This is a genomic window from Sphingomonas sp. UV9, from assembly GCF_004101245.1.
Lineage (GTDB): Bacteria > Pseudomonadota > Alphaproteobacteria > Sphingomonadales > Sphingomonadaceae > Sphingomonas.
Genome location: NZ_SCIN01000001.1, coordinates 1105799 through 1162340 on the forward strand (window position 1 = coordinate 1105799; position 56542 = coordinate 1162340).

The window sequence follows — 56542 nt, forward strand, 5'->3', positions numbered from 1 at the left end:
CATCGCCCCCGCGCCCTTTTCCAAACCAAACCCGGAAATCCGGGCTGCGCGATTACTCGGCGGCGGCAGTGCCCTTGGCGGGGCGCATGTCGCGACGCTCGGCGATACGCGCTGCCTTGCCGGTACGGCCACGCAGGTAATACAGCTTGGCGCGACGCACGGCGCCCTTGCGGACGACTTCGATCGAATCGACGTTGGGCGAGTAGAGCGGGAAAACGCGCTCGACACCCTCGCCGAAGCTCATCTTCCGCACGGTGAAGTTCGAGCCCATGCCCTTGTTCGAGCGCGCGATGCACACGCCCTCATAGTTCTGAATACGCGTGCGCTCGCCTTCGACGACCTTCACGCCGACCTTCAGCGTATCGCCGGGGCGGAAATCGGGGATCGTCTTGTTGGCCAGGAACTTCGCGATGTTCTCGGCTTCGATCGTCTGCAACAGGTTCATAGTCAGTCCTCGTGTCGCTGCGCGCCAGAGGGCGACTGGACCCGAACGCCCTCATGGCGTTCCCAAAGGTCCGGTCGCCGTGACCGTGTATCGATCTCCGCGCGGCGTTTGCGCCATGCGTCGATCTTCGCGTGATCCCCCGATCGCAGCACCTGCGGGATCGCGCGCCCTTCCCACATCTGCGGTCGGGTATAGTGCGGATATTCGAGCAGCCCCGTTTCGAAGCTCTCGTCATCCCCACTGGAAGCCGCGCCCATTACGCCGGGCAGCAGGCGAATGCAAGCATCGAGCAGCACCAGCGCCCCCATCTCGCCCCCGGAGAGAATGTAGTCGCCGATCGAAACCTCCTCGATATCGCGCGCCTCGAACAGCCGCTCGTCGAACCCCTCGAACCGCCCGCAGAGGATCGTGACGCCGGGCCCTTGAGCGAGTTGGCGGACGCGGGTCTGTGTGAGCGGCTTGCCCCGAGGCGTCATGGCGAGCACCGGCCGTCCATCCGCCACGCTGTCGACCGCCGCCGCGACCACATCGGCGCGCAGCACCATCCCCGCGCCCCCGCCCGCCGGCGTATGGTCGACGGAGCGATGCCTGTCGGTCGCAAAGTCCCGGATCTGCACCGGCGCGCAGGACCACCGCCCCTCCCCCAAGGCGCGCCCCGCCAGCGACGTCCCCAGCGGCCCGGGAAACATCTCCGGATACAGCGTCAATATCGTGGCAACGAAGGTCACAGCGTCCAATTCTCTATGCGAAGGCCGGGCACGTCGGCGAAGTCCTCGGTGTTGTTCGTCACCAGCGTCAGGCCAAGCGACACCGCATGCCCGGCGATCAGCCGATCGAACTTGCCCCGGCTGAACGGTATGGTTCGGTACGCGCCGGCAGCGGCCATATCGAAGGGCAGTACTGCCACCAAGCCGAACAATCTGCGGGCCATGTCGACCTGCTCCAGATCCTCAGGTGCGATGCCGCGCATCACTTCGGCATAGGCGACGGCCGATGTTACGAGTTCGCCGGGCACACGTGCCTCGACATGCCCCCGCACCGCCGTCGACGCCCCTTTCAGCAGATAGATAAGGATGTTCGAATCGAGCAGAAAGAGCGGCTCACTCATGCTTAAGCAACGCCCCGCTCCAGTCCAGATCGCGCGGCTCCATGATGCGGTCCTCATCGGTCAGCAGCTTGAGACCGGGGATCGAGCCGTAGATGCCCGTAAGATCGATCTTCCGGCGTTCGGTGGGCACGGGCTCGACGACGAACCTGCCATGGTCCTCGCGAACCATCATCTCGCGCCCCTCCTCGATACCCAAACCCTTGGGCAGCCGCAGAGCAACAGAATTGCCCGATTTGAACGTCTTGGCGCGATATTCCTTGGTCATGACCTTCTCCGTATATACGTGGTGTATATACGTCACTGCGCATCGACAAGGAACAATCGCGCCAACGAAGCGCTCGCCCAACATGGACGATTGCATCATCATCGGCGCGGGGCCGGCAGGGCTTACCGCGGCGATCTATCTGGCGCGGTTCCACCTCTCTATCCGGCTGTTCGATTGCGGCAACAGCCGCGCCGCGCTGATCCCCTGCACGCACAACCATGCCGGCTATCCCGAAGGTATCCGCGGCACCGACCTGCTCGCCCGCATGCTGGCGCAGGCCGAGAAGTACGGCGCGGTCCGTGAGGGCGCTCGGGTGGATGCGATCGAGGTGGATGGCGATGGCTTCACGGTACGGATCGGCGATCGTCGAGCGCGGGCTCGCAGCGTGCTGCTCGCCACCGGCGTCGTGAACAACCGTCCCAAGATGCCCGACCAGATCCACGACGAGGCGCTCGAAGCCGGGTTGCTCCGCTACTGCCCGATCTGCGACGGCTACGAGGTCACCGACAAGCGCGTCGGCATCATCGGCACCGGCGACCACGGCATGCGCGAAGCGCTGTTCCTGCGCGGCTATACGAAGGACGTGACGCTGATTGCACCCGGAGGCGGCCACGAGCTCGATCCGAAGTGCGAAGCGGCGCTCGACGAAGCCGGCATCGTCCGCGTCGGCGGCCCCTGCGGCAACTACGCGATCGAGGGCGACATGCTCGCTTTGGAAACGGTCGACGGCCGGATGGCGTTCGACAGCGTCTATCCCGCTTTGGGTTCGGTCATCCGCTCCGAACTCGCGGTGGCGGCGGGCGCGAATGCGTCGGAAGACGGGTGCCTGGAGGTCGACGCGCATCAACGCACCTCGATCCCCGGCCTGTTCGCAGCGGGCGACGTGGTGAAGGGGCTAGACCAGATCAGCCACGCAATGGGCGAGGCCGGTGTCGCCGCCACGACGATCCGCAACATGCTCGCCGACCAACGCTCGCTCCGGCGATGATTATTCGGCGGCGAAGGAGGCCTCGACCACGAGCCGCTCCGCATCCCACTCGGGCACAGCCTCGACTCGCATCGGCACCATGAAGCGCTTGGCGGTCGGCCGCTCGATCTCGATGACGTCGCCAGCACCGAAATTGTCGATTGCAACCACGCGGCCAATCGCCTCGCCGTCAGTCGACACGACATCGAGGCCGATTAGGTCGGTATGATAATATTCGCCCTCTTCGAGCGGCGGCAGCGAAGTGCGCGGCACGGCTAGCTCGGTGCCACGCATCGCCTCGGCCGCATTGCGATCCGCAACCTCGGCGAACCGCGCGATCATGCCGTTATTGCCGTTCCGCGCCGACTTGAGCGACAGCGCGCCGTCGTTGAAGCTCTTATAGCTACCGAAATTCTCGGCAAAAACCTTCAGCCGCACTTCGCCGCCGATGCCATGCGCACCGATGACGACCGCGAGCGTGACGCTATCCCTGCGCGGACCCTTGGTCGGGGCCGGGGCTGTCGTCGCTGCCTTCTGCGGGCTCTTCGGCGGAGACGCCTTCGTTGGTGGCATCTTCGATGTCCTCGGGTGCGGGGGCTGTTCTTGGATCGGGATCGGGGGCCATCATGCGCTCCTCAGCAGGGGGTACCTGCAAGGAACGCGCGAACGGCCGATCGGGTGCGGTTGCACGCGAAGAGGGCGGCAGGACCGCCGAGTCCCGCCGCCCCGGATCTTACGAAGCGCTGGTTGCGTCTTCGATTTCGGCCGCAGCGACCTGCTCGGTCTCTTCGTTGCTGCCGGTGGCAGGTGCCGCCTTTACAGCCGCTTCGGCCTCGGCAGCTTCGGCCGCCTTGGTCGCACGCTCTTCGGCGCGCTCGGTGGCCTTATCGCCGGGCTTGCCCTTGTTCGGGTTGTTGCGCGCCGAACGCTCGAGCACGCCAGCCTGGTCGAGGAAGCGCGCGACGCGGTCGGTCGGCTGCGCGCCGACGCTCAGCCAATGCTTCGCGCGATCGGCGTCGAGCTGCACGCGCTGCTCGTTGTCCTTGGCGAGGAGCGGGTTGTAGTTGCCGATCTTCTCGATGAAGCGGCCGTCACGCGGGCTGCGCGCGTCTGCAACGACGATCTTGTAATACGGACGCTTCTTGGAGCCACCGCGCGCGAGGCGAATGTTGATTGCCATGTCGTAATTCCTTCTTGGATTTCGTCACCCCAGCGAACGCTGGGGTCTTGTGGTTGTCAGGTCCCTCGCCCTCACCGGGAGATCCCAGCTTTCGCTGGAATGACGGTGGGGGCGGGGTTGGTTATTTCTTCTTCAGAAAATCATCGAAACCGGCCGGCATCTGCGGCATCTTGGGGCCACCAAGCCCCGGCAGGCCGCCACCGGAATTGCCGCCGGGAAGCCCGCCTGCACCGGCCTTGTTGAGCATATCGCCCATCTGCGGCCCGCCGATCGCGTTACCGATGCCGCCGAGACCGCCGCCCATGCCGCCCTTGCCGAGCATCGCCATCATGCCCTTCATGCCGCCCATCTTCTTGATCTTCTTCATGGCGGTCGACATTTCGAGGTGCATCTTGAGCAGCTTGTTGACCTCCTGCACCGTGGTGCCGGAGCCCTTGGCGATACGGATCTTGCGCTTGGCGTTGATCAGTTCGGGCTTGTTGCGCTCCTTGAGCGTCATCGATCCGATCATCGCGTCCATATGGACGAGGACCTTCTCGCCGCCGACCGAGGCGACCGCGCCCTGTGCCTTCTTCATGCCGGGAATCATTCCCGCCAGCGCGCCGAGCCCGCCCATCCGCTGCATCTGCGCCAGCTGGGCACGCAGGTCGTTCATGTCGAACTGACCCTTGGCCATCTTGGCGGCCATGCGCTCGGCGTCTTCGGCCTGGATCGATTCCGCGGCGCGCTCGACCAGGCTGACGACGTCGCCCATGCCGAGGATGCGACCGGCGACACGCTCGGGATGGAACGCCTCGAGCGCATCCAGCTTTTCGCCGGTGCCCGCAAACTTGATCGGCTTGCCGGTGACCGCACGCATCGACAGCGCCGCGCCGCCGCGGGCATCGCCATCCATGCGGGTCAGCACGATACCGGTAAGCGGCACCTGGTCGGAGAAGTTCTGCGCGACGTTGACCGCGTCCTGGCCGGTCAGCGAGTCGACGACGAGCAGGATTTCCGCGGGCTTCGCGACGTCGGCGACCGCCTTCATCTCGTCCATCAACGCCTGATCGACATGGAGTCGACCCGCGGTATCGAGCATCAGGACATCATAGCCCTGCAGCTTGGCCGCCTGCATCGCGCGCCGCGCGATATCGACCGGCTGCTGACCCTGCACGATCGGCAAGGTCGCGACCTCGATCTGCGTGCCGAGCGTCGCCAACTGTTCCTGCGCATTCGGGCGATTGACGTCGAGCGACGCCATCAGCACCTTTTTGCGCTCGCGACCGGCTTGGCCGAAATTGGCCTGCCCCGCCGCAAGCCGCTTAGCGATCTTGGCGGTGGTGGTCGTCTTGCCGGAACCCTGAAGCCCGACCATCATGATGATGGCTGGCGGCGTGACGCCGAGTTCGAGCTCTACGGCATCCGAGCCGAGCATCTCGACCAGCGCATCGCTGACGATCTTGACGACCTGCTGCCCCGGCGTGACCGAACGCAGCACGTTCTGGCCGATCGCCTTCTCGGTCGCCTTCTCGACGAACTCGCGCGCGACGGGCAGCGCGACGTCGGCTTCGAGCAGCGCGACACGCACCTCGCGCATCGCCGCGCGCACGTCCGCTTCGGTCAGCGCACCCCGGCCGCGAAGCCGGTCGAAAACGCCGCCAAGTCGATCGCTCAGGCTTTCGAACATCGAAATACTCCCTACTACCGTCACCAAACGCAAAAGCGCCGGCGGGCGAAACCTCGCCGGCCAGCGTGCATCCTTGGATGCTCGTCATATGCGCTCCGTAACGGAACGTGAGGCGCCACCTACGGGAAACTCGGGTGAAACGCAAGGCAGGCCCGGTCCGCCGCGACGCATACGCAATTCGGCACGGCGATGGACCGCGGGAAGCCGCAGCCGCCATCCCTTCACCGCGCGATATCCACGTCCCGACGCAACCCTGCAGACCTTAACGCCTCCTACATATGTTTCGGAGCACACCGGATCGACCAAGGACCTTACAGGCCGTTTAACCGATGATTTCACCGCCGGCGGCGAACCGTTCACTCCGCCTTATCAGCCGGGAATTCATGTCCGGCGCGCTCACGGGCGCCGCCTTGCTGCTGTTCGTCGGCACCGGCGGCAGCGTCCTGTTCGAAGCGATCGAGCATTGGAAAGGCGGCGATGCGGTCATCGATCGCACGCTGATCGCGGCGATGTTTTTGAACGTCGCGCTGATCCTGTTCGGCTGGTTCCGGTATCGCGACCTCGCCGACGAACTGTCGCAACTGTCCGACGCGGACCAACGCGCCAAGCTCCTCTCGCACTATGATCCGCTGACCGGCTTCCTTAACCGCCGCAGCCTGATCGAAGAAGGCGCGGCGATGCTCACCGGATCGCTCCGCCGCGGCAAGGCGCTGGCGCTGCTGGCCATCGATCTCGATCATTTCAAGACCGTCAACGATGTACACGGCTATGCGATCGGCGACGCGCTGCTCGCGCTGGTCGCCGAGAAGATCAGCGCGTTCATGCCCGGATCGAGCCTGCTCGCGCGCCTCAACGCCGACGAATTTGCCTGCGTGGTGGTGTTCGATGCCGCGCATCCCGGCGTGGTCGACCGGATCGCCGAACGGCTGATCGCGGACCTGTCGAAACCGTTCGACGTCGGTGGCGCAGATATCCACGTCAGCACCTCGATCGGCATTGCTCGCTCCGACATCGATTGCCCGTCGATCGATGCGCTGTTGCGGGCCTCGGACATGGCGCTGCACGCCGCCAAGACCGCCGGCCGCAACCGGCATGCCTGGTTCGACGGCGCGATGGAGCGGTCGGTGCAGTTGCGCGGCGAACTCGAAGCCGGGCTGCGCGCCGCGGTATCCAACGACACCGTCATGCCGCATTTCGAGCAGCAGGTCGATCTGACGACCGGCCGCATCACCGGTTTCGAAGTGCTCGCGCGGTGGCGGCATCCGACGCGCGGCACGATCGGGCCGGATGTCTTCATTCCGATCGCCGAAGAGATCGGCCTGATCGGCGACCTGTCGCTGTCGATCATGCGCCAGGCGTTCACCGCCGCGCGCGATTGGGATGCGGGTCTGTCTTTGTCGATCAACATCTCGCCAGTGCAGTTGCGTGACGCCTGGCTGGCGCAGAAGATCATCAAGACGCTGGTCGAGACCGGCTTTCCCGCCAGCCGGCTGGAGATCGAGATCACCGAAAGCGCGCTGTTCGACAATCTTCCGCTCGCGCAGTCGATCGTCGGCAGCCTGAAGAACCAGGGCATCCGCATCGCGCTGGACGATTTCGGCACCGGCTATTCGAGCCTCGCGCATCTCCGCGCGCTGCCGTTCGACCGGATCAAGATCGACAAGAGCTTCGTCGGATCGATGCTCGACAATCCCGACAGCATGGCGATCGTCAACACGATCGTCCGCCTCGGCGACAGCCTCAACCTGCCGACCACCGCCGAGGGAATCGAGAACGCCGCGATCGAAGAGCGACTGCGCGGCATCGGCTGCGCCAAGGGCCAGGGCTATCTGTACGGGCGCCCGCTATGCGCCGCACAGGTCCGCCGCCTGCTCGCGGAAAAGCGCCTGCTCGCCCAGCGCCCCGACCTGGACCTGCCACCACCACGCGGAATCGCGCCGCGGTTAGCGGGGTAAGCACGCGATCTAACCCCTCCGACAACACGTCCCCGGCGAAGACCCGGGAGGTGCTGTAGGTATATAAGTCGCATCTCAGTACCGTTCTCCCGCACCTCGTCCGTGTTCTCCCGCAAAGGCGGGAGCCCAGGACCAAGCAGCGCCGCGCTCATGACCCCAGCAGCCCCCGTTTTGGCGAGGGAACAGAATGAGCTTCAACGAACCGCTCCAACCACCCCGAACGCAAAGCGTGGACTTCGCCCCTCGCCGCTCCTAAATCGCGCACCATGCCATCCGCCCCCGCGCCAGAGGTCATCAGCCTCGGCTGCCGCCTCAACATCGCCGAAAGCGAGACCATCCGCGCGCTCGTCGCCGGGCGGGACATGGTCGTGGTCAACAGCTGTGCGGTCACCAACGCCGCCGTGAAGGCGACGCGCGTCGCGATCCGCCGCGCGAAACGCGACCGCCCGGACGCACAGATCGTCGTCACCGGCTGCGCGGCGCAGATCGATCCGGCCAGCTTCGCGGCGATGCCCGAGGTCGACCGGGTCGTCGGCAATGCGGACAAGCTGACCTCCTCAGCTTGGAAGTCCGACGAAGCCGTCGTCGTGTCCGACATCATGCAGGTCCGGGAAACCGCCCCGCATCTCGCCGCCAGCTTCTCAGCGCACGCCCGCGCCTTCGTCGAGGTTCAGAACGGCTGCGACCATCGCTGCACCTTCTGCGCGATCCCGTTCGGCCGTGGCCCGAGCCGCTCGGTCCCCGCCGGGGCGGTCGTCGACCGGATCGCCGGCCTTGTCGACGCAGGCCACCGCGAGATCGTCCTGACCGGCGTCGACCTGACCAGCTACGGCCCGGACCTCCCCGGTACACCGACGCTAGGCCAGCTCGTCGAACGCATCCTGCATCACGTGCCCGCGCTCGAACGCCTGCGCCTCTCCTCGCTCGACGGCATCGAGATCGATGACCGGCTGTTCGCCCTGCTGACCAGCGAGGCGCGGATCATGCCGCACGTTCATCTTTCGCTCCAGGCCGGCGACGACATGATCCTCAAGCGGATGAAGCGCCGCCATTCGCGCGCCGAAAGCGTGAAGCTGGTGGAGCGCCTCAAGGCCGCCCGCCCCGACATCGCGATCGGCGCGGACCTGATCGCCGGCTTCCCGACCGAGGACGCGGCAATGTTCGCCAACACGCTCGCGCTGATCGACGACTGCCACATCGTCCACCCGCACATCTTCCCCTATTCGCCCCGCGCCGGCACCCCTGCCGCGCGCATGCCGCAGGTCGAACCCGAACTCCGCCGACAACGCGCCGCCCTCCTCCGCGAGTCAGGAGAGACGGCGCGCGCGCGCTGGTTGCAAACGCTGGTCGGTACCCGCCAAGCCATGCTCGTCGAGCGCCCCGGTGACCGCGGCTATATCGGCAATTTCGCCGAGGTCCGACTGGACGCAAGCGCGACGCCGGGCGACATCCTTTCCATCACGATTACCGGCGCCGAGAGCGACCACCTCCGCGCAACACGGGAAACCACATGAGCACCACCCCAACCTGGCACGACAAGCTGATCGGCGGCTTCAAGCGCACCTCCGACCGGCTCGTCGGCAACCTCGCCGGCCTCGGCGGCGCACGGCTCGACGATGCGACGCTCGACGATATCGAGGAAGCGCTGATCGCGTCGGACCTCGGCCCCGAGACCGCCGGCCGCATCCGCCACCGCCTCGCCGAGGGCAGCTTCGAGCGCAACATGGAGGAACTCGGCATCCGCGTGATCGTCGCGGAAGAGGTCGAGAAGGTCCTCGCCACCGTTGCGAAACCGATAGAGATCGACGCCTTCCCGCGCCCGCAGGTGATCCTGGTGATCGGCGTCAACGGCTCGGGCAAGACCACCACGATCGCCAAGCTCGCGCATCTGCTGATGGAGCAGGATTACGGCGTGATGCTGGCCGCGGGCGACACATTCCGCGCCGCCGCGATCGGCCAGCTCCGTACCTGGGCAGAGCGCGTCGGCGTCCCGATCGTGACGGGCCCCGAAGGCGGCGACGCGGCCGGCGTAGTGTGGGACGCGGTCAAGAAGGCGACCGAAACCGGCATCGACGTGCTGATCGTCGACACCGCCGGCCGTCTCCAGAACAAGCGCGAACTGATGGACGAACTGGCCAAGATCCGCCGCGTCCTCGGCCGGATCAACCCGGAGAGCCCACACGACATCGTCCTGGTGCTCGACGCGACCACCGGCCAGAACGCGCTCCAGCAGATCGAGGTGTTCAAGGAGGTTGCCGGCGTCACCGGCCTCGTGATGACCAAGCTCGACGGCACCGCCCGCGGTGGCGTGCTCGTGGCCGCGGCCGAGAAATACGGCCTGCCGATCCACGCGATCGGCATCGGCGAGGGGATGACCGATCTACGCCCGTTCGATGCCAACGAGGTCAGCCGGATTATCGCGGGCGTCGAGGGCATCCGGAAGTCCTGACCGCCGCCGTTCGAAACCATATTCCCATCCGTTCGTCCTGAGTAGGGACAGAGCTTGGCGAAGGCCCGTATCGAAGGACCTAGTTCGAGATGGTACCCCTCCAGAATGAGCTGTCCTTCGATACGCCGCTTCGACTTCGCTCAGCCGCTACTCAGGACGAACGGAGGATTTCAGGATTAATGACGTGACAACGACCAAGCCCCCCCTCTCCCCCGGCCTCCGCATGGCAGTCGACTACGGCCCGCTCGCAATCTTCTTCGCGGTGAATTTCCTCACCCCCGGCCTGCCGATCGCCCGCGTCATCGCCGCCACCACCGCGTTCATCATCGCCACCATCGCGGCGATGATCGTGTCGAAGGTGAAGGCGGGACACATCTCGCCGATGCTGTGGCTGTCGGGCGCGCTGATCGTCGTGTTCGGCGGGCTGACGATCTATTTCCACGACCAGCGCTTCATCCAGATGAAGCCGACAATCATCTATGCGATATTCGCGGCGATCCTGCTGTTCGGCCTACTCACCGGCCGCCCGCTGCTCCAGTCGCTGCTCGGAAGCGCCTATCCCGGCCTCTCCGCGCAAGGCTGGCACAAGCTGACGCGCAACTGGGTCGTGTTCTTCGTCTTCATGGCGCTGCTGAACGAATTCGTCTGGCGCTATACGCTCGCTGCGTGGGGCAAGGACGCCGGCTGGGATTTCTGGGTCGGGTTCAAGCTTTGGGGCGCGATCCCGCTGACCTTGCTGTTCGCGTTCGCCAACATCCCGATGCTGCTGAAGCATGGATTGCAAACGGGCGACAAAGCCGTGACCGACCTGCCGCCCGAAGGGTAACGCAAGTATTGCCCCTCCCGGTTGCGGGAGGGGGTTCAGGCTCAGCCCGCGACCTTCGCGAAGCGCTCGCCCACGACGTCCCAGTTCACGATGTCCCACCAGGCCTTCAGATAGCCCGGACGATCGTTCTTGTACGTCAGGTAATAGGCGTGCTCCCAGACGTCGTTACCGAGCAGCGGCGTACCCGGCTCCTTGGCGTCGTCCATCAGCGGGTTGTCCTGGTTCGGCGTGCTCGTGACCTTCAGCTTGCCGCTCGCGTCCACGATCAGCCATGCCCAGCCCGACCCGAACTGCCCCGCACCCTTGGTGTTGAACTCGTCCTTCAGCTTGTCGAGGCTACCAAAATCGCGATCGATCGCCTCGGCGAGCTTGCCCGACGGTACCTGGCCGTTCTTGGCCGCCATCGTCTTCCAGAAGAAGTCGTGGTTCCAGAAGCCACCGCCATTGTTGCGGACCAGCGGCGGCTGCGACGAGATCATGCCAAGGATGTCCTCGATCGACTTGCCCGCGAGGGCCGAGTCCTTCTCGACGCCCTCGTTCAGCTTGGCGGTATACGCCGCGTGATGCTTGTCGTGATGAAACTTCATCGTCTCCTGGTCGATCACCGGCTCGAGCGCGTCATAGGCGTACGGCAGCGGTGGGAGTTCGAAAGCCATGGGGGTTCTCCTTTATGGGGTCGGACGCTCAACGCCCGCGGCTTGCAAATGGTCCCGCAAAAGTCGTTGCGCAAGCGTATCCAGCGGACGAAACGCCGCGAGCCGGACGCTTCATCCGCTAAGCAGCAGTCTTGCCGTATTCCTGCCGCGTCACCGGGTGGCTCGATGAGAGCCCGCCGTCGACCGCGATCGCTTGCCCGTTGACGTAGCTCGCGTCGTCGGAAGCGAGGAACAGCGCGCATTTCGCCAGTTCCTCGGGCTGCGCGCCGCGATGAAGGGGGTTGAGGCGGCCGACACGGTCCATCTTGTTCGCCTCGCGCGCGTAGTCGAACACGGGCTTGGTCATCCCGGTCTCGGTCAGGCCGGGGCAGATCGCGTTGACGCGGACGTTCGAGCCGGTGAGCTGTTGCGCGGAGACGGCGGCTAGGTTGATGACGCCGGCCTTCGAGGCGGAATAAGCGGGTGATCCCGCGCCCGATCGGATGCCGGCGACGCTTGCGGTGAGTACGATGGCCCCCTTGCCTCGCTCGCCGATCCGCGGTGCGGCATGCTTGATCGCGAGGAACGGGCCGATCAGGTTGACGCGCAGCACCTCGGTGATCAGCGCGACGTCGGTGTCGAACAGGTTCGCCATCCCGCCGGAGATGCCCGCGTTGGCGAACATCACGTCGAGCCCGCCGAAACTGTCGCACGCCAGCGCGATCGTGCGGATCACGTCCTCCTCAAGGCCTGCGTCCATCCGGATCGCGTGCGCGATGCCGCCGGCCTCGGTGATGAGGTGCGCGGTCTCGTCGGCGCCCTCGGTCTTGTCGGCGACGACGACGCGCCCACCCTCGGCGGCGAACAGGCGCGCGGCGGCGCGGCCGATGCCGGAGCCCGCGCCGGTGACGATGATCGACTTGTTCTCGAAACGCATGGGTCTGTCTCCGGTTAGATCGTGACGCCGCCGTCGATGACCATCGTCTGACCGGTCATGAAACTGCTGGCCGGCGAGGCGAGGAACACGACCGCGCCGGCGATCTCGTGCGGCTCGCCGATGCGGCGCAGCGGCACGCTGGTGTTGGCCGCCTCGATCCGCTGCGGGTCTTCCCACAAGGCGCGCGCGAAATCCGTCTTGATCAGGCCCGGCGCGATGCAGTTCACGCGCACGCCCGACGGGCCGAACTCGACCGCGAGATTGCGCGCGAGCTGCATGTCGGCGGCCTTGCTGATGCAATAGGCGCCGATCACCGGGGAGCCGCGTAGGCCACCGATCGAGGAAATGATGATGATGCTCCCGTCGCCGCGCGCCAGCATCTCGGGCGCGACCATCTGAATCAGCCAGTGGTTCGAGACGATGTTGTTATCGAGGATCTTCCGGAACTGGTCGTCGGCGATCCCGGCTTGCGGCCCGTAATAGGGGTTCGACGCGGCGTTGCAGACGAGGATGTCGATGCGGCCGAACGTGGCGCGGGTCTGGTCGACGAGGTACTGGAGCCCGGCCTTATCGGAAATGTTGGCGGCGATGGCGATCGCGGTGCCGTCGCCATGCTTGGCGTTGAGCTCCGCCGCAACCGTGTCGCAGGCGTCCTGCTTGCGGCTGGAGATGACCACCTTGGCACCGTGCTCGGCCAGGTCATGTGCCGAGGCTAGCCCGATCCCGCGCGAGGATCCGGTGACGATGGCGACCTTCCCGGTCAGATCGAACTGCGACATTCTCTACTCTCCGCACATCAATACCGTCACCCCAGCGAAAGCTGGGGTATCCCTGTTGGCTGGCGCCCCGCTTCCCACGGGGAGATCCCAGCTTTCGCTGGGATGACGGATGGGGCGGGCGTCGCGGGGCTGAAAGAACTCAAGCCCCCGCCTTAACCGCGAACCCCCAAGCGGCATCCGCCAACCCATGGATCTTGGCGACCGTCGCCTCCGCCTGAGCACTCGACGCAGTGCCGTCGATGATCCGCTTCTTGATTCCCTGGACGATCCCGGTCAGCCGGAAGAGATTATACGCGAAATACCAGTTGAGATCGGGCACGCCGTCGCGACCGGTCGCCGCGCAATAGCGTTCGACGACCTGTTCGATCGTCGGGATGCCGGTCTCGGGGCCAGTCATGCCGAGCACGCCCGAGCGCCCCTCCGGCTCGGTCACCCAACTCATCAGCAGATACGAGAAATCGGCCAGCGGATCGCCGAGAGTCGATAATTCCCAGTCGAGCACCGCGATCACCTTGGGCTCGGCGGGTGCGAAAATCATGTTGTCGATGCGGTAGTCGCCGTGGACGATCGAGGTGCGTGTCTGCTCGGGGAGCGTGCGCGGCAGCCACTCTATCAGGCGCTCGACCGACTCCATGTGCTCGGTTTCGGCGGCACGATATTGCTTGGTCCAGCGGACGACCTGGCGCTCGAAATGATTGCCGGGCTTGCCGTACTCGCCAAGGCCCGCGGCGGCGTAGTCGGTATTGTGGAGTGCGGCGAGCGTGTCGACCATCGCTTCGTAATGCGCGGTGCGCTGGGCGGGAGTCGCGTCCGGCATCGCGCCGTCCCAGATCGTCCGCCCCTCGACCATCTCCATCACGTAGAACGCCGAGCCGATGACGGCCGGGTCTTCGCAGAGCCCGTAAGGCTTGGGCACGGGAAAGCCGGTCGGATGCAGCCCGGCGATCACGCGATATTCACGGTCGACGGCATGCGCGCTCGGCAGGATCGGCCCGAACGGTTTCCGGCGCAGGACATAGGCGCGATCCGGCGTATCGAGGCGGTAGGTCGGGTTCGACTGGCCACCGGCGAACTTCGCGTAGGTGAGCGGGCCCGCATAACCCGGCACATTGGCGGTCATCCACGCCCCGAGCGCCTCCAGATCCAGCTTGTCACGCTCGCCGACCGCGATCGTGCCCTCCATGCTATTCGTCACGAGAAGGTGATCACGCTGCGGGTGGTGTCGCCGCGGCGCAGTTCGTCGAACGCGTCATTGATCCGCTCAAGCGGCATCCGATCAGCAATGATCGTGTCGAGATCGAGCAACCCGCGCATGTAGAAATCGACCAGTCGCGGGATGTCGACCGGAAAGCGGTTCGAGCCCATGAAACCGCCCTGCAACCGCTTGCCCGAGAGCAGGTCCATCGCCGAAAGCCCGACCTTCTCGCCGAGCGGCATCATGCCGAGGATCGTCGCGGTGCCGCCACGCCGCAGCACTTTCACCGCGGTGGCAGCCGATTGCGCGCGCCCGACCGCCTCGATCGCGTGATGCACGCCGCCCTTGGTGATCTCGACGACCTGATCCGCGGCGGTATCGGCAAGTGCATCGATGCTGTGCGTCGCGCCGAGCTTCTCCGCCATGGCGCGCTTTTCGGGGACGGGATCTAGCGCGATGATCTTCCCCGCGCCGGCGATCTTGGCCGCGTTCACTGCGGCGAGGCCAATCCCGCCGCAGCCGACCACGCACACCGTCTCGCCCGGCGTCACGTCGGTGGTGTTGAACACCGCGCCCGCCCCGGTGGTGATCGCGCAGCCGAGCAACGCCGCCCGGTCCATGGGCATGTCGCGGTCGATTGCGACGCACGCATGTTCGTGGACCAGCATCATCTCGGCATAGGCGCTGAGGTTAAGCATCTGTGCGATCGGCCGGTCGCCGAGCATGAGCCGTGGTGCGGCACCCTTGGGACGGCGTACGCTGGCATCGATGCACAGCGACATCCGGCCGGTGACGCAGAATTCGCACTGACCGCAGAACGCCGAGAGACAGGTCACGACATGGTCGCCGACCTTCACACCGCGCACCTCGTCGCCGACCGCCTCGACTATCCCGCAAGCCTCATGCCCCGGAATCGTCGGCATCGCGTGCGGATAGGCGCCATCGACGAAATGGAGGTCGGATCGGCACACGCCGACCGCGACCGTGCGGATCAGCACTTCGTGCGCCGTCGGCTTCGAGACGGTGACGTCCTCGATGCTGAGCGGGGTGTTGGCTTCGAAAAGGACTGCGGCTTTCATGTCTGCCTTTCGTTGATTTCTGTGTTCGTTGCGCCGGCCTGTCATCCGCCCGGTTACTCCACCTCGCCCGTCACCCCAGCGAAAGCTGGGGTATCCCGATTGGCGAGTGCCGCGACCCGAACGGGGAGATCCCAGCTTTCGCTGGGATGACGGGCGAGGTGTGGCGGGCTTGAATAGGTTTACCGGCTCACCCCGACATCCCCGCTCGACACGCCACCTTTCCGGAAGTCCCCGTATTTCCCGAACTCGTTGCGCGCGATCGAGCGGTTATGGACCTCGTCCGGACCATCCGCGAACCGCAGGGTCCGCATCGCCGCCCAGTCGTGCGCCAAGCGGAAGTCGCCCGACACACCGCCGCCGCCATGCGCCTGGATCGCGTCGTCGAGGATCCGCAGCGCCATGTTCGGCGCCGCCACCTTGATCATCGAGATCTCGATCTGCGCGGACTTGTTGCCGGCCTTGTCCATCATGTCCGCCGCCTTGAGGCACAGCAGTCGCGTCATCTCGATATCGATCCGCGCGGTGGCGATCCGCTCTTCCCAGACCGAGAAGTCGGCGATCCGCTTGCCGAACGCGACGCGGTCGAGCAGCCGCTTCGCCATCGCCTCGATCGCGGTTTCCGCAACACCGATGGTCCGCATGCAATGATGGATACGGCCCGGCCCGAGCCGCCCCTGCGCGATCTCGAACCCGCGCCCCTCGCCGAGCAGCACGTTCTCGACCGGCACGCGGACATTCTCCAGCACCACTTCGCCGTGGCCATGCGGTGCGTGATCATAGCCGTACACCGACAGCATCCGTTTGATCGTCACGCCGGGCGTGTCCATCGGCACGAGGATCTGGCTCTGCTGCTGATGGCGCGATCCCTCGAACGAGGTCTTGCCCATCACGATCGCGATCTTGCAGCGCGGATCGCCGACCCCCGACGACCACCATTTGGTGCCGTTGATGACGTAGTGGTCGCCGTCGCGTACCATCGACGTCTCGATGTTGGTCGCATCCGACGATGCCACCGCGGGCTCAGTCATCAGGAACGCCGAGCGGATCTCGCCGCGCATCAGCGGGCCGAGATACGCCTCCTTCTGCGCGCGCGTGCCATAGCGGTGAAACACCTCCATGTTGCCGGTATCGGGCGCCGAACAGTTGAAGCATTCGCTTGCCCAGCCGATCTTGCCCATCTCCTCTGCACATAACGCATATTCGAGATTGCTCAGCTGGGTGCCCTCGAACTCGAACGAATCGTCGACGTGCGTCTGGCCCGAATGCGGCGGCATGAAGAAATTCCAGAGGCCAGCCGCCTTGGCCTTTTCCTTCATCTCCTCGATCACCGGAATCACCTTCCAGCGCTCGCCCTCATGCGCCTGAGCGTCATAATCGGCCTGGCGCGGGCGGATGTTCTGGTCGATGAAATCGCGCACGCGATCGCGGAAATACGTCTCTCGTTCGCTCAGCGTGAAATCCATGCGGGCTCTCCATTCGTCGTCGCTTTGGAGGCGGGGTAGACCATACCGCGTATTCGGTAAAGCGTGTGGAGAGGCCCGGAAAGCATGTTTTCAAGTCCGCCACGAAAGCGCCTAAAAAGCACTGTATCTTCAAATCGAAGCTGTTAGGGTGTTTCGATGAAGGTTCCGGCAGAGGCCAGCGACGAGAGCGAACAGGGCACCAAGCGCTTCCGTGCGAAGCGTGACGCGATCCTCGCCGCGGCGGCAGAAGCGATCAACGAACAGAGTGCCAAGGGCATGACGTTCGCGGACGTGGCGCGGCGCGTCGGGCTCAACACGACCAGCGTTACCTATTATTTCAAGCGCAAGGAAGACCTTGCCGCCGCCGCGTTCGAGAACACGCTCGAATCCCTGATCGCGATGCTCGACGTCGCGATGGAGGAGGCCACGCCGGAGGAGCGCGTTCGGCGCTATCTCGCGCTCAACATGGATCGGCTCGCGCGCATCCAGCGCGGCGAGGAGAAGGCGTTCGCCGTCCTCTCCGATCTGCGCGCCACCGAGGAGCCGATGCGCGGCCGCTTGATGGCGGGCTGGCGCGAGGTGTTCCGCCGTACCCGCCTGTTGTGGGGGCCGACGTCGTCCCGTGCGCAGACCGATCTCAACGGCGCGCGCGCGCACGTCTTGCTCGAGAACACGTTCTGGCTGCCAATCTGGCTGACCCGGTACGAGCCCGACCAATATGGCCGTGTCGAGGAGCGGCTGATGGACGTGTTCGCACACGGCATTGCGGGCAAGGCCGCCAAATGGTCCCCTGCCCTGCTCGACCTCAGCCATGACGAGGCGGAGCCGGGGCGCGAGGCGTTTCTGCTCGCCGCCACGAGGCTGATCAATGAACTCGGCTATCGCGGCGCATCGGTGCAGAAGATCGCGTCCGAACTGAACGTGACCAAGGGCAGCTTCTACCACCATCTCGACGCGAAGGACGATCTCGTCATCGCGTGCTACCGCCGCAGCTTCGACACGATCGCCGATGCGCAGAGCCGTGGCGAGGCCGAGGGCGGGAGCTATTGGCACAAGCTGTCGAGCACCGTCGCGACGTTGCTCGACGTCCAGTTCGCCGAGCGCGGGCCGTTGCTTCGCACGACCGCGCTGAGCGGCCTCCCGGTCGGCGTGCGCAACGCGATGGTCGATCGCTCGAACGGGATCGCACGCCGCTATGCCGGCATGATGATGGACGGCATCGGCGAAGGCTCGATCCGCGCGGTCGATGCGCTGATCGCGGCGCAAGCGCTGATGGCGCTCCAGAATGCGGCGTTCGACATGCGGAAATGGGCGTCGACCATGCCGCGCGAGCGGGCGATCGCAATGTACGCCTCGACGCTGATGTTCGGGCTGTTCGACGATCGGATGGCGAAGGCCTGACCATCTTCCTGGACCGGTCGCCCCAGGACTAGGGGGTATTCGAAGCCTAAACGGTTTGATTACGGTGCGTTAACCGCTGACGGTCGATTTTGGCGCCTCCACGGGAGGCTGCATGCACACCATCACGACCGATCTTGCGACCGGTATCATCGAGGTCGACGCGTCCGGCTTCTGGACGATCGAACATGTCGAGGAATTCCTGCGCGACCTGGAGCGCGAGGGACGGCGCGTGCTGGCGACCGGCAAACGCCACATGCTGCTCTGCAACTTCTCCAAGTCCGCGATCCAACCGCAGGAGGTGATCGCGATGCTGCAACGCGCCGCGGTGACGATGCCGCTGAAGTCGCGCAAGGTGGCGCTGTATACCGACGGCAAGCTCGCCCGGTTGCAGGTCAAACGGATCGCTTCGGTGCGCGACGACATGGCGGTGTTCGACGACCGCGAGACGGCCTTGGCGTGGATGCTGGCAGACGCGCCGGTCTAGAGCAATATCCTCGGTCAACCAGGACCCGCCCCCCTCTCCTTCATCCTGACGGAAATCAGGATGACGGAGAGGGGCCGTTACTTAGCCAAGTCCTCGTCCCGCTTCAGCAGAACCCCGGCGCGCCAATAATGGAACAGCGCCCACGGCGTCATCAGCACGATGATGACCAGCGCATAGCGCAACGAATCCTCGCCAAATCCCGGCTTCAACATATCGCTCAGCCACCCGACCAGCGTCGGCCCCAGCCCGAGCCCGACCAGGTTGATGACGAGCAGCGTGATCGCCGCCCACATCGCGCGGATCTGCAACGGCGCCAGATGCTGGATCAGCGCGAAGCTCGGCCCGAGATACGAATTGGCGAAGATCAGCGACACGAAATAACTGCCGATCGCGATCGCCGGCGCGTCGACCAGATAGAAGGCGAGCGCGAACGGCAGCGACAGCCCCTTCATCGCCAGCACGACCCAGGCCTGGACATGCAGCCCGTGGCGCTTCGCCAGGACGTCGGCAATCTTGCCGCCCGCGAGCGCCGAGATTGCGCCGAACAGCGCCCCCGGCAGCGCGATATACCGCGAGATATCGAGCATCGACACACCCAGCGAGCGCTGCATGTAGCTCGGTCCCCAGCCGGTCAGCGCATAGCCGATCATCGACGTGAGCGTGACGCCGACCACGAGATGGCGCGCAGGCGCGCTGGCCCACATCGATGCGAAGCCTTGCGCGACGCTCGGCATCGGCTTCACCTCGGTGGCGCGGGCGGCGTCGGACAGGCCGCGGCGCGGCTCGACCATGAACAGGCGGACGAGAACCGCGAGCGCAATACCCGGCAGGCCGACCGTCATCATCGCGATCCGCCAGCCATACGAGTGCGCGACGACTCCGCCGATCAGCGTGCCGAAGCCCGCGCCGAGCACCACGCCGAGCGAATACACCGCCATTGCGCTCGCGCGCTTCTCGGGTGGATACAGGTCGGCGATGATCGAATGGCTGGGCGGGCTCGACCCGGCCTCGCCGATGCCGACGCCGATCCGGAACAGCATCAGCTGCGTGAAATTCTGCGCGAGCCCGCACAGTGCCGTCATTGCGCTCCAGATCGTCAGGCTGGCCGCAATGATGTTGCGGCGGCTGGTCCGATCCGCCAGTCGCGCGACCGGGATCCCCAGCGTCGCGTAGAAGATAGCGAAGACGAGCCCCGACAGCAGCCCGAGCTGCGTATCGGTCAGCAGCAGGTCCGCCTTGATACGCTCCAGCAGGATCGCGAGGATCTGCCGATCCATGTAGCTGAAGAAATAGGTGAAGGTGAGCAGCGCGAGCGTCAGGCCCCGTCGCTTCATTGCCAAGGCATCGGCGATCTCGGGATGGGACTGATACGCTACGGCCATCGGCAATACCTCGAAGTCGAAAGAGACCTTACGCTAGGGCATTGAGAGCGTACCAGACAAGCTAAAGCGACAATGCGGGCACATCCGCGACGAGCCGAGAAGGTGGCGACACCGGACGGAATTGTCGCGGCAGTGCGGGGTATTGCGCGTTTTGGGGTCCGGTCGATGTTTCGTGAGAAGGACGGCGGAAGATGCGTCCTCGTTCGGGTCGCTCTTCCGCCTTATCCCCTCTCCAACGTCGTGGCCGGGCTCGTCTCCGCATCGTCGGTGGAGCGGAGCGTCCGGGCAATCTGAATACCGGGTATGCGGCCCCTCGCATAGATTCGCGGCTTTGCAAAGCGACTTTTACCCGCCGCCGCGTTCTTGGCAGAATCCGACAGCCGTGTGGCGCTTGCTGCACGCCCTGCCCTGCCCCATCTCCGGGACGACACAATCGACGGAGTACCCCGATGATCGACCTGTTTTACTGACCCACCCCCAACGGCCACAAGATCACGCTGTTTCTCGAGGAGGCGGGGCTCGATTACACGATCAAGCCGGTAAATATCGGTGCAGGCGAACAATTCGCGCCCGATTTCCTGAAGATCGCGCCGAACAACATGATGCCGGCGATCGTCGATCACGCACCCGCCGATGGGGGCGACCCCATCGCGATCTTCGAATCGGGCGCGATCCTGCTGTATCTGGCGGAGAAGACCGTGCGTTTCGGCGGCGACGACCTGCGCGGGCGGACCGCGGTGAACCAGTGGCTGATGTGGCAGATGGGCGGCCTCGGACCGATGCTCGGGCAGAATCATCACTTCAATCGGTATGCCCCGGAGAAGATTCCGTACGCGATCGATCGCTATGTGAAGGAGACCAATCGGCTGTACGGCGTGCTCGACCGCCGGCTCGACGGGCGCGATTTCATCACCGGTGACTATTCGATCGCGGACATGGCAGCGTACCCGTGGATCGGGCCGTACGAAGCACAGGGCCAGCGGCTGGAAGATTTCCCGAACTTGAAGCGCTGGTTTGAATCGATCGCAGCCCGTCCTGCGACGATCGCGGCGTACGAGAAGGGCAAGGCAGTCCACGACACCAGCGCGCCCATGACCGAGGAGGCGAAGAAGACGCTGTTCGGGCAGACCGCCGCTGCTCGTTAGGGGGCCGGTAAATTCCCATTTTGCCGTTCTGCGTGAAGGCGACGTGAAGGCAAGTTCGCCCTATTCAACACCACCCGGCGAAGGCCAGGGTACAATTGGGTAACACCGCCTGCCTAAGGCAGCGCTTCGTCACGGGAGCCGCTCCATCTGGTCCCCGGCCTCCGCCGGGGTGGAAACCCAACTGCCCGCATCGATGAGCTTGGCTCGTGGCATCGGATTAAAAATTCGACGTTCGCGAGCCGGCCGACCTTGTTGATCCTCCCCCTGGCGGGTGAGGATTGAAATTGTGGCGCTTGCCACGGTCATGCAGGTCTTTCAGTTCTCACCCCTCGCGACCCGGCCGCCGCGACAGCGCAACATCCAGATGTCCGCCGCCATCCAGCAGCAGCACCTCGCCCGTCATCGCCCGACTCATCGGATCGAGCAGCATCTCGATCGGCCCCGCGACATCATCAGGCCCGGTCGCAAAACCCATCGGCACGGACGCGGCGACCTTGGCGTTGAGTTTCGCGAACCCTTCCTCGCCCAGCTTCTTCTCGTACCAGCCGGTCGCGACATACCCCGGCGCGACGGCATTGACCCGGATCTCCGGCGCCAGCACGCGCGCCAAGCTCTTCGTCATGGTCACCAGCGCGCCCTTCGACGCGGCGTACGCGACCGATGATCCCATCCCGAACACCCCCGCGACGCTCGCCACGTTGACGACCGCGCCCATTGGGCTCGCGCGCAACGCCGGGGCGCAGGCGCGGACCATCTGGAACGGCGCGATCGCGTTCAGGCGGTAGATGTCGATGAAATCCTCGGCGTCGAGCGCGTCGAGATCCTCGTGCGCGGCGAACTTGGTCTTGCCGGCATTGTTGACGAGGAAGTCGATCCGCCCGAACGCCTCCGTCGCCGCCAACGCGAGCGTGCGACACGCGTCGTCGCCGACGATATTCGCCTGCACCGCGATCGCGCCCTGCCCCACGTCGACCGCCAGTGCCTCGGCTTCGTCGCGGCTGGTCGCGTAGTTTATCACGCATGACACGCCGCGCGCCGCCAGCCGGCGCACGACCGCGGCGCCGATCCCCGTGCCGCCGCCGGTCACGATCGCGACCGCACCCTGCATGACGTCGCTCATGCCTGCGCACTCGGCCGAGCCGACGCACGGGCGTGCCAATCCTTCAGGTGCGCAAGCTCGTCAGGCATCGTGACGCCGACGAACCCCGCGAAGTCGATGGTCGTCAGCAGGACGATGTCGGCGATCGTATAGCGTTCGCCGTCAAGCCACTCGCGGCCGTCGAGCGCGTGGTCGAACTCCGCCATCGCCGCTAGCACGCGCGGGCGCTGGCTCTCGCCGAACTCGGTATATTGCGGCTTCACGATCCGCGCGGTCCAGGGGTGGGTGTGCTGCCAGACCATCGACAGCGGCGTCATCAGCCGGAGCTCGATCCGCCTGGTCCACATGTCGATCTCGGCGATGTTGTGCGCGCCGTGACCGAACAGCGGCGGTTCGGGGTGCAGCACTTCGAAATAGCGGCAGATCGCGACGCTTTCGGTCAGCACGCGGCCATCGTCGAACGCCAATGCCGGCGTCTGGCCGAGCGCATTGACCGACAGGAACGCGTCCGACTTGTGCTCGGCCTTCGGGATCGAGATTTGCGCCATCGGTACGCGAATATGTTTCTCGGCGAGAAAAATGCGAACGCGACGCGGGTTGGGCGCGGGCAGCGCACTATCGTAGAACAGCATGGCACGATCCTCGCTTTTGTTTTTCGAATATCGCGTATGGCATTCCCGATCGCCTTCGCCTAGCGGTGCGGCCATGACGTCCGCTGCAGACATGCTCGCCACCGGCTTCGCCACCCTGCCCGACCTGATCGGCGCGCACGCGCTGGAGCGAGGCGATCGCACCGCGATCGCCGACACACAGGGCAGTATCGACTACCGAACGCTCGATGCGACGATGGATCGCGTTGCGGCCGCGTTGCAGCGTGATGGCGTGAGGCCGGGTGACGCGGTCGCGATCGTCGCGGCACCGACGACCGACTACACCGCCGCTTTCCTTGGTGCGGTACGCGCAGGGTGCGTCGCGACCCCGATCGCGCCATCGGCGACGCCGGCGGCGATCGCGGCGATGATTGCGGATAGTGGCGCGCCGTTGGTGTTCCTGGACGCGGAGAATGCGCGGGCGTTGGAAGGGCAAACTTTTGCAGCCCGCCCCATCATGTTCTCCCGCGAAGGCGGGAGCCCAAACTGGGCTCCCGCCTTCGCGGGAAAACAAGCTTACGAGGATTGGTTGGCTCCGGAAGGTGCCAAGCCAACACCCGTCCAAATCGCGCCCGAAGACGCGTTCAACATCATCTATTCCTCCGGCACCACCGGCACGCCCAAGGGCATCGTCCAGAGCCACGCGATGCGCTGGGCGCATATCGCGCGGAATACCGCCGCAGGCTTCGACACCGCGGTCACGATGATCGCCACGCCGCTGTACTCGAACACGACCCTGGTCAGCTTCCTGCCGACGCTCGGCTGGGGCGGCACCGTGGTAATGATGAAGAAGTTCGAGGCGCGCGCGTATCTCGAACTCGCCGAACGATACCGCGCGACGCACACCATGCTGGTGCCGGTCCAATATCAGCGGATCATGGCGCTGCCCGATTTCGACAGCTTCGACCTGTCCGCCTTCCGGTTCAAGACCAGCACCAGCGCGCCCTTCTCCGCTGCGCTCAAGGCCGACGTCGTCGAGCGCTGGCCGGGGTTGCTCGTGGAATTCTACGGCATGACGGAGGGCGGCGCGAGTTGCGCGCTCAACGCCACCGCGAACCCGAGCAAGCTGCACACCGTCGGCCAGCCGATGGCGGGCCACGAGATCCGCCTGATCGACGACGACGGCAATGAGGTCGCACCCGGCGAGATGGGCGAGGTCGTCGGCCGCAGCCCGGCGATGATGAACGGCTATCACGGCCGCGCCGACGCGACGCGCGACGCCGAATGGCATGACTCCGCTGGCAATCGCTACATCCGCCACGGCGATGTCGGGCGGTTCGACGAGGACGGCTTTCTCACGCTGATGGACCGCAAGAAGGACCTGATCATTTCGGGCGGCTTCAACATCTATCCGTCGGATCTGGAAGCGGTGCTGGCCCAGCATCCCGCGGTGGCGGACTGCGCGGTGATCGGCGTCCCGTCAGACGCGTGGGGCGAAACGCCGGTCGGCTTCTACGTGCCGCGTGACGGCACGACCGAAGATGTGCCGGCGATCCTGGCGTGGGCGAACGCGCAGCTCGGCAAGACCCAGCGTCTGTCGGCACTCCACGTCGCGGACGAACTGCCACGCAGCGCGATCGGCAAAGTCCTCAAGCGCGAACTCCGCGATCGGCTCACGGGAGTGCACGCATGACGACCCTCAAACAGGCGATGGATGCGCTGGAGCCGACCGAAGATGGTTGGCGCGGGACGGTGCCGGAGAATTGGACGCAGGGACGCACGGCGTATGGCGGCTTCTCCGCCGCACTCGCGCTGCATGCCGCGCAGCAGTCGGACGTCGACCTGCCGCCGCTGCGGTCCGCGCAGGTGTCGTTCATCGGGCCGTTGTCGGGCGACATCACGATCCGCGCGCGTCGCCTGCGCCGTGGCCGCAACGCCGCGTTCGTCGAGGCGGATGTCGAGAGTGCGGCCGGGCTCGGCCTGCGCGCAACGTTCGTCTTCATGGCCGCAGTCGAATCGCGAGTCGATCACCAGACCGGTCGGGCGCCCGACTTCCCGATGCCGGGTGCCGACACGCAGACCTTTCGCGGTCACAGCGCGGTGGCGTTCTCGCGCAACTTCGACCTGCTCGATCGTCGCGACGACAGCGTCGGGCCCGCCGAGTGGCTGCGCTGGGCGCGACTGGTCGAGCGCGAGGGCCTCGATCCGATGGTCGAGATGATCGCGATCGCCGACTGCCTGCCGCCCGCCGCGCTGAAGCTGCTCGGTGGCCCCGCCCCGCTGAGTTCGATGACGTGGCTGCTCAACATCCTCGGGCCGCAGCCGGTGACGCGGGACGGCTGGTGGCTGCTCCGCGCGACCACCGAGTACACGCGGGAGGGCAGTTCGAGCCAGCAGATGGCGATCTGGAACGCCGACGGCACGCCGGTCGCCGAACAGATGCAGAGCGTTGCGATCTTCGCCTGATCCGACATATCTTGCGACACATTGCCGACCCGGCGGCAAAAGCCTGCGACAACCGGGGGTTAGACCGTCTTCATTCGATGGGAATTGTCCCACCAGTTGGAGACCGAGATGCGTAAGACCGTCCTCACCCTGATGCTTGCCGCGAGCGCGCTCACGTCCGCCGCGTGCAGCGCTCAGACCGCCCCCAGTCCCGCCAATCAGACGGCTGGCACGCCGGCGCCGCGCGCAGCAATGCGCCAGGATGCCAATCGCGACGGTGTCGTCACGCGCGCCGAAGCGATCGCGCAGGCCGATGCGCGCTTCGCACAGATGGATACCGACCGCGACGGTCGCGTAAGCGCCGGCGAGATGCGCGCCTATCGCACGGCGATGCGTGATCGCATGGTCGCCCGCGGTCGTGACGCTCCCGTCCCGCCCCCGGGTGGCGCCAAGCATGACGGCATGGGTCGGCGGATGGATCCGAACCGCGACGGCAGCGTCACCCGCGAGGAGTTCCAGGCACGCGCGCTCAAGCGCTTCGACCGGGTGGATGCCAATCACGACGGCCGGATCGACGCGACCGAGCGCGCCAACGCCGCCGAGATGCGGCACGTCGATCGCCGCGAACGTCGCGAGGGCGCAACCCGGCCGGTTCCCGCCCCCGCTCCTGCCCAATAACCGGAAAATGGGGAGGCATCGGGGCAACCCCGATGCTTCCCCTGGACAGCCGCCATGCTAGACACTGCCCCGATGGGAGATATGCCGCATCTGCTGCTCGTCGACGACGAGCGCTCGATCCGTGAGCCGTTGGCCGCGTACCTCACCAAACAGGGGTTTCGCGTCACGCAGGCGGGCGATGCCGAGAGCGCGCGAACGCGGCTGACCGCCTATGCGATCGACCTCGTCATCCTCGACATCATGATGCCCGGCGAGGACGGCCTGTCGCTGTGCCGCCATATCGCTGCGACCAGCGACGTGCCGGTAATCCTGCTGACCGCACGCACCGAGGAAACCGACCGTATCGTCGGGCTCGAAATGGGCGCCGATGATTATGTCGTGAAGCCGTTCTCGCCGCGCGAACTGGCGACACGCGTGAAAGTGATCCTGCGCCGCGCGACCGCAGGCGGTGCGCGCCAGCATGCGCCCGAGGCGAACGCCTACGCCTTTGCCGGCTGGGTCCTGAAGTCGGGCGAACGCGCGCTGGTCGACCGCGAGGGCGTGTCGGTGCCGCTGTCGACGGGTGAATACAACCTGCTCCTCGCCCTCGTCACGCGGCCTCGGCAGGTGCTCACGCGCGACCAGTTGCTGGACCTGACTCAGGGCCGCGAGGCCGCCGCGTTCGACCGTGCGATCGACAACCAAGTCAGCCGCCTGCGGCGCAAGATCGAGGCGGATGCGAAGTCTCCGGAACTGATCAAGACGGTGTGGGGCGGCGGCTACACGCTGGCTGCAGAAGTCACGCGGTTGTGAACACCCTTTGATCGACAGATCGTGACTCGATTTCGGCCGTGGCCGCGCAGTCTCGCCGGGCAGATGGCGCTGTTGATCGCGCTCGCGCTGTTTGTGGCGCAGGCGATCAATTTCGGCCTGGTCCTGCGCGATCGGGTCGAGTTCCGCTTGATGCAGGCGACGCGACCGGTCGCCTCCCGGATCGCAGATGCGCTCGACCGCGAGGCGCATGGCGGTCGACCACTCGTCGCAGATCGCGGCCGGGTTCGCCGCATGGCCGCCGATCCGATCCCGCCGATCGGGTATGAGCGTCATCCCGAGGTCGCCGCAGAACTGCGCCGCCAACTCGCCGAACAGGGCGTCACGGTCGGACGGATCGACACCGGCCTCCGCCCCTCGTCAGACGATGACGATGGGCGGACCAACGACGACCGACGCCGCGCGGTCAACCGACGCGTCGATCGCGATGGCGCCACGCTGCTGATCGCGGTCGAGCAGCCCGGTCGCGACTGGCTGACGACCACCGCGCCATGGCCCCAGCCGGGGCCGCGCCTGCTGCTCGCGTTGCTTAGCCAGACCGCAATCCTCTACATCATCGTGCTGCTGCCCGTGCTGTGGATCGTCCGCCGGCTGTCGCGTCCACTACGCGACCTGCGCGCGGCGGCGGAACGGTTTCGACCAGGCGAGCCCGGCACGCCGATGCCCACCGAAGGGCCCGACGACGTGGCCGCGCTGATCACCGCGTTCAACGCGCTCAGGCTGCGTGTGACGGCGATGCTCGACGAGAAGGACCGGATGCTTGGCGCGATCGGGCATGACCTGCGCACGCCGTTGGCGGCGTTGCGGGTGCGTATCGAGTCGGTCGAGGACGACATTGACCGTGCAAAGATGATCGAGACGGTCGCCGAGATGAACCGCACGCTCGACGATATCCTGTCGCTGGCACGACTGGGGCGGCCGAGCGAACCGCCGACCGATGTCGACCTCGCGGCGCTGGTCGATGCCGTCGTCGAGGATTTCCGCGACATCGGCAGCGACGTGAGCTTCGTCGAGGCGGACCGCTTGCGGATGCGGTTGCGGCCGTCGCTGATGCGCCGCGCGGTGCGCAATCTGATCGAGAATGCGGTAAAATACGGCGTGTCGGCGGAGGTGCGCGTCGAGGAGCGTGCGCGCTCGGTCGCGATCGTCGTCGCGGACCAAGGGCCCGGCATCCCCGAGCACCGGATGGGCGACGTCTTCGACGCGTTCACGCGGCTGGAAAGCTCGCGCAACCGCGAGACGGGCGGGATCGGGCTCGGCTTGGCGCTTGCCCGCGCGATCGTGCGTGAGGCTGGCGGCGAGATTCGTCTGGTGAACCGCGCGCCGTCCGATCAGGCTGGCGGTGGCCTTGATGCGATTATCGAATTGCCGCGGTAGACTTTGGAGGGTCCTCCCCCGCCAGGGGGAGGTGGCGCCGCAGGTGACGGAGGGGGAGGATACGCAACTGCGGTTTCCCTTACCTCCCCCTCCGTCTGGCAAGAGCCAGCCCCCCCCCCTGGCGGTGGAGGATCGTTCGGTTCCCCTAGTCCTCCAGGATCTGGCTGTGCGCCCGCGTGTCCTTCATGCGGAGGTACACGATCAGCGACACGCCGATCATGGCCGTCACATACCAGTAGAAGCCGCGCTCCATGCCCTCGTTCTTGAGCCACAGCGCTACATATTCCGCGGTCCCGCCGAACATCGTGTTCGCCAGCGCATAGGGCAACGCCACCCCCAGCGCGCGGACGTGCGCGGGGAACAGTTCCGCCTTCACCACCGCGTTGATCGCGGTGTAGCCGGTGACGATGAACAGCGATCCGACCACCAGACCGAATGCCAGATAGGGGTTGGTCGCGGTTTCGAGCACGGTGAAGATCGGCACGGTGAACAGCACGCCGGCGATGCCGAACCCGACCATCAGCGGCTTGCGCCCGATCCGGTCGGACAGCGCACCCGCGGCCGGCTGGAACGCGGCGTACAACGCCAGCGTCGCGGTCATGATCAGCGTGGCAGATTCGCGGCTGAACCCGCTCGTGTTGACCAGGAACTTCTGCATGTACGTCGTGTACGCATAGAAGGCGAGCGTGCCGCCTGCGGTCAGCAGCAGCACGGTGAACGCCTCGCGCGGATATTTGCTGAACAGCAGCCACCCGCTCGATTTCGGCGTGCCGTCAGCCTTGGCGTTCTGATAGCTCTCGGTTTCGAGCAGTCCGCGACGGATACGGAACACGACGAGCGCCAACACGCCGCCGATCGCGAACGGAATACGCCAGCCCCACGCATCAAGCTGTCCTTCGCTGAGCGTCCCCTGCAACAGCAGCAGCACCCCGAGCGCGAGCAACTGCCCCGCGATCAGCGTGACATACTGAAAGCTGGAGAAGAAGCCGCGCCGCGACTTGCCGGCCATTTCAGACAGATACACCGCGCTCGCGCCATATTCGCCGCCGACGCTGAGGCCCTGCATCAGCCGCGCTAGGATCAGCAAGGCGGGAGCGACCCAGCCGATCGTCGCGAACCCCGGCGTGATCGCGATCAGGAACGAGCCCGCGCACATCAGCGTCACCGACAGCGTCAGGCCCGATTTGCGGCCGTGGCGATCGGCGTAGATGCCCATCACCCACGCGCCGATCGGCCGCATGAGGAAGCCGACCGCGAACACCGCGGCGACGCTCATCAGCTGCGCGGTCGAATTGCCCTTGGGGAAGAACACCGGCGCGAAATACAGCCCGAACGCGGAGTAGACGTACCAGTCGAACCACTCGACGAGATTACCCGCCGACCCACCGAGGATCGATTTCAGCCGGTGGTTCTTTTCGGGCACGATCGTCGTGCTCGTCATCACTTAGTCCCCTGAGTCGCTGGCGTGGGGGCAAAGCCGCGCTTCTTGAGCAGTGCATTGACGTCCGGATCGCGCCCGCGGAACGCGCGATACGCCTCCGCGCGGTCGGTCTCGTTGCCGGTCGACAGCAGCACCTTGGCGAACTTGTCCGCGGTCGGCTTGTCCCACGGACTGCCAGCCTCCTCGAACGCCGCAAACGTGTCGGCGTCCATCGTCTCGGACCACAAGTAACTGTAATAGCCCGCGGAATAGCTGTCGGACGAGAACAGGTGCTGGAACTGCGGCACGCGATGACGCATCACCAGCTGCTTCGGCATGCCGATCTCGGCAAGCGTCGCAGCCTCGAACTTGTCGGGGTCGATCACGCCGTCGGGGACGGTGTGAATCTTCATGTCGACGATCGCCGACGACAGATACTCCGTTGTCGCGAACCCCTGGTTGAAGGTCCGCGACTTCTCGATCTTGTCGAGCAGGTCCTGCGGCATCGCCGCCTTGGTCTGGTAGTGCCGCGCGTACTTGTCCAGCACGTCGCGGGTGAGCAGCCAATGCTCGTTCACCTGGCTCGGATACTCCACGAAGTCGCGCGGCGTGCCCGCAAGCCCCGGATATTCGACGTTCTGCAGCATCGCGTGGATGGCATGGCCGAACTCGTGGAACAGCGTCTGCGCATCGTCGAGGCTGATCAGGATCGGCTCGCCGGGTGCGCCCTTGGCGAAGTTGTTGTTGTTCGACGACAGCACGAGCTGTGCCGGGGCAAGGCCGCGCTGGCCGCGATAGGTGTTCGCCCATGCGCCCGACCGCTTGCCGGTCCGCGCGAAATCGTCGCGGTAGAACAGCCCGACGGCCTTGCCGGCCTTGTCCGTCACGCTCCACACGCGCATGTTCGGCTCGAACACCGGCACCGTCCCGGTGATCTCCTTGAAGCTCAGCCCGTACAGACGGTTGGCGGCGTACAGCGACCCCTGGATGATATTGCCGAGCTCGAAATACGGCTTCAGCTGCGCCTGATCCAGATCGTACCGCGCCTTGCGGACCTTCTCTTGGTAGAAGCGGTAATCCCACGGCTCGATCGTCAGCGACGTGCCGGCGACCTTCTGCATATCCGCGACCTCTTCGGCAACGCGCCCCTTGGCGGCGGGCCAGACGCGCATCATCAGGTCCATCGCCGCGGCGGGCGTCTTGGCCATCGTATCCTGCATCCGCCAGTCGGCATGCGTCTTGAACCCGAGCAGGTGCGCGCGGTCGGCACGCAGCTTGACGATCTGAGCGATGGTCGCGTTGGTATCATTCGCATCGCCATTGTCGCCGCGATTGACGAACGCGCGCCAGACCTTCTCGCGCAGCGCACGGTCGGTGGCGTAGGTCAGCACCGGATCGACCGCCGAGCGCGTGTTGACGATCGCGAAGCCCGGCAGCTTCCGCTCGGCGGCGGCTGCCTTGGCGACTGCCTTCACGCTGTCGGGAAGCCCGGCAAGCTGCGCCTCGTCGGTGACCGCAATCGCCTTACTCTCGTCCGCCAGCAGCTTCTCGCCGAACGTCGAGAACGCGGTCGCGAGCTGCTGGTTATACTGCGAAAGCTGCGCCTTCTGCGCGTCGTTCAGCTTGGCGCCCTGCCGCACATAGCTGTCGTAGATCCGCGTCACGAGCCGGATCTGCTGCGCGTTCAGTCCACTGGAATTGCGCGCGTCGTAGATCGCCTGGATCCGCGCGAACAGCGGCTTGTCGAACGTGATCGCATCCGACGCGGCCGAGAATTTCGGCGACCATTCGCGATCGAGCTTCTGATAGGCGGGCGTATTCATGTTGCCGGTCATCACACCGAACAGCGTCATCACTTGGCCGTAGCGCTTGCCCGCCAGCTGCATCGGCACGATCGTGTTGGCGAAGGTCGGCTTGGCCCGGTTATCGGCGATCTTGCGGTAGTCGGCGGCACGCTCGGCCAGCGTCGTCTCGAACGCCTGCGGAAAAAGCTCGGGGCGAACCTTGTCCCAGGGCGGCACCCCGCCCATCGGGCCGGTCCAGTCGGCGAGCAGAGGATTTGCGGCTGGCGTTGTGGCCGGCGCGACCTGCGCGACAACGGAGGTAGACGCCATCAGCGCGACGGCACTGGCGGCAAGGTATAGAAACTGCACATGGATCTCCCGGTCGATGTGCCCGTAGCATAGAGATAAAGTCACACAGAGGAAGCCGCGCAGGGTAATCAGCCCCTCACCCGCCCCGCGGGGTGTGCGCTTCGCTCAATCCAGCGGCAACGCGTCGCTCGCCTGCTTCGCAGCGATATCCGCCGCCGCGATCAGCCGGCGCCCCGTCTCCGCCGCCGCCTCCGGGGTCATCGCGATCGCCAGTCCGACGGGACCGTCTAGCGTGACCAGCCCGTTCTCCGCCGCCGCTACGCCCGGTCTCGTTTCCGGCTTCAACATTATCGCGCTCCAGGCCCCGGTGACCCCGACGGCACCTGATATCGATCCCCTCGGTGTTGGGTCGTCGTCAGTCGCCTCGGGAACCGTACAGATATTGTGGTTCGAACTCCGCAACGGCTGCGAGCGCCTTACGATCCAGGATATTCACCTCACCTGCCTTGAAGGTCAGCAGATTTTTCTCGCGCAGCGCCCTCAGCACGCGGTTCACATGCACCCCGGTCAGCCCGCTTGCCTCGGCGAGATCGGGCTGGGTCATCGGCAGCATGAAGCGCCCGTCGGCGGCCATCCCGACCATCTCGAGCCGTACGTTCAGTTCGCAGAACAGATGCGCGACCCGTCCTTCCGCACCGAGGCGTCCGAGACGGAAAATCCACTCGCGGTGCATCGCCGCGTCGAGCAGCGTACTGAACCAGAGCTTCTGCGTCAGATGCGGATAGCGCTCGGTGATCGTCTGCAGCGTACGATGCTCGAAACAGGCGATCTTCACAGGCCCGAGTGTCGCGATGTCGTGGTCCAGCCGCTTCATCGGAAAAGCATGAAGATCGACGAAATCGCCGGGAACGTGCACCGCGACCAACTGCCGATGCCCCTCGCGGTCGTCCATATAGCGACAGATAAAGCCTTCGATCAGCAGCGTGCTCGTGTCGATCAGCACCCCGGTCTTCACGATCTGCTTGCGCGCGGGAACCTGTCGCACGGATGCGATGCTGTCCTCCAACACCTGCTTTTCTTCGTCGCTCAACTCATGCCGGCCGCGCCCCATGAGAAACTTTTCCGAGATCATCCAGGCCCCTTTTCCGCGTATTCCCGTACCGACCTGCGGCGTAAAAGAACAGATCGGGATTCGTACTGATACATATCAAAGAATGTGTCACGGGCGAAACATTGGCTTCGCTCGCGGGTTCGTCCCCGACCATGTATCAGCCAATCTTCCAAAACGACCATCCGCTCGCGCGCAAGTTCATCGAAACCGTACAGGCGCCACAGTTTCCCTGCGTCGGAGCAAAGTCCGCACTCGCCAAAGGTCAGATGGATATTCTCGTCGCTCGGGACGTGCGATCTGCTTGGGATGACATGAGAATTTCTCCCGCACTGGGCGAAACCGTCCGCAAATACCGCGAGGATCGCGCGATATTTCGGACCCTCATCGTGGTGTTCGAGGCTCCTGCCTTGTTGTCCGAAGAGCAGTTCGAGGCGCATCTCTGGGCCCGGGCGCAGTCGCTCAGCGACAAGGATTCGTGGCTCGGCTATCAGCCCGACCCCTCGGTCAGCAGCGATCCCGACGATCCGCATTTTTCTTTGAGTTTTGCCGGCGAGGCTTTTTTCGTCGTCGGCCTCCACCCGAACGCGAGCCGTCCGGCGCGTAAATTCGAATCGCCGGCCATGGTCTTCAACCTGCACGACCAGTTCGAGGTACTTCGCGACCAGCAGCGCTACGACAAGCTGCGCTCGTCGATCCTCGCACGCGATCTCGAATTTGCCGGCTCGATGAACCCGATGCTCGCGCGTCACGGCGAAAGTAGCGAGGCGCGGCAATATAGCGGCCGCGTGGTCGACGAATCCTGGAAATGCCCTTTCAAGCGAGGTGAAGCGCGTGGCTGACATCAAGACGATTCCACCACGCTCGGGCGCTGGTTTCACGCTCGACAAGGGCCAGACCCTGACGGTGATCGATCCCCAGGGTCGCCAGGTCTCGGACCTGCTGGCCTACAACCGCGCCGATATCCGCGAGGCGATCTCGTCGGGGCGGACGCTCGATTATGCGAGCCGACTGTATCTGACGACCGGCGACCTGCTCTATTCGAACCGCAGCAACGTGATGCTTGAGATCGTTTCGGACGATGTCGGCCGGCACGACTTCCTACTGACGCCATGCTCGAAGGAGACGTTTGCGATCATCTACGGCGATACCGATCCACACCGCGGCTGCTTCGGCAATCTCGCGGAGGCATTGGCGCCGTGGGAAATCGAGCCGGACCAGATTCCGGTGGCGTTCAACTGCTTCATGAACGTGCCGATCAACGGCGAAACCGGCGAGTTCACGGTCGAACCGCCGCTGAGCAAAGCCGGTGACACGATCGTCTTCCGCGCCGCGATGGACCTGGTGATCGGCATGACCGCCTGCTCGGCACTCCAATCCAACGGTGGCAGCTTCAAGCCGATCCAATACCGGATCGACTGAGCGTCCTCAGGGGTGCTGGCGTACAGCGCCCGCCCCACGGACGTCGGCAATAGTCGGATAGCCGTTCACCGCCATCAACAGGTCCGCCTCGGCCAGCAGACATTTGAGAACATGCGCGGCGCCTGCCGCGCCGTCCAGCGCGAGCCCATAGGTATAAGGCCGGCCGACACCCACGGCGGTCGCGCCTAGAGCAAGCGCCTTGACCACATCGGTCCCCGATCGAACGCCGGAGTCGAACAGCACCGGGGTCGATCCGGATGCGGCGACAACATCGGGCAGCAGGTCGATCGCGGCGATCCCGCCATTGGCCTGCCGGCCGCCATGGTTCGAACAATAGATCCCGTCCGCGCCTTCGTCGATCGCGCGTCGAGCGTCGTCTGGATGGCAGATACCCTTGAGCACGATCGGCAGCGTCGTCAGCGACCGGAGCCACGGCATGTCCGCCCAGGTTAGCACACGCCCGAACGTCGCGGCCCAAGCCCCGATCGCCGCCGCCGGATCCTCCTCGGGCGGCTTGGCGAGCAATGTGCGGAAGGCGGGGTCGGAGAAATAGTTCATCAGCACAGCGCCACGAAGCTGCGGAAAATTCGCCGCATTCAGGTCGCGCGGTCGCCACCCCGTCACCCAGGTATCGAGCGTCACGACGATCGCCTTATACCCTGCAGCCTCCGCGCGCCGGACCAGGCTCTCCGCGACACCAACGTCCTTGGGCGTATAAAGCTGGAACAAGCCGGGGGTGTCGCCAAGCGCGTCCGCCACCGTCTCGAGCGGATCGTTCGACAGCGTCGACGCCATCAGCGGCACTCCGGTCATGCCGGACGCCCGCGCCGCCGCCAGGTCGCCATGCTGGTCCTGCGTGCAGATTCCGTTGATCCCGACCGGGGCCATGAACAGCGGCGTCGGCAGCGTCATCCCGAACAAGTCGATCGACAGGTCGCGCCGGCTGCAATCGACCATCATCCGCGGCACGAGCCCCCAATGGCGAAACGCACGCGCATTCTCGTCTTGCGTGAACTCGTCTCCGCAGCCACCCTGGAGATACGACAGCACCGCCGGCGGCAGCGCCGCGCTCGCGCGCCGTTCGAGCGTCGCGAAATCGACCGGCAGCGTCGGCAGCAGGCCGCGCAGGCCTGCGCCATAGATCGCATGCTGATAATCGCCGTAATGCGCCATCGGGACCTCTCGCTTATCTGTTTGCGGCGATCGTGGCGGAGTGGCGGAAAGACTGCAATCGGACGGAGCACACAAACTTGCGCACGGCCTTGCAGACACGCATCGGGCGCTGACCGGGTCGGTGCCGCTGATCGCCGTGGATGATGATGGCACTGGCATCCCGCCACATTGTCGTGCCGAGGCGTTGCTGCCTTTTCGCCGCCTCGAAGACGCCCCCGCCTGCGCGAGCGGCGCCGCCGGTCTCGCGACGAGCAGCTAGGCGGCGGCTCTTGGCGGTACGCTTTTCCTGGAAGACAGTCGGCTTGGAGGATTACTCGTCCACGTATCGCTATCCGTCGGATAACAACGTGGCCGCGCTCGCTGTGCGCCGTATGGCACTCTCGCTCCCGTAAGCTGGGCCCCCTCCTATCCGTTCCACGACCAAGCGCATTTTGCTCGGTCGTGGTCCGGATACGGATCCTGAGATCAGAACTTCACGCGCACGCCGAAATTGTACCGGGGGCCCGTTTCCTGAAGCAACAGGAAGCGGTCTTCGACGGCCGACCATTCGTTCACCCGCTCGTTGGTGACGTTGACGCCCTGAACATAGACCTGGAAGTTCGAAGTGAGGTCATAGCCGACGTTGAAGTCGAGCTGGCCGTAAGAGGACCGGTTGCGGGGGCGACCCTGGCTCGACCGGCATTGGCGCAAGTAATCCGAGCGCCAATTGTACGATGCGCGTGCCGAAATGCCGAATTTCTCGTAGAAGACGCTGCCGTTGGCGGAATGCGGCGACAGTCCGTTATAGCCGCAGTCATAGTCGGCAAGCGTCTGATCGCGCTGCACCTTGCTGTCCACGTACGTGTAGTTGCCGGTGACACCGAAACCCGAGGCAAAGCCGGGAAGCCAGTCGAACGCATATTGGGCGCCCACTTCGATACCGCGGATATAGCCGTTCTGCCCGTTGCGGGTGCGCGTGTCCTGGAACACGCGGCCGAACCGGTTTACCGGCAGCGTCTGGAGTTCGAGGAAGTTGCTCAGGTCCTTGTAGAATCCGCCGACGCTGAAGTAGCTGACCGGCGTGACGTACCATTCTACCGAGACGTCGTAGTTGGTGGACTTGAACGGCAACAGGTTCGGGTTACCACCACTCGACTGCGGCACCGAAATGCGTCCGCCAAAGTCATTGTTAACGCCGAGATCGGTCAGCGTCGGGCGGGTAACCGTTTGCGAGAATGCAGCGCGCGCCAGCAGTTTCTCGGTAACGTTGAACCTGATGTTCGCCGACGGCAGGGCGTTGACGTAGCTGTTGCGTACCGTCACCGCCGTCGCCGGCCCGTAGCTGTATTGCAGGGTATCGTCGCCGGGGGTGTTGGCGATGTTGGTGACGGGTGTGTCGAAGCCCGACGACACGACATCGGTCTGGATGACCCGCACGCCGACGTTGCCCGACCAGCGCGAGCCGCCGAACTGCATGCTGATATAGCCCGCGGTCAGCTTCTCCTGGACGTTCACCGTTCCGCGAAGCTGCTCGCGAACGCCGAACGGTCCGCCCGGCAGCGCGAGCACCTGCTGTGCGTACGCGGCCTGCTGCTCGGGCGTGCGGCCGTTGGTCGGAATGGACAAGGTTGCGGGATCGTTGAGATACGCAAGGAAGGCCCCAGGGTCGAACTGGAACACCGAGGGGGGAATATTCTTTCCGCCGCCCAGAAGGTTGCGCCAATCATAGGCCTCAAGGATGCCCGACCCGATCGGAACCTGGTATCCGCAATAGGTGCAGTTTGAGTCGCTGTTGTTGAACGACCGATTGATCTTGCGCCGCTCGGTGTAGGATCCACCAATAAGCACCGTCTTCAATATCGAGTCTTCGACATCGTACTTCGTGTCCAAATGGTACTCGGAGCCGCGATCACGAGAGCGGTTGCTGTCGATGCCCATGTAATGCAGCCGCATCCGGGCGGGATCGTTGATGATCGCATTGTCGAACGATGCAGTCGGCAGTCCCTGGCCGGCGTTCAGATCGAACTGGTAGCTGTACGGCAGCAACGCACCGATCACGAGATACTGGTTCGGCGAGACGCGGTTCGCTCCCGTGACCGACGCATCGAGCCGCACCTCGACATTGTCGGCCGGGTTCCACTTGATGTTGCCGCCGATCTGATAGCTTTTGGACTGCCGGTTGGTCAGATTGTAGACATGGTCGATCTTGGCGTTGAGGCCGTTATTGGTCAGCCTGTCGCGATTGGCCTCCAGGAACTGCGGGTTTTGGGCGATGAAGTCGGCACCGATCATGCCAAGCCCGGTCGCCGTCCCGTTGCCGTCGAAGGTCGGCGCGTAATAGGGCGCGGCCAGGAAGTTATCCATTTTGCGGACCACCCCCGACACGTTGAACTTCGAATAGATGCCGTCGACGGTGATCTCGAGATTATCGCGCGGTTTGAACTGGACCGCACCGGCAAGATTGATCCGCTCGCGCTCTTCCTGCGTACGCTGATAATAGAGGCTCTGGGGAACGTTGACGTTGCCCGATTGCGGGTATCGAGTGTCGGCGCCGGTGATCAGCGTCGGCGTGCCGCCGATCACCGAGATGATATCGGGCCGGCCGTTGATCCACCCGTCGATGCCGATCGAGTCGTCCTGGTTCTTTCTTTTGGTGTACGACCCCGACAGCACCACGCCAAAGGTCTTTTCGTCATTGGTCCACGATGCGGTGGCGGACGTATCCGGCCCGGCCTTCTCGCGCAACGTATCGTAGATGGCACCGGCCGAGGCCGAGAAATGGAACCCGCTGCGCCCGGCCAACGGGCGGGCGGTGATGATATTCACGGTCGCCCCGATACCACCCTCCTGCAGTTCGGGTACGTTCGACTTGAACACGTCGGTGCGCTGGATCATGTTGGACGACAGCACATCGAACGAGAATTCGCGTCCGGGATTGTCGGTCGCCATGACGCGGCCGTTGACCAGCACCGTATTGAATTCCGGCCCCAAGCCACGAACCGTAATGAACTGGCCCTCGCCGCCGGACCGGTCGATCGCGACACCGGTAATACGCTGGAGGGACTCGGCAATGTTCGAGTCAGGAAATTTTCCGACATCCTCTGCACTGATGCTGTCGACGATCTGCTGCGAGTCACGTTTTACACGCGCCGAATTGGCCAGGCTGCTGCGGATGCCGGTAACGACGATCTCTTCGCCTGCGCCCGGGCTATCCTGGCCCACCTCGGCGGTCGCCGGTGTCGGTTCCTGGGGAAGCGGGGTGGCCCCGCCCTGAACCGATCCGGGCGCGGGTGCGGTTACATCCTGCGCAAACGCAGGAGCAGAGACGAATACGCTGCTAAGCAACACACATGTATGTGCCGTAAATCTCTTCATACTTCCTCTCCCTGTACCGATCCAAATTAATCAGATTCGTTTTTATTCACCTTGAGCCATAACTGCTCGATTTTTTTTAAGAAACAGTATTCGACAAATAAACAACTCAATGCTTACATTATAAATTACGTAGATATATCTACGCTTATCATAGGCAGGCTATACCTATTTGAGTTCAGCGTTACTGCAGCCTCCATGATGAGCACCTTCATGACATTTCCCCTGAAGTATCCATGGATCAAATAGTCCGCGCGCTTTTAACCGCATGGTCGACCACCTCACGGGCGGAACGACGAACGCGAACGAAAGGGGAAAGCACGAGGCCGAAGCCATTTCCTTGCCAACCCTCACAAAGAAATCGGCCGCGCCATGCGCTCACTCCATCGAAATTTGACTATAATAAGCACGATGCGCGATTCACCTGGAAACGTTTTGTCGTATAGATTGCGTTACCGATACCGCAGCTTCCTATCGCGTACAGGTTTCCCAATATCTCTGCATCAGACACGAGTCAGTATCGTCAATATACTATGCTAACCAACGTTCGCTCAGGTATATTAAGACTAGATTAACTGAATGGCTGGTAACGATAACTGGAAATTTTCTATCGAGCACGTGCCGTAGTCGTCATCCGATCACGCCCATCAGTAACTCGCCGACCGTCATGCCTGCGCAGGTCTTGGCTAGAACACACAGCGACTCGATCCGATTTTAACGGAATACGGTACGTGCTTTACTGATCGCCGCATCCGCTGTGATCATGCTCACCTCTCCTTTCCCGACGTCTTAGCGTCAGCTTGGACAAGTATTATTGTTATAAATTGTCTATGTAAAGGATTACATTACTCCATTGGTCGATATGCTGCCACGGCACGGCTCCTAAAAATCGGAGCGCCCAGACGGTCGGGTAGCGTGCGACAACCACGCAGCGCGCAGGCAGCATCGCCTTCTATGCGAAGACGAGGCTGCCTGACGCTTCAGCGTTGTCGACCTGACGCTGACGTATCGGAGGGGACCGCCGGTACGACGCCCTTCGGCGCCGCGCTCAATCGGCGGATGAGGTCGGTTTCAGCCTGCCGATACGGCGTGCCGTTGTTCCGGAACACCTCGTGGAACCAGATCGTCGGCTCGGCCAGCACGTACGGCTTCTGCCAGCTGTCCCAAGGGAGCCGCGTCTGCGTCTTCCCGTCGACGAACCCCCAGTTGATCATCCCGACATTGTGGCGCTTGCCGATCGGCAGCGATCCATCGAAGGTCGAGCCGTTGCCGCGCGCCATATACTCGGTGCAGATGATCGGGCGATTATAGGCGAGCAGCTGCTTGATCCGCCGCTCGAACGTCTCTGGCCAGCTATAGTCGTGGAACGTCACCACGTCCGATTGCGCGAGCTGGAGCTTTTCCATCGGCGACGTCTTGCCGCCCGGCGCCCAGTCATCGCCGATCCACACCCCCGAGGTCAGCGGCTGCGTCGGATCGGCGTCGCGCGCCCAGTCGAACACCTGCGCCAGCAGCGCGCGGACGAGCGGCTCCTTGCCCTCCTGCCCCCTATATTGATCCGCGCCATTGTCGGGCTCGTTCCAGACGTCCCAGCCAAGGATCCGGTCGTCCTTTGCAAACGCGCCGATAACGCCCTGCACATACGACTTGTAGCCGGGATATCGCGTGCGATCGCGCAGGCCCGGTAGCCCCGGTCCCTGCACCCAGCCAGAATTATGCACACCGGGGATCGGCGGATGCTGTGGCCCGAGTTTCGGGTCCGGATCCCAGCAACTGTCGAACAGCACGAACAGCGGCTTGATCTTGTGCGCCTTGGCCATCGCCAGGAACGCGGCGATCCGCTGCTTGAAGCCTTCCGGGTCCTGCTGCCAGAGCTGGTCGTGGAGAAACACGCGCATCGTGTTCATGCCGATGCCCTGCGCAAGGCCGAGTTCGTAGTCGATCCGCTTCGGATCCCAGGTCGCCGCCTGCCACATTTCGAGCTGGTTGATCGCGGTGGCGGGCGCATAATTCGCGCCGACCAACCACGGTTGCGCCGCGTACCAGGTTTTCGCCTGGGCCTCCGTCCAGCGGCCGCGGGCATCGGCAGGACTGGCGACGAACACCGCAGTAGTGAGCAAGGCGATGCACAGCGACTTTGCAGCAGTTGCGGTCCGGGCGTCATGTAGCGACCACGCGGGCTTCCGCGCCAAATTGCCATTGTTCACGAGCATTCTTCTCCTGTTCAACGGCGTCGCCGCTCGCCGTATCGACGATACGCAGCAGCCTCACCGCGGTGCTTCTTTAGCATCCTCGACAACTCTAGCGGGCCAAGCCTCGGATCAACAAGGCCAGACCAAGAGCCCGCCGTTCGAGTCCTAAGAATAGGCTGCCGCCCGGGCGACGGCTCTTCGATCAGATCGCTTCCTGACTGACCAACCAGTCCTTCGCGATCGCGCTAAAACTGCGCTGTGGCTGCTGCATTCTGTAAATTGGGGGATCGACCCCAGCCGGCGTTAAATGGCCGTATCGATCAGCATTCGGCGCACGCCCGGCACAGAACGCGGCGCCCTCGCGGCGGCCCCCAAAGGATCGTCGCTACATCGGACAACAAGGGACCGAGATTGGCCGCCGTAGGAACATGCAACGACACCAGAACCCGCCGCATACTGGACAGGTCGAGATGTGTTGCAATTAGTGGCGGCGCCCCTGGCCTCTGCCGGTTTTCGCCGATCATCATATTGTTTTTCCTGCGTTTTCGTTATTCGTTGATTTGCGAAGCGCCCCCTTAGGCCCCAATCCTCAGGATCGTAGGGGGCCCACTGCAAGCCGTTCGCGCATCCAATCATCGATGTCGGCCTGCCACCAGCCGCTGGCTTGCACGGTCAGCTTCACTTGCTGGGGGACCGTACCGGCCGCGACCATGCGGTAGATCGTCGATCTCCCGAGGCCCGTGGTCTTCATCACGTCAGGTACGCGCAGGAAGCGACCGCCGGAGCTGGCCGCGCCGCGTTGTCTGGCGGTAGCGAGGGTCATAGCGGTCATGCGGCTTCCTTGAGGCAATCGTGTTCAAATAGGCGGGCGAGTACGGCGCGAAGCTTGCGTACATGGGCGAGGAAGTGCGCGCCCCTTCCCTCGAGCGCTTCTCGATAAAACGGGGGCGGCGGACGGATCGCGAACCGACATCACCGACGCGAGAGGCTCGATGTTACCCAGTGCCAGGCGGCAGATCTGCTGCCATTGCGGAGCGATCGTCGCGGCGATCACACCGATCGACACATCGCCCCCCTGATGAACAGAGCGATCCCGACGCCGTGAGGGATTGGCTGCACGATCATGCCCGGCGGTCCGATACGCGGAGCCTGCCGGTTGTCGTTGGCTGCAATGGACGTTGCTGCGGGAGAGGCTACAGGCTTGGCGTTCATCATCAGATGCGTTCCGGCAAGGCGGTGGCGTTCTCGGAAGCGCGTTCCGAGCGATGGGGTAGGGCGGACGTGTCGAAATTAGCGGGTGCGCTTGGCCTTGGGTGGTTGCAGGCGGGGCTTACTGGTCACGCGGTATGCCTCGGCCAGGAGCGACAGCCACGAGCGGACCAATAAGACATGGAAAACCTCGCCGATCGGGCGAGGCCTCCGCACCGTCTCTAACGGAGCGTAGAGGCCGGCCGGTTCGCGAGGCTCCACGATGATGCGGAAGCTCCGCCTTCTGGACTGTTCCAGACCAATCGGAGAACCGCGCTGACGTCGATTGCGATCATGGACTTTGCGCCATCCGCGCGAGCGAGTTTGCCTGCGTCGGCACCCCATATGAAGCGGTAGTCGTCGCTCTCTCCGACCCGCCAGAAATAGGTCAATTCCTCGGGGGGCGCGACGCCTGCACTCGTATAGCTCGCTTCGGGCTGCTCGGTGATGGTCACATAGGGATCGAGGTGGCGACGAAATTCCGCGCGCGGCATACCTTGCCACAACTCCATGACGCGCAACGTCACCTTCTGCGCGCCATGGATTTCAGCGGTCCACGGCAGGATCTCGGCCCAAAGCTCGTCTTCCATCGAGATATCATCGGCCGCTTCCTCGGCGATCCGTGGGTGCTTCTCCGGGTCGAAGCCGGGGGCTTCAACTATGTCGCGATACCCGGCGCGCTTCACCCTACGGGCGATCACGTTCCGCTCAATTATGTCGAGCGTCCACATGGCCTGAACCTCGTCGCGAGTCGCGCCGCGACCGTCGAAAAACGCGATGGCGTCGCGATAGACCTTGCAGATCGACAGCATCCCTTTGATGCTGACGCCAAGGATGCGGAGCTGGTTCATGATCGCGGCGATGTTCGCCTCATACCACTCGAACCGCAGCTTGAAGCCAACGCCCGTAGGAGCCTCGATCGGACGCAGCACACCGCCCCGAACCCAGAACGTCATGACGTCCCTAGTGATTTCAGCCTTGGCCATGATATCGCCGCGTAGAATCGTCTCTCGGGTTGGCATCGGCCATCCTTGTGTTCGACTGGCTCTCATCTAAGTGACTAAAGATCACTCTACGAACGACGATTTGGAAAGCCGGCGTTTGTCACGCTGCGTTCTGCCAAAGGCTATCGAGCCGCGCGTCTGCTATTGGGCCGTCTTCGCCCGCCGTGCAGCGGTCTAGGTCCCCGTCTTCCATGTCCGGATCGCCTGCGGCTTGGTCGAGCAATCCAATCAACGCCTCGATCAGATTGCCAATCCGGATGCCTGCTACCGTAAATTCCTCTGGATCAGCCAGCCGCGAACGTCGGCAATCGGTCCTTGATGGCCCGGCCGGTTGGGGCCGGCGAGACCCACAATCGGACATTCACGCGCTCGTCGCCACTTCCCGACTTCAGACACTCGTTCACCTTTGCGCCAGGCGCTTTTGGCGTCCGTCTGCCGTCATAGGCGTCCTGACTGGGGGATAACGGACCGTCCGATGTCGGCAGGCGGGCGGCGTTAGCCGACATTGGATGACGCAGTTCGTTTCCAGAAAAAGGCCTCTTTATCGAGAACCTTGAGCGACCATGCCGAGCAATCGCGAAGTCGCTGGACACAGTTTTGATGAGCGCCCAAATTCCAGCAGTATTCGACACTCATTATGGGACCTCAGATGATCCTTCGTTCGATGACCGCGCTCGGATTTGCCGTATTCCTAGGATCGACGGTGGTGGCAAAGCCGGTGCCGATCGGGCCTGCGGCGGTGCCGTTCAGCATCGGCTCGGTGCGTGCTGTGGCCTTGCGGGACATGATCAACCGCGTTCCGAACGACGGCAGCGTGTTTGGCAAGAAGGAAGGTCCGGCCGCCGTCGGGGATATATTGCGGCAAGCAGGCGCGCCGACCGACGCGTTATCGCTCGGGGTCGATGCGCTGCTTGTCCGCATGCCGGGACGTCTGGTCCTCATCGATACTGGCTTGGGACCCAAGGTTGGTGGCGTCCTGATGCAGAGCCTGGCGCTCGCCAAGGTATCGCCGTCGGACATTACCGACGTCCTGATCACGCATTCGCACGGTGATCATGTCGGCGGGCTGTCGAGCGCTGACGGCAAACTGGCGTTTCCCAACGCGACGATCCGTATGACGCGCGCCGAATGGGCGTTCATGCAGAGCCAGCCCGGCAATGCAGCGCTAGTCGCGACGATCACGCCCAAGGTCATGCCGTTTGATCCTGGCGCGGTGGTGATGCCGGGTATCCGTGCGGTACCGCTGTCGGGGCATACGCCGGGCCACAGCGGCTACGAAATCACGGCAAACGGCCAGAAGCTGCTCGACATGGGTGACACGGCCCATAGCGCTATCCTGTCTCTCGCCAAGCCCGAATGGATCATCGGCTACGACACCGACGGCGAGCAGGGGCGCCAGCGGCGGACCGCCGAGTTGGCCAAGTTGGCAGCGAGCGGCGAACATGTGTTCAGCCCGCACTTTCCGTTCCCAGGGCTCGGCCAGATCGTCAAAGCCGGCACTGCTTATCGCTGGCAACCTGTGAAACGCTGACGCAGACGCAATGCCGTTGTCACAGCACGCCAATGTTATGTAGCCACTGCTTCACCTGACCGGGCCATTCCCGCGAGATCGGATCGGCCGTGGGCCGCATTCCGAAAGCGTGGCCTCCCTTGGCGTACAGGCGCATATCGACCGGCACGCCCGCATCGCTGAGCGCCAAGGCGTACGCCATAGGTTGACGGATTGGGTCTGTTGGGTCATTTATGGCATGAAGGATCAGCGTCGGCGGTGCCTTGGCGCTGATCGTCACCCATGGCTTCAGTTCGAGACTGTTCCTGCCCTTGCTGTCATCCAGCATACGTGCCGTGTAGGCGACGATTGCAAAGTCCGGCCGAGGTGATTGCCGGTCAGCCGCGTCCGTAAGCGGATAGGTGCGCGCTACGGTATTGCTCATGCTCGCCGCCAGATATGCGCCCGCAGAAAAGCCGATGACGCCGATCTTGTGAGGGTCAATCCCGTAGGACGCAGCTTGCTGGCGCATCAGCCCGATCGCTCGCTGCGCGTCTTCCAGACCCAATAGCACCTTCGGCCGCTGACCCTGCGGCCAGCCTTGCGGCACCCGGTATTTGAGCACCGCGCAGGTCATCCCCTGCTGAACCACCCAATCGCAGATTTCCGTGCCTTCCAGGTCGGTCGCTATGACTTCGAACCCACCGCCTGGCAAAACCAGCATGGCGGCTCCGCCATTACGCCCCTTCGGCCGATACAAGGTCATGGTCGGTCGGGTGACGTAGCTCGCCCAATGCCATTTGCGCCCGCCCACGAGCCCCGTCCCGTTACCGGTCGCCTCGGGGCGATCGCTGGAGTCGGGCTTCGCGAGAGGCATGCTCGCTGGCCAGAGCGGCACCTGAACCCCATCCTTGGCAGGCTGCCAGATGCCTGCCCGTTCATTCTTGGGCAGGACAACCTTCGAAGGCGCAGTGTCGTTCTTGTTGATCCGCCCGTAGGCTCCACTAGCGATGCCAATTGCGAGGAGAGAAGGCACAACGAACCGGAACCGCGACAAACCGTATCTCCTGCTTTGAAGGCACAACCTTACCCGCAAAAGCCCTAAAAAGCACCGAGGGGACGGTGGCTTCCAAAACCAACTGCTTTCATGTTCAGGCACGCCATCCTGTACTCGTATATTCCATTGTCTCCGCCGTTTGCTGCGCAACGGCTTCGTCGAAGAATCGCGCGACGACGCGCAATGCGAGGTCGATGCCGGCGCTCAACCCGCCGGACGTGGCGATGCGCCCCGCCTCGACGAACCGAGGTCCGCGCCGCAGCATGATTTCGGGAAACGCCTTGGCGAAATTGTCCGAGGCTTTTCGGTTGGTCGTCATCGGGATTCCGTTGAGCAGGCCTGTCTTGGCAAGCTGAAACGCACCCGTGCAGATCGACATCGTGAGCAACACCTCGCCGTGCGTCGCCTTGATCCAGTCGTGGATCGGAGAGGTGGCACGCGTCGCAGGTTTCGGATAGTCGAAGTGCGGCACGACCACCACATCGGGCACGGGGGCGTCGTAGACCGTATAATCGGGCACCATCATCAAACCACCAGACGCGCGGACGGGCTTGGCTGTTTCCGATACGGTGAACAGTTCAAAAGCCGACACGTCTTGACCAGGGCGATAGGTATCTTGAAATGCCTCCCAGGGGCCGGCGACGTCGATGACCTGAACGCCGGGATTAATCGCGAAGGCCACCCTGATTGCGCGTCCCTCGGGCGCAACAAGACGGTCCCGCGTGGTAATGCCTGGCAGGTAGGAGAAGCCGCCGGGTATCGGCTCGCTTGGAGCGCGCCGAGCCGCTGAGCAGCCAGCGGTCGCAAACGGCGTGGCCAAGAGGAGAGCGGTGAACTGGCGGCGGTGGATCATGCGCTACTCCTAAGTCCGAACTCGACGACTGGGGGTACGACACCTTCAGATCAGCATCCTCGGTGCCGCAAACTTGGTTACAGGCTCCTGCTGGCGATGATCGCGCCGCCGGTGCCGGCTTGCAACAACAGCGCGGTCCGCAATCCAGCACGTTCGGCGGGCAGCGTGAAGCGTGCGCTCGGCCCGGACCAGCTACCGAGCGCGACGAGCTGGCGAACGATATTGCGATGGGGGATCGTGCGACCACCATTCTCGCCGGCGCGGATCGGCACGGGGATAGTTCGCGGATCATAGCGGACGAGCCACAAGGTCCCCTTTCCCACCCCGCGCTGTATTATCGCGGTGCGTCCGTCGCTCACGATCGCCGGCCCCTGGATGCCGCGATCATAGCGTGCGATCGCTGCATCGACGTCGGCTCGGCGGTTGCCGGTCAGCACACCGCGGCCATTGACGATTACCTGCGGCGTGGCGACGTTGCCTCGGCCGCCGGCCTTTGCGTAGTCCCATTGGCGCTGCGTGAAGGCGGGGTCGCCGAACGTGTCCTTCCAGCCGAGCCTGTCCCAATAGGTGACCGCAAAGCTGAGCGCGAGCACGTCGGGACGATCGGCGACGGCATTGGTCACCAGATCCGCCGGCGGGCACGACGAGCAGCCCTGGCTCTGATAGAGTTCGACGACGGTCGGATGCCGCGAATCGGCGGCGAAGGCGGGAGCGGTCGCAAGCGCCGCGATCGCGAGGCAGGTCAGTCTACGCACGGAGATTCTCCTTCGATGGCCGTGATCATTCCCTCGCCGATCCATTGCCCCAGCCAGCGTCCGGCCGCCGCGACGCCCTCCGCTTCGCCGAGGTCGTCGACGAGATACGCGCAAAGATCGGCAAACGGTGCACCCGCACGCGCGCGCAGGATCGCGTGCACCTCGGCCTGGTCGGTCGTGCGGAACCGCGACACGTCATCGTGTCGCCACACTAGGAATCCCGCGGCCGCGAGCAGCATCGTGGCGGCGGGCGGCCGGTCTCCGTTGATGATCGCGGACCAGATCGCCGGGGCGTTGGTGCTCACGTCATGGACGTCGAAGGAGGGCACGAACCGCAGGACAGCCCGGTCCCAGTCGACGCCCGCCAACCGGGCCGTGTCGAGAACGTCGGCATCCGCGGCGACGAAAGCCTCGGCCAGCGCGAGTTCAAGCGTCGCCAGCTCGGCGACTTCTGGATCGTCCGGATACAGTCGGCCGAGCGTCGCGGGCAGGTCGCGTGGATAGGCGTCGAGTGTCCAGCTGCTCGGTGGTACGGCATCGATGTGACACGCGGCGGCAGACCGGAACGCGGCTTCGCCCAGCCAGTCGCACGTTACCGGAAAGCTCGTCTCCAGACACTCCATCAGCTGCGCGCGGTAGTTGTTCTGATAGACCGCGAGCCCGGCGCGCATGGCGGGTGCGCTCACGCCTGCCGCATCGCCCGCGTGCAGCCATGTCCGCATGTCGCGTTGCAGATCGATCAGGCTCATGCCGCCGCCTTGAGCGCAGGGCAGCCGATGCTTCGTGCCACCGCCAGTTCGGTCAACAGGTCCACGAGCGGCGGAATGGCATCGTCGCGCTCGATCATCGTCGCGACGGGCCCGAGCCGCGGCATGACATGCGCGTACAGGTCCCAGACCGACGCACAGACCGGCGTATCGTGGGTGTCGATCAGTAGGTCACTGCCCTGGCTGTGCCCGGCCAGATGAACTTGCCGCACACGATCTGCGGGCACGCCGTCGAGATACGCGACCGGGTCGAACCCGTGGTTGGTCGCGCTGACGAAGACGTTGTTGACGTCGAGCAGCAGGCCGCAGCCGGTGCGCGCAGCTACATGATCGAGGAATTCCCATTCGGTCATGTCGGCGCCGGGGAAGTCGATATAGCTCGAGGGGTTCTCGATCAGCATCGTTCGGCCGAGTGCGTCCTGTGCCCGATCGATGTTGGCACAGACGATATCGAGCGCTTCGGTCGTATAGGGCAGCGGCAAAAGGTCGTGCGCATTGAAGCCGTCGATCCGGGTCCAGCTTAGATGATCCGACACGAACAGCGGATCGGTCTCCTCGACCAGCGCACGCAGCCGCTTGAGATAGGCCTGGTCGAGGCCGTCGGCCGACCCGATCGACATCGACACGCCGTGCAGCGCGACCGGATAGCGTTCGCGGACGTCGCGCAGGATGCGGCGCGGCTGACCGCCATCGACCATGAAATTTTCCGAGATCACCTCGACGAAATCGACGTCGACCGGGTGTTGCAGAATTTCGGCATAATGCGGCTTACGCAGACCGATGCCGAAGCCGGAAAAGGGTATGGGTGGCATAGTGCGTCTCGCTGCCGGCAGGAAAAAGACGAGCCCGGTGCTGCCTCCGCGGACCGGGCCCGGCGACGGTCAGTTCGGGGCGGTCAGGCTGCCGCCACCGCTCTTGCAGCCCTTGGCGCTCATTTCCTTGAAGCCCTGCCCCTTGCAGTCGTTCTGGCCCTTGCAATCGTTTTTCGCGGTCTTGCAGTCGGACGTGCCCTTGCACGTATTGACGCCGTAGCAGTGCACCTTGGTGCCGCCCTTGGCGATCGCTGCGGTTGGCGCCGTCGCGCTGATGGCGATGACTGCGGCGGCGGCGGCGAAGCTGACGCCGTTACGAATGGTGATCATCGAAAAGTCTCCCTGAGGATGTTGCCTGAATGGCGCCTCCAGTTCGCCGCGATCCCCGTATCGGTTACGCCGCGCGCAAACTTACCAGCGCAGCAGGCGCGGCCCGACTAGCGCGCCGAGCGACGCGGCGAGAAGGATGCCGAGCGAATACCAGGTCAGCACGAAGATCGCCGACACTTCGGGACAATGCAGGCAGTAGACCGTCGCCGCGAACGCGCCCGCGGCAAGTCCTGCGGCGGCACCGGCTGCGCGTAGCCGGGTCGGTGCCATCTGACGAAACGACCAGAGCAAGCCGACGAAGATCGGCATTGCGAGCGCCAGCACCAGCCACGGGCATTTCGTCCAGGTATGGCCGAGCCACATTGCCAGCCACTCGCTTCGCGGCGTGGTGATCAACTCACCTAATCCAAGCGCAGCCAGCACGAGAACGGGTAACGCGATCAACCAAAGCCGCCGCAGACTGCCCGGATCGGGTCGTGCAAGGCGTGCCGTGGCATAGATCGCGCCCGCTGACATCGAGATGGTATAGCCCCATTTCATCCAGAAGGCCTGCCCCTGCATCGCCAGCCACAGATCGGGACGGAAGCCGAGCGTCACGGAGATCAGGAGGATCGACACCACCGCGCCGCCGATCACGCCCAGCGCGAGCCGCAAGCCGACCGCGTGGCGCCCCACCGGCCGCACTCCGTCGCTGAGCGAGGCGATCAGATCGTCGGTGTTCATAAGCGTTGCCCTGCGATGCGCGCGGCAAGCGCCTTCAGTCCGCGATGGACCGATACCTTTACATCGGATTCGCCGATCCCGGCAGCGTTCGCGGCCTCCGATACGCTCGCCCCGTCGATCCGGGTGGCGCGGATCGCCCGCGCCTGCTTGGCCGGCAAGGTCGACAACAGATCGTCGATATCCATGCGCGCGATGCTCGTCTCTTCGAATCCTTCTGCGACCAGCATGTCCTCCAGCCCCTCGATCGGCACGGTGCGCCGGTTGCGACGGAACTGGTCGATCATCTTGTAGCGCGCGATCGCGAACAGCCATGCGGCAAAGACGCGCTCGCGATCATAGGTCCCGCGGCGGGTGTGTACGGCGATCAGCGTTTCCTGCACGAGGTCCTCGATATCGTCGGAGCCGGCGGACATGCGCCGGCGATAGAAGCTTCGGAGCAACGGCACGAGCGCACGGAGGAGGGACGCGTGCGCGGCGGCGTCGCCGTCGAGGCCGCCGATCATCCACGCCCGCAACTGATCTTCGTTCGCTCGCATTCGCGCTCCCCGGCAGGAAGTTCGACGGCCTTGTCCGGAAGGTTACACGATTAACGGCGATCACATAAAAAAAGTCCGGCGTAACTACCCGTGTAACCAAGCCCATAGTGTCCGCGAACCGGCATCGTGATCGGCATGACGCCCCCCCGCCGATCACCGCGAGGCCCGACCAGTCCCTCCGGTCGGGTCTCGCACCAGGGCCTCTTCAAGGACAACCGACATGCGCACCACAGCCACCATCGCCGCTTCGCTCGCCATCGCCACGCTCGCGGCCGGCGCCGCCACCGCGCAGGCCGCCAAGCCGATGGAGAAATGCTACGGCGTATCCCAGGCCGGCAAGAACGACTGCAAGGCCGGTGCGGGCACCAGCTGCGCCGGCACTTCGAAGGTGAACTACCAGGGCAATGCATGGAAGCTGGTCAAGGCCGGCACGTGCACGACCACCAAGACGCCAAAGGGCTTCGGTTCACTCGCACCCAAGGCCTGATGATGTCGCCGGACCGCCCCTGTCGCGGTCCGGCACCGACAAGGAAATCCACCATGACCGAGACATTTCACCTGCGCGTCGCCTGCCGGATGCGTCAGCTGATACCCGACGCGGCGCTCCTGTTGCTGGCACGGCTCGGCATCGCCGCCGTTTTTCTGCAATCGGGCCGTACCAAGGTCGAGGGGCTGCTGACGCTGACCGACGGGACTTACGAGCTGTTCCGTACCGAGTACGCGCTACCGCTGATCCCGCCCGTGATCGCCGCGCATGCCGCGACCTATTCCGAGCACCTGTTCCCCATCCTACTTGTGCTCGGCCTCTTCACGGGACCCGCCGCGCTGGCGTTACTCGGCATGACCGCGATCATTGAAATCTTCGTCTATCCCGATGCCTGGCCGACACATCTGTCCTGGGCGGCGCTGCTGCTTCCACTGGTCGTGCGCGGCGGCGGGGCCTGGTCGCTCGATGGACAACTAAGGGCTCGGCCGCACATTTCACGGTAACGTTCTCTGCCGCGCACGTCCGATGCAACGCCATGACAGATTTTCGAGGTCCCGGATGGCTCAACTTGCCGCGATCTGTTCGGCACGCTTTTTAAAGTTGGACAAGATCGCCTGCCAACCCTCGCGCTGCATCTCGACCGAGTTCTCAGCCTCAGCATCGAACGTCGTCTCGACCCGAGTTCCTATGTCGGTGGAACAGAACGTAGTCCGGCATTGACGCCCATCTCCGAGCTCCATCGCTATCGCGCGCGGCACGTCGACCTCAGTATAGATCGCTTCGAAATCGAAGCCGAAGCTGCCGTCCTTCGCCTCCATCCGCGCAGAATGCTTGCCACCCACCTGCAGATCGACGCTGGCCTTGGGGCAATGCCACTCGTCGCTTGCAAAGTTCCACTGCGTAATTTCGTTCGGGTCGATGTAGGCCTGCCAAGCCCGTTCACCCGAGAGTGGAACCTCAATTACAACCGTGATCTTCTGCGCGGACATGCTTCACTCCTTCCAGCTTGCTTCGAGTATGCCAACCCGATCTCAATTCAACTAGTATGTCAGGTCCGGCGAGAAAGACCGATATGCTGAGCGGCGAAAAGACCCAGTTTCGGCCATTCGGGCCAGCCTTCCCGCTTCCCAACTTCAGACACTCATTCACGTCCTTGGGTCTTCGACGGTTGACGGCAACGTCGCCTACCGAAGCGCCCCGTGTTCACACAGAACGTCAACTGCCCTCAATTTTGCCAAAGCACGCTTGCGATCACACGCGCATCGCCGTCACGAAGGCCTGGAAGGCCGCAGTCGGTTGACGTCGACTGGGATAGTAGAGGTGGTTCGGGGCCAGCGTGGGCGCCCAGCCGATAAGCACTTCGACCAGAGTACCGGCGGCCAGTTGCATCGCGGCGTGCGGCAGCGGCAGGCAAGTCACCCCCAGCCCTGCCACTGCAGCGTCGCGCATCACGTCGATATCGTTGGTGGTGAAGTCGCCGCGGACTGACCGTTCCACTGTCCGGCCATCCCGCTCGAATTCCCAGCGGTGTACGACGCCAGAGGAGGTGTATCGGTAACACAGACAACGATGAGCGGCGATATCGTCGGGATCGACGGGAGCGGGATGATCGGCGAGGTAGGCCGGCGCGGCGACGAAGACGAGCGGCACCGGCGCGCTGATACGGACCGATATCATGTCGGCTTGCAGCGTTTGCGCATGCCGGATCCCGCAATCAAAGCGGTCCGCGACGATGTCGACGAACCCGTCGTCGACCACCAGTTCGACGGCGATGTCGGGATAGGCGCGCGCAAAGTCGGCCAGCCGCGGCAGGATGACGTAGATCGCCGCGACCCGGTGGGCGCTGACCCGGATCCGCCCCGCCGGCCGTTCGCGGGCATTGTCGAGATCGGCCAGCGCGCCCGCGACCGAGGCTATCGCCGGTCTCAACCGCGCCAGCAGTTCCTCGCCTGCGGGCGTCGGCGCCAGCGACCGGGTGGTACGGTCGAGCAGCCGGACGCCCAGTTTCGTCTCAAGCGACCGCATCGCATGGCTCAAAGCGGAGGCGGACAATCCAAGCCGCGTTGCCGCTCGCGCGAAGCTGCCAGCCTCGACGATCGTTTCGAACACCGCGAGACCGGACCAAAGATCGCGATCCATTCCTGAACATCCTTCAGCAACCCATGCGCCGCAGACGATCTAATCCTCGCGCCGTCCGGCGTCCATCTGGAGGCGACACAATGCAGGACGCCACCATGAACCTCGACACCTATCGCCCGCTCGGCCGCTCCGGCCTGCTCGTCAGCCCGCTTGCGCTCGGCACGATGACCTTCGGCACGCCGCGCTGGGGACTGGACGAAAGCGGCAGTCGCGCGGTGTTCGATCGCTACACCGGCCTCGGTGGCAATTTCATCGACACCGCCGACGTCTATGCGGGCGGGCGATCGGAAGAGATGGTCGGCAGTTTCGCCGCCGCACAATCGTCGCGCGACCGGCTGGTCATCGCGACGAAATCGGGGTTCACGACCGGTCGCGGCTATCACGCAGGCGGCAACGGCGCGCGCCACGTCCTGGCGTCCATCGAAGGATCGCTCCGGCGACTCCGGACGGACTTCATCGACCTGTACTGGGTGCATGTCTGGGACGGCGTCACCCCGGCCGAGGAACTACTGCGAACGATGACCGCGCTCGTCGCAGCGGGCAAGATTCGCTATTGGGGCATATCCAATACCCCGGCCTGGTACGTCGCCGAACTCGCGACGCTGGCGCGAGTGCAGGGCGATCCGGCGCCGATCGGCCTGCAATATTTCTACTCGCTGGTCGAACGCGGGGTCGAGGCCGAGCACCTGCCGCTCGCCCGATCAGCCGGCATGGGCCTCGTCCCCTGGAGCCCCCTCGCCTATGGCCTGCTCACCGGCAAATACGACCGCGCGATCGTCGAGGCGGGTCCGAATCGCGCGGGCGGCGTTCCCAACCAGGCCGGGCGAAACGACACCGAGAGACCCGCCGACGACAAGCGGCTCGATGGCGACAATCCGTTCGGCGACACGCTGTTCACCGAGCGCAACTGGCACATCCTCGAAATACTGAAAGGCATCGCAGCGGAGATCGACGAAACGCCGGCCCGCGTCGCGCTCTCCTGGGTGGTCGGGCAGCCGGGCGTCGCATCGACCCTGATGGGCGTGAGCCGACCCGAACAGGTGACCGACAATGTCGCCGCACTCGACCTTCACCTGCCACCCGAGCACCGTGCTGCGCTCGATGCGGTGAGCGGTGACAAGCTGCCGTTTCTCTACGGCCTGTTCGCCCCTTCCGTACGCAACCAGGTCGTCTTCGGGGGCGGAGACGTTCGAAGCTGAAGCTTCAACCTAGACCTGGCGGCGTCCTGGTGCCGGCAACGTGGGACTAAATCTGCGCTCGTTCGTGTCTAATCGCCAATCTTCGCGTTGTAGAATGTACTGTCCGCTAAACGGGTGTTGCACACCGGCATGCCGGTATAATACGGCTGTCGTCGAATAGACTTTCTGATGCTTACACCCAATTGTGGATGCTCAGCAGTTGCTGAGCCAAACCGAGAACCGGGCGTTCATTCATCTGATTAGTGCAGGCGGGCGCTCCGCGAAGGCGGCTAAGCAGCATTGAGAAATAGCTCAGACTGAACTGTCGGGCGTGCGCGGTGCCGCTTGGCACGAAGGCTTCAGTCTCTGCAGCAGGTTCCTGGCAAGATAGCGGAGGTGGCGGCGGTGGTTCTATCAATCGCCCTCGTCATACTGCCGTCGGCGGGGTAGGCGCAGAGTAGTGGACGCAGAACATGACCACGAGCCGGATCAGTTCAGGTGACGGGTTAAAACAGCGGCACGGGCTAGGCGGCAATGCCCTTGATTTTACGGTTCATACACAGCCGGTATCATCCCCTCGGCCCATCGCTATGTTGGTTTGAGAAATCCCGCTAAGCTGCTTCACTACGAACAGTTGCAAGCAAACCGGGGATATAGCGACTTTCTACCGGCCTGCTGAACAGGTAGCCTTGGATGTTACCGCAGCCCTCGTCGCGCAGCAGATTCAACTGGCTAGTATCCTCGACACCCTCCGCGGTCGTCTCCATGTCGAGCGCAGTTGCCAGGTCGACGATCGCGCGGACGATCGCGGCGGCACTTGGATCGCTGGCAATGCTGGTGATAAACGAGCGATCGATCTTGATTTTGTCGAACGGGAAGCTGCGTAGATAGCTGAGCGACGAATAGCCGGTGCCGAAGTCGTCGAGCGCGACGCGGATCCCCATCGCGCGCAGCGTGTGCAGCAACGCGATCACCGGCCCCTCGCCGTCGAGGAAGACCGATTCGGTGATCTCGATTTCGAGCCGGCCCGGTGCCAAGCCACTATGCGCGAGCGCCTGCAGGATGATCGCCTGGAACCCGGTGTTGCGGAACTGCAGCGGCGAGACGTTGACGGCCACGCGGATATGCTCGGGCCAGTGCATCGCCTGCCGACAGGCCTCCTGCATCACCCATTCGCCGATCGCGACGATCAGGCCGGTATCCTCGGCGATCGGGATGAACTCGGCTGGCGGAACGATGCCGCGCTCCGGGTGATGCCAGCGCACCAGCGCCTCGAACCCGCCGATCCGGTCGGCCTTCAGGTCGAACACCGGCTGGTAGTTGAGGACGAACTGGCCCGACTGGATTGCCTCGCGCAGATCGAGTTCGACCTGTCGACGCCAGCGTGCCGCGGCGTCGAGCGCGGGTTCGAAGAAGCGGAACACGCCGCGACCGTCTTCCTTGGCCAGATACAGCGCAAGATCGGCATTCTTGAGCAGTTCGTCGGCATCCTTGCCGTCGACCGGCCCGATCGCGATGCCGATGCTGACCGCAGTCGCAATCTGGTGGCCGCCGGCGTCGACCGGCAGGCGCATCATGTCGAGGATGCTCTGCGCGAGCGCGCGCGGACGGTCGGCCTCGAACGGCCCCGACAGGATGATCGCATATTCGTCACCGCCAAGCCGTGAGACCAGCCCGTCGGGTGCGACCTCGCTTACCATCTTGCCGATCGCCTTCAGCAACGCGTCGCCGACCGGATGACCGAGCGTGTCGTTGACGCCCTTGAAGCGATCGAGATCTAGGCACAACACCGCGATCGTCCCGCCGGTACGACTGATCTGGAGGATCGCCTGGTCGAGCGATTGGTGGAAATAGGTCCGGTTCGGCAGTCCGGTCAGGACATCGTGGAAGGCGAGATGCGTGATCCTGTTCTCGCGCTCGATAATGCCGGCCGACATCCGGTTGAAGCTGGCGGCGAGCCTGCCGATCTCGTCGCGCCCCTTGACCACGATATCGGCACGACTGCCCTCCTCCAGCGCCCGGGCCGCCGCATCGAGCGCGGC

Annotated in this window: 54 protein-coding genes and 1 pseudogene (1 of these 55 only partly in view); 19 read left to right on the forward strand and 36 right to left on the reverse strand. The window is 64.4% G+C overall.

All coding sequences use genetic code 11. The features are described from left to right. Positions 1-52 precede the first annotated feature (52 nt). Genes rplS through EQZ23_RS04895 form a run of 4 tightly spaced genes read right to left on the reverse strand, consistent with a single transcriptional unit; the run spans position 53 to position 1818 of the window. A complete protein-coding gene (rplS, locus tag EQZ23_RS04880; RefSeq protein WP_031395442.1) occupies positions 53-445 on the reverse strand; it encodes a 50S ribosomal protein L19 in 393 nt (130 codons plus the stop codon). Between the two features lie 2 nt (positions 446-447). Further along, complete coding sequence (gene trmD, locus EQZ23_RS04885) at positions 448-1173, reverse strand: tRNA (guanosine(37)-N1)-methyltransferase TrmD (RefSeq protein WP_128453271.1); 726 nt, start codon at positions 1171-1173, stop codon at positions 448-450. Beyond that, positions 1170-1553: a type II toxin-antitoxin system VapC family toxin gene (locus tag EQZ23_RS04890; protein WP_128453272.1), complete on the reverse strand. Its 384-nt coding sequence runs from the start codon at positions 1551-1553 to the stop codon at positions 1170-1172. The genes trmD and EQZ23_RS04890 overlap by 4 nt, the downstream gene beginning before the upstream one ends. Next, on the reverse strand, positions 1546-1818 hold the full coding sequence (locus EQZ23_RS04895; protein ID WP_128453273.1) for an AbrB/MazE/SpoVT family DNA-binding domain-containing protein: 273 nt from the start codon (positions 1816-1818) through the stop codon (positions 1546-1548). The genes EQZ23_RS04890 and EQZ23_RS04895 overlap by 8 nt, the downstream gene beginning before the upstream one ends. Positions 1819-1900: 82 nt before the next feature. Here EQZ23_RS04895 and EQZ23_RS04900 point away from each other — a divergent pair, with 82 nt between their 5' ends. Next, positions 1901-2806: an NAD(P)/FAD-dependent oxidoreductase gene (locus EQZ23_RS04900; protein ID WP_128453274.1), complete on the forward strand. Its 906-nt coding sequence runs from the start codon at positions 1901-1903 to the stop codon at positions 2804-2806. Here the strand turns inward: EQZ23_RS04900 and rimM are convergent, their stop codons facing one another. The 3 genes from rimM to ffh form a co-directional block, all read right to left on the reverse strand. Continuing rightward, on the reverse strand, positions 2807-3358 hold the full coding sequence (gene rimM / locus EQZ23_RS04905) for a ribosome maturation factor RimM (protein ID WP_128453275.1): 552 nt from the start codon (positions 3356-3358) through the stop codon (positions 2807-2809). A 160-nt stretch (positions 3359-3518) separates the two neighbouring features. Continuing rightward, positions 3519-3965 carry a 30S ribosomal protein S16 gene (gene rpsP, locus EQZ23_RS04910; protein WP_128453276.1) on the reverse strand — a complete coding sequence of 149 codons (447 nt, stop codon included), beginning with the start codon at positions 3963-3965 and terminating at the stop codon, positions 3519-3521. 121 nt (positions 3966-4086) lie between these two features. Then, positions 4087-5634: a signal recognition particle protein gene (gene ffh / locus EQZ23_RS04915; RefSeq protein WP_128453277.1), complete on the reverse strand. Its 1548-nt coding sequence runs from the start codon at positions 5632-5634 to the stop codon at positions 4087-4089. 383 nt (positions 5635-6017) lie between these two features. Between ffh and EQZ23_RS04920 the strand changes: the two genes are divergently transcribed. The 4 genes from EQZ23_RS04920 (at position 6018) to ispZ (ending at position 10864) form a co-directional block, all read left to right on the forward strand. Continuing rightward, complete coding sequence (locus EQZ23_RS04920) at positions 6018-7589, forward strand: EAL domain-containing protein (protein WP_128453278.1); 1572 nt, start codon at positions 6018-6020, stop codon at positions 7587-7589. A 266-nt stretch (positions 7590-7855) separates the two neighbouring features. Further along, complete coding sequence (mtaB, locus tag EQZ23_RS04925) at positions 7856-9103, forward strand: tRNA (N(6)-L-threonylcarbamoyladenosine(37)-C(2))-methylthiotransferase MtaB (RefSeq protein WP_128453279.1); 1248 nt, start codon at positions 7856-7858, stop codon at positions 9101-9103. Beyond that, positions 9100-10038 (forward strand): signal recognition particle-docking protein FtsY, encoded by a 939-nt coding sequence (ftsY, locus tag EQZ23_RS04930; protein WP_128453280.1) that lies wholly within the window; start codon positions 9100-9102, stop codon positions 10036-10038. Before mtaB ends, ftsY begins: the two co-directional genes overlap by 4 nt. Before the next feature lie 223 nt (positions 10039-10261). Continuing rightward, positions 10262-10864 (forward strand): septation protein IspZ, encoded by a 603-nt coding sequence (gene ispZ / locus EQZ23_RS04935; protein ID WP_128453605.1) that lies wholly within the window; start codon positions 10262-10264, stop codon positions 10862-10864. A 41-nt stretch (positions 10865-10905) separates the two neighbouring features. On the opposite strand, the gene EQZ23_RS04940 is transcribed toward ispZ, so the two are convergent. The 6 genes from EQZ23_RS04940 to EQZ23_RS04965 all read right to left on the reverse strand — a co-directional run bounded on the left by EQZ23_RS04940 (position 10906) and on the right by EQZ23_RS04965 (position 16952). Further along, on the reverse strand, positions 10906-11520 hold the full coding sequence (locus EQZ23_RS04940) for a superoxide dismutase (protein ID WP_128453281.1): 615 nt from the start codon (positions 11518-11520) through the stop codon (positions 10906-10908). A 118-nt stretch (positions 11521-11638) separates the two neighbouring features. Next, complete coding sequence (locus EQZ23_RS04945; protein ID WP_128453282.1) at positions 11639-12436, reverse strand: SDR family oxidoreductase; 798 nt, start codon at positions 12434-12436, stop codon at positions 11639-11641. Positions 12437-12450: 14 nt separating this feature from the next. After that, a complete protein-coding gene (locus EQZ23_RS04950) occupies positions 12451-13215 on the reverse strand; it encodes an SDR family oxidoreductase (RefSeq protein ID WP_128453283.1) in 765 nt (254 codons plus the stop codon). A 139-nt stretch (positions 13216-13354) separates the two neighbouring features. Further along, positions 13355-14398: a phosphotransferase family protein gene (locus EQZ23_RS04955; protein ID WP_128453606.1), complete on the reverse strand. Its 1044-nt coding sequence runs from the start codon at positions 14396-14398 to the stop codon at positions 13355-13357. An 8-nt stretch (positions 14399-14406) separates the two neighbouring features. Then, the gene (locus EQZ23_RS04960) at positions 14407-15489 is read right to left on the reverse strand and encodes a Zn-dependent alcohol dehydrogenase (protein WP_128453284.1); all 1083 of its coding nucleotides are present in this window, start codon (positions 15487-15489) and stop codon (positions 14407-14409) included. Between the two features lie 179 nt (positions 15490-15668). After that, a complete protein-coding gene (locus tag EQZ23_RS04965) occupies positions 15669-16952 on the reverse strand; it encodes an acyl-CoA dehydrogenase family protein (RefSeq protein WP_128453285.1) in 1284 nt (427 codons plus the stop codon). 156 nt (positions 16953-17108) lie between these two features. On the opposite strand from EQZ23_RS04965, the gene EQZ23_RS04970 reads away from it, so the two are divergent. Both EQZ23_RS04970 and EQZ23_RS04975 read left to right on the forward strand, forming a co-directional pair. After that, positions 17109-18353, forward strand: a complete 1245-nt coding sequence (locus EQZ23_RS04970) for a TetR/AcrR family transcriptional regulator (protein WP_128453286.1) — start codon at positions 17109-17111, stop codon at positions 18351-18353. Positions 18354-18465: 112 nt separating this feature from the next. Beyond that, entirely contained in the window at positions 18466-18837 is a 372-nt protein-coding gene (locus EQZ23_RS04975) for an STAS/SEC14 domain-containing protein (RefSeq protein ID WP_128453287.1), read from the forward strand. Between the two features lie 77 nt (positions 18838-18914). Here EQZ23_RS04975 and EQZ23_RS04980 read toward each other — a convergent pair whose 3' ends face one another. Continuing rightward, on the reverse strand, positions 18915-20219 hold the full coding sequence (locus EQZ23_RS04980; RefSeq protein ID WP_128453288.1) for an MFS transporter: 1305 nt from the start codon (positions 20217-20219) through the stop codon (positions 18915-18917). Positions 20220-20668: 449 nt separating this feature from the next. On the opposite strand from EQZ23_RS04980, the pseudogene EQZ23_RS04985 reads away from it, so the two are divergent. After that, positions 20669-21364: pseudogene (locus EQZ23_RS04985) on the forward strand (glutathione binding-like protein). 322 nt (positions 21365-21686) lie between these two features. On the opposite strand, the gene EQZ23_RS04990 reads toward EQZ23_RS04985, so the two are convergent. Beyond that, on the reverse strand, positions 21687-22484 hold the full coding sequence (locus tag EQZ23_RS04990; RefSeq protein ID WP_128453289.1) for an SDR family oxidoreductase: 798 nt from the start codon (positions 22482-22484) through the stop codon (positions 21687-21689). After that, positions 22481-23095, reverse strand: coding sequence for a glutathione S-transferase family protein (locus EQZ23_RS04995; RefSeq protein WP_128453290.1), 615 nt, complete (start codon positions 23093-23095; stop codon positions 22481-22483). The genes EQZ23_RS04990 and EQZ23_RS04995 overlap by 4 nt, the downstream gene beginning before the upstream one ends. Before the next feature lie 73 nt (positions 23096-23168). Here EQZ23_RS04995 and EQZ23_RS05000 point away from each other — a divergent pair, with 73 nt between their 5' ends. The 5 genes from EQZ23_RS05000 to EQZ23_RS05020 all read left to right on the forward strand — a co-directional run bounded on the left by EQZ23_RS05000 (position 23169) and on the right by EQZ23_RS05020 (position 28363). After that, the gene (locus EQZ23_RS05000) at positions 23169-24746 is read left to right on the forward strand and encodes a class I adenylate-forming enzyme family protein (protein WP_128453291.1); all 1578 of its coding nucleotides are present in this window, start codon (positions 23169-23171) and stop codon (positions 24744-24746) included. Next, positions 24743-25519: a thioesterase family protein gene (locus EQZ23_RS05005; protein WP_128453292.1), complete on the forward strand. Its 777-nt coding sequence runs from the start codon at positions 24743-24745 to the stop codon at positions 25517-25519. Before EQZ23_RS05000 ends, EQZ23_RS05005 begins: the two co-directional genes overlap by 4 nt. A 108-nt stretch (positions 25520-25627) precedes the next feature. Then, entirely contained in the window at positions 25628-26176 is a 549-nt protein-coding gene (locus EQZ23_RS05010; RefSeq protein WP_128453293.1) for an EF-hand domain-containing protein, read from the forward strand. 72 nt (positions 26177-26248) lie between these two features. Continuing rightward, positions 26249-26968, forward strand: a complete 720-nt coding sequence (locus tag EQZ23_RS05015) for a response regulator (RefSeq protein ID WP_128453607.1) — start codon at positions 26249-26251, stop codon at positions 26966-26968. A gap of 63 nt (positions 26969-27031) precedes the next feature. Then, entirely contained in the window at positions 27032-28363 is a 1332-nt protein-coding gene (locus EQZ23_RS05020) for a HAMP domain-containing sensor histidine kinase (RefSeq protein ID WP_128453608.1), read from the forward strand. Between the two features lie 145 nt (positions 28364-28508). Here EQZ23_RS05020 and EQZ23_RS05025 read toward each other — a convergent pair whose 3' ends face one another. The 4 genes from EQZ23_RS05025 to EQZ23_RS05040 form a co-directional block, all read right to left on the reverse strand. Then, on the reverse strand, positions 28509-29804 hold the full coding sequence (locus tag EQZ23_RS05025; protein WP_128453294.1) for an MFS transporter: 1296 nt from the start codon (positions 29802-29804) through the stop codon (positions 28509-28511). Beyond that, positions 29804-31936, reverse strand: coding sequence for a M3 family metallopeptidase (locus EQZ23_RS05030; RefSeq protein WP_128453295.1), 2133 nt, complete (start codon positions 31934-31936; stop codon positions 29804-29806). Before EQZ23_RS05030 ends, EQZ23_RS05025 begins: the two co-directional genes overlap by 1 nt. 105 nt (positions 31937-32041) lie before the next feature. Beyond that, the gene (locus tag EQZ23_RS05035; protein WP_128453296.1) at positions 32042-32224 is read right to left on the reverse strand and encodes a hypothetical protein; all 183 of its coding nucleotides are present in this window, start codon (positions 32222-32224) and stop codon (positions 32042-32044) included. 67 nt (positions 32225-32291) lie between these two features. Further along, positions 32292-33008, reverse strand: a complete 717-nt coding sequence (locus EQZ23_RS05040; protein ID WP_128453297.1) for a Crp/Fnr family transcriptional regulator — start codon at positions 33006-33008, stop codon at positions 32292-32294. Between the two features lie 101 nt (positions 33009-33109). Between EQZ23_RS05040 and gntA the strand changes: the two genes are divergently transcribed. Together gntA and EQZ23_RS05050 are read left to right on the forward strand one after the other, a co-directional pair. After that, positions 33110-33826, forward strand: coding sequence for a guanitoxin biosynthesis heme-dependent pre-guanitoxin N-hydroxylase GntA (gntA, locus tag EQZ23_RS05045; protein WP_240663241.1), 717 nt, complete (start codon positions 33110-33112; stop codon positions 33824-33826). Next, the gene (locus EQZ23_RS05050) at positions 33819-34406 is read left to right on the forward strand and encodes an urea carboxylase-associated family protein (RefSeq protein ID WP_128453298.1); all 588 of its coding nucleotides are present in this window, start codon (positions 33819-33821) and stop codon (positions 34404-34406) included. Before gntA ends, EQZ23_RS05050 begins: the two co-directional genes overlap by 8 nt. 6 nt (positions 34407-34412) lie before the next feature. On the opposite strand, the gene EQZ23_RS05055 is transcribed toward EQZ23_RS05050, so the two are convergent. The 5 genes from EQZ23_RS05055 to EQZ23_RS05075 all read right to left on the reverse strand — a co-directional run bounded on the left by EQZ23_RS05055 (position 34413) and on the right by EQZ23_RS05075 (position 43221). Further along, the gene (locus tag EQZ23_RS05055; RefSeq protein WP_128453299.1) at positions 34413-35579 is read right to left on the reverse strand and encodes an alpha-hydroxy-acid oxidizing protein; all 1167 of its coding nucleotides are present in this window, start codon (positions 35577-35579) and stop codon (positions 34413-34415) included. 465 nt (positions 35580-36044) lie between these two features. Next, positions 36045-38780, reverse strand: coding sequence for a TonB-dependent receptor (locus EQZ23_RS05060; protein ID WP_164913379.1), 2736 nt, complete (start codon positions 38778-38780; stop codon positions 36045-36047). A 1130-nt stretch (positions 38781-39910) separates the two neighbouring features. Beyond that, a complete protein-coding gene (locus tag EQZ23_RS05065) occupies positions 39911-41143 on the reverse strand; it encodes a cellulase family glycosylhydrolase (RefSeq protein ID WP_128453301.1) in 1233 nt (410 codons plus the stop codon). Positions 41144-41711: 568 nt separating this feature from the next. Then, positions 41712-41954: an AlpA family transcriptional regulator gene (locus EQZ23_RS05070; RefSeq protein WP_240663244.1), complete on the reverse strand. Its 243-nt coding sequence runs from the start codon at positions 41952-41954 to the stop codon at positions 41712-41714. Between the two features lie 598 nt (positions 41955-42552). After that, the gene (locus EQZ23_RS05075) at positions 42553-43221 is read right to left on the reverse strand and encodes a hypothetical protein (protein WP_128453302.1); all 669 of its coding nucleotides are present in this window, start codon (positions 43219-43221) and stop codon (positions 42553-42555) included. An 802-nt stretch (positions 43222-44023) separates the two neighbouring features. Here EQZ23_RS05075 and EQZ23_RS05080 point away from each other — a divergent pair. After that, positions 44024-44905, forward strand: coding sequence for an MBL fold metallo-hydrolase (locus EQZ23_RS05080; protein ID WP_240663246.1), 882 nt, complete (start codon positions 44024-44026; stop codon positions 44903-44905). 19 nt (positions 44906-44924) lie between these two features. On the opposite strand, the gene EQZ23_RS05085 is transcribed toward EQZ23_RS05080, so the two are convergent. The 8 genes from EQZ23_RS05085 to EQZ23_RS05120 form a co-directional block, all read right to left on the reverse strand. Next, positions 44925-45920, reverse strand: a complete 996-nt coding sequence (locus EQZ23_RS05085) for an alpha/beta hydrolase (RefSeq protein WP_240663248.1) — start codon at positions 45918-45920, stop codon at positions 44925-44927. A gap of 94 nt (positions 45921-46014) precedes the next feature. Then, entirely contained in the window at positions 46015-46773 is a 759-nt protein-coding gene (locus EQZ23_RS05090) for a DJ-1/PfpI family protein (protein ID WP_128453303.1), read from the reverse strand. 77 nt (positions 46774-46850) lie between these two features. Beyond that, a complete protein-coding gene (locus EQZ23_RS05095; RefSeq protein WP_240663251.1) occupies positions 46851-47528 on the reverse strand; it encodes a DUF1223 domain-containing protein in 678 nt (225 codons plus the stop codon). Then, positions 47516-48277, reverse strand: a complete 762-nt coding sequence (locus tag EQZ23_RS05100; RefSeq protein WP_128453305.1) for a DNA-binding domain-containing protein — start codon at positions 48275-48277, stop codon at positions 47516-47518. The genes EQZ23_RS05095 and EQZ23_RS05100 overlap by 13 nt, the downstream gene beginning before the upstream one ends. Further along, complete coding sequence (locus tag EQZ23_RS05105; protein ID WP_128453306.1) at positions 48274-49107, reverse strand: DUF692 domain-containing protein; 834 nt, start codon at positions 49105-49107, stop codon at positions 48274-48276. Before EQZ23_RS05105 ends, EQZ23_RS05100 begins: the two co-directional genes overlap by 4 nt. Before the next feature lie 69 nt (positions 49108-49176). Further along, positions 49177-49437, reverse strand: coding sequence for a hypothetical protein (locus tag EQZ23_RS05110; protein WP_128453307.1), 261 nt, complete (start codon positions 49435-49437; stop codon positions 49177-49179). Positions 49438-49518: 81 nt separating this feature from the next. Continuing rightward, positions 49519-50160 (reverse strand): DUF1109 domain-containing protein, encoded by a 642-nt coding sequence (locus EQZ23_RS05115; protein ID WP_128453308.1) that lies wholly within the window; start codon positions 50158-50160, stop codon positions 49519-49521. Continuing rightward, complete coding sequence (locus tag EQZ23_RS05120; protein ID WP_128453309.1) at positions 50157-50696, reverse strand: sigma-70 family RNA polymerase sigma factor; 540 nt, start codon at positions 50694-50696, stop codon at positions 50157-50159. The genes EQZ23_RS05115 and EQZ23_RS05120 overlap by 4 nt, the downstream gene beginning before the upstream one ends. A 220-nt stretch (positions 50697-50916) precedes the next feature. On the opposite strand from EQZ23_RS05120, the gene EQZ23_RS05125 reads away from it, so the two are divergent. Continuing rightward, positions 50917-51183: a DUF2282 domain-containing protein gene (locus tag EQZ23_RS05125; RefSeq protein ID WP_128453310.1), complete on the forward strand. Its 267-nt coding sequence runs from the start codon at positions 50917-50919 to the stop codon at positions 51181-51183. 53 nt (positions 51184-51236) lie between these two features. Next, complete coding sequence (locus tag EQZ23_RS05130; protein WP_128453311.1) at positions 51237-51686, forward strand: DoxX family protein; 450 nt, start codon at positions 51237-51239, stop codon at positions 51684-51686. Between the two features lie 60 nt (positions 51687-51746). Here EQZ23_RS05130 and EQZ23_RS05135 read toward each other — a convergent pair whose 3' ends face one another. Together EQZ23_RS05135 and EQZ23_RS05140 are read right to left on the reverse strand one after the other, a co-directional pair. Next, the gene (locus EQZ23_RS05135) at positions 51747-52172 is read right to left on the reverse strand and encodes an SRPBCC domain-containing protein (RefSeq protein ID WP_128453312.1); all 426 of its coding nucleotides are present in this window, start codon (positions 52170-52172) and stop codon (positions 51747-51749) included. Positions 52173-52434: 262 nt separating this feature from the next. Next, entirely contained in the window at positions 52435-53322 is an 888-nt protein-coding gene (locus tag EQZ23_RS05140; RefSeq protein WP_128453313.1) for a LysR family transcriptional regulator, read from the reverse strand. A gap of 80 nt (positions 53323-53402) precedes the next feature. On the opposite strand from EQZ23_RS05140, the gene EQZ23_RS05145 reads away from it, so the two are divergent. After that, on the forward strand, positions 53403-54521 hold the full coding sequence (locus EQZ23_RS05145; RefSeq protein ID WP_240663253.1) for an aldo/keto reductase: 1119 nt from the start codon (positions 53403-53405) through the stop codon (positions 54519-54521). 590 nt (positions 54522-55111) lie between these two features. Here the strand turns inward: EQZ23_RS05145 and EQZ23_RS05150 are convergent. Next, positions 55112-56542, reverse strand: the 3' portion of a protein-coding gene (locus EQZ23_RS05150) for an EAL domain-containing protein (protein WP_128453314.1). It continues 909 nt past the right edge of the window; the window shows 1431 of its 2340 coding nt (coding positions 910-2340); its start codon lies beyond the right edge, outside the window; it ends in the stop codon at positions 55112-55114.

Excerpts from the sequence above, each read along its gene's own strand:
- EQZ23_RS04975 (WP_128453287.1), top strand. The coding sequence starts at position 18,466 with ATGCACACCATCACGACCGATCTTGCGACCGGTATCATCGAGGTCGAC.
- EQZ23_RS05115 (WP_128453308.1), bottom strand. The coding sequence starts at position 50,160 with ATGAACACCGACGATCTGATCGCCTCGCTCAGCGACGGAGTGCGGCCG.
- ispZ (WP_128453605.1), top strand. The coding sequence starts at position 10,262 with ATGGCAGTCGACTACGGCCCGCTCGCAATCTTCTTCGCGGTGAATTTC.
- EQZ23_RS05005 (WP_128453292.1), top strand. The coding sequence starts at position 24,743 with ATGACGACCCTCAAACAGGCGATGGATGCGCTGGAGCCGACCGAAGAT.
- EQZ23_RS05040 (WP_128453297.1), bottom strand. The coding sequence starts at position 33,008 with ATGATCTCGGAAAAGTTTCTCATGGGGCGCGGCCGGCATGAGTTGAGC.
- EQZ23_RS04920 (WP_128453278.1), top strand. The coding sequence starts at position 6,018 with ATGTCCGGCGCGCTCACGGGCGCCGCCTTGCTGCTGTTCGTCGGCACC.
- EQZ23_RS05000 (WP_128453291.1), top strand. The coding sequence starts at position 23,169 with ATGACGTCCGCTGCAGACATGCTCGCCACCGGCTTCGCCACCCTGCCC.
- EQZ23_RS04960 (WP_128453284.1), bottom strand. The coding sequence starts at position 15,489 with ATGAAAGCCGCAGTCCTTTTCGAAGCCAACACCCCGCTCAGCATCGAG.
- EQZ23_RS05065 (WP_128453301.1), bottom strand. The coding sequence starts at position 41,143 with ATGCTCGTGAACAATGGCAATTTGGCGCGGAAGCCCGCGTGGTCGCTA.
- EQZ23_RS05020 (WP_128453608.1), top strand. The coding sequence starts at position 27,032 with ATGGCGCTGTTGATCGCGCTCGCGCTGTTTGTGGCGCAGGCGATCAAT.
- EQZ23_RS05105 (WP_128453306.1), bottom strand. The coding sequence starts at position 49,107 with ATGCCACCCATACCCTTTTCCGGCTTCGGCATCGGTCTGCGTAAGCCG.
- EQZ23_RS04945 (WP_128453282.1), bottom strand. The coding sequence starts at position 12,436 with ATGCGTTTCGAGAACAAGTCGATCATCGTCACCGGCGCGGGCTCCGGC.
- EQZ23_RS04980 (WP_128453288.1), bottom strand. The coding sequence starts at position 20,219 with ATGGCCGTAGCGTATCAGTCCCATCCCGAGATCGCCGATGCCTTGGCA.
- EQZ23_RS05070 (WP_240663244.1), bottom strand. The coding sequence starts at position 41,954 with ATGACCGCTATGACCCTCGCTACCGCCAGACAACGCGGCGCGGCCAGC.
- EQZ23_RS05010 (WP_128453293.1), top strand. The coding sequence starts at position 25,628 with ATGCGTAAGACCGTCCTCACCCTGATGCTTGCCGCGAGCGCGCTCACG.
- EQZ23_RS05130 (WP_128453311.1), top strand. The coding sequence starts at position 51,237 with ATGACCGAGACATTTCACCTGCGCGTCGCCTGCCGGATGCGTCAGCTG.
- EQZ23_RS05120 (WP_128453309.1), bottom strand. The coding sequence starts at position 50,696 with ATGCGAGCGAACGAAGATCAGTTGCGGGCGTGGATGATCGGCGGCCTC.
- EQZ23_RS05055 (WP_128453299.1), bottom strand. The coding sequence starts at position 35,579 with ATGGCGCATTACGGCGATTATCAGCATGCGATCTATGGCGCAGGCCTG.
- mtaB (WP_128453279.1), top strand. The coding sequence starts at position 7,856 with ATGCCATCCGCCCCCGCGCCAGAGGTCATCAGCCTCGGCTGCCGCCTC.
- EQZ23_RS04940 (WP_128453281.1), bottom strand. The coding sequence starts at position 11,520 with ATGGCTTTCGAACTCCCACCGCTGCCGTACGCCTATGACGCGCTCGAG.
- EQZ23_RS04965 (WP_128453285.1), bottom strand. The coding sequence starts at position 16,952 with ATGGATTTCACGCTGAGCGAACGAGAGACGTATTTCCGCGATCGCGTG.
- EQZ23_RS04970 (WP_128453286.1), top strand. The coding sequence starts at position 17,109 with ATGAAGGTTCCGGCAGAGGCCAGCGACGAGAGCGAACAGGGCACCAAG.
- rpsP (WP_128453276.1), bottom strand. The coding sequence starts at position 3,965 with ATGGCAATCAACATTCGCCTCGCGCGCGGTGGCTCCAAGAAGCGTCCG.
- EQZ23_RS05125 (WP_128453310.1), top strand. The coding sequence starts at position 50,917 with ATGCGCACCACAGCCACCATCGCCGCTTCGCTCGCCATCGCCACGCTC.
- ftsY (WP_128453280.1), top strand. The coding sequence starts at position 9,100 with ATGAGCACCACCCCAACCTGGCACGACAAGCTGATCGGCGGCTTCAAG.
- EQZ23_RS05135 (WP_128453312.1), bottom strand. The coding sequence starts at position 52,172 with ATGTCCGCGCAGAAGATCACGGTTGTAATTGAGGTTCCACTCTCGGGT.
- rimM (WP_128453275.1), bottom strand. The coding sequence starts at position 3,358 with ATGCCACCAACGAAGGCGTCTCCGCCGAAGAGCCCGCAGAAGGCAGCG.
- EQZ23_RS04890 (WP_128453272.1), bottom strand. The coding sequence starts at position 1,553 with ATGAGTGAGCCGCTCTTTCTGCTCGATTCGAACATCCTTATCTATCTG.
- EQZ23_RS04950 (WP_128453283.1), bottom strand. The coding sequence starts at position 13,215 with ATGTCGCAGTTCGATCTGACCGGGAAGGTCGCCATCGTCACCGGATCC.
- EQZ23_RS05110 (WP_128453307.1), bottom strand. The coding sequence starts at position 49,437 with ATGATCACCATTCGTAACGGCGTCAGCTTCGCCGCCGCCGCCGCAGTC.
- EQZ23_RS04895 (WP_128453273.1), bottom strand. The coding sequence starts at position 1,818 with ATGACCAAGGAATATCGCGCCAAGACGTTCAAATCGGGCAATTCTGTT.
- EQZ23_RS05080 (WP_240663246.1), top strand. The coding sequence starts at position 44,024 with ATGATCCTTCGTTCGATGACCGCGCTCGGATTTGCCGTATTCCTAGGA.
- EQZ23_RS05025 (WP_128453294.1), bottom strand. The coding sequence starts at position 29,804 with ATGACGAGCACGACGATCGTGCCCGAAAAGAACCACCGGCTGAAATCG.
- rplS (WP_031395442.1), bottom strand. The coding sequence starts at position 445 with ATGAACCTGTTGCAGACGATCGAAGCCGAGAACATCGCGAAGTTCCTG.
- EQZ23_RS05035 (WP_128453296.1), bottom strand. The coding sequence starts at position 32,224 with ATGTTGAAGCCGGAAACGAGACCGGGCGTAGCGGCGGCGGAGAACGGG.
- EQZ23_RS05100 (WP_128453305.1), bottom strand. The coding sequence starts at position 48,277 with ATGAGCCTGATCGATCTGCAACGCGACATGCGGACATGGCTGCACGCG.
- EQZ23_RS05140 (WP_128453313.1), bottom strand. The coding sequence starts at position 53,322 with ATGGATCGCGATCTTTGGTCCGGTCTCGCGGTGTTCGAAACGATCGTC.
- ffh (WP_128453277.1), bottom strand. The coding sequence starts at position 5,634 with ATGTTCGAAAGCCTGAGCGATCGACTTGGCGGCGTTTTCGACCGGCTT.
- EQZ23_RS04955 (WP_128453606.1), bottom strand. The coding sequence starts at position 14,398 with ATGGAGGGCACGATCGCGGTCGGCGAGCGTGACAAGCTGGATCTGGAG.
- EQZ23_RS04990 (WP_128453289.1), bottom strand. The coding sequence starts at position 22,484 with ATGAGCGACGTCATGCAGGGTGCGGTCGCGATCGTGACCGGCGGCGGC.
- EQZ23_RS05090 (WP_128453303.1), bottom strand. The coding sequence starts at position 46,773 with ATGATCCACCGCCGCCAGTTCACCGCTCTCCTCTTGGCCACGCCGTTT.
- EQZ23_RS04995 (WP_128453290.1), bottom strand. The coding sequence starts at position 23,095 with ATGCTGTTCTACGATAGTGCGCTGCCCGCGCCCAACCCGCGTCGCGTT.
- EQZ23_RS04900 (WP_128453274.1), top strand. The coding sequence starts at position 1,901 with ATGGACGATTGCATCATCATCGGCGCGGGGCCGGCAGGGCTTACCGCG.
- EQZ23_RS05075 (WP_128453302.1), bottom strand. The coding sequence starts at position 43,221 with ATGAACCAGCTCCGCATCCTTGGCGTCAGCATCAAAGGGATGCTGTCG.
- EQZ23_RS05015 (WP_128453607.1), top strand. The coding sequence starts at position 26,249 with ATGGGAGATATGCCGCATCTGCTGCTCGTCGACGACGAGCGCTCGATC.
- EQZ23_RS05145 (WP_240663253.1), top strand. The coding sequence starts at position 53,403 with ATGCAGGACGCCACCATGAACCTCGACACCTATCGCCCGCTCGGCCGC.